Below are 57671 nucleotides of genomic sequence, written 5' to 3' on the forward strand. Positions count from 1 at the left end.
AGTCTGGGAATGTTAATTTCCGAACCATATGGGGTAATTGGTGCTATTACTCCATGGAATTTTCCACTATCAATGGCGTCATGGAAGTGCGGGGCTGCCCTCGCTTCCGGAAACGCAGTGGTACTTAAGCCTTCTGAACTGACTCCTTTTTCAACGGCCCGGTTTGCTGAGCTCGCAGTAGTAGCCGGGCTGCCTGCTGGCGTGCTGAATGTGGTGCAGGGCAGTGGGCAGACGACGGGTAACGCTTTAGTTTCCCATCCGCTCGTGAGAAAGATTTCGTTTACCGGCTCAACAGAAACGGGGGCAAAGATAATGTGTCAGGCTGCGTTATCCGGCACTAAGCCTGTCACCCTGGAGTTAGGTGGGAAAAGTCCTCAACTGGTGTTTGATGATGCCGGTGATGTAGATGAAATCGCAGAGCGCATTTTTCTTGGCTTTACAACAAATGCTGGGCAGGCCTGCGTATCAGGTTCCCGGTTGATCATACAAAAAGGGATAGCAAACGCAGTCATCGACAAACTGGTGGAGATGTGCCAGCAGCCTGTTCCCGGAATGACCTGGAATGCTGAGACCCGATACTGTCCTTTAATCGACCGTCGCCAGGGTGAAAAGGTTCATTCAATCGTGTCAGCATCAGTGCAGGCAGGTGCAGAACTCATCGTGGGTGGTAAAAGATTTGAGGACACGGCTGAGGGATGGTTCTGGCAGCCGACATTACTCGGGAACGTATCGCAAGACAACATAGCCGTACAACAGGAAATTTTCGGGCCTGTTCTGACCATCCAGATATTTGAAAACGAAGAGGAAGCCATTGCTCTGGCCAAACATGATATTTATGGCCTTTGTGCTGGTGTGCATACTCTAAACCTTCAGCGGGCCATGCGCCTGATGCGAACCCTTGACGCAGGCACAGTCTGGATTAACCGGTACAGAAGAACGAAAGATTTCATTATTCCAACCGGGGGATTCCAGGGATCAGGTATGGGTAAAGATTTGGGCAGACAATCATTTGAATCCTGTATGCGTCAGAAAAGCGTTCTTATCGATTTTTAAATGGCGCGGCCGAACAAGCTCGCATGTCCCTGTATATTGAAAAGAGAAGAATCAATGCCTACACCGCTTAAATTAATCCAGGATAGTCTGCATTTTCCGGACACTGCCGATGTTGTGATAATTGGTGGGGGAATTGTGGGCGCCGCTACTTGCTGGGAACTCACGCGTAAGGGGTACCGGGTTGTACTGCTTGAAAAAGGACTGGTAGGTGCAGAACAGTCCGGGCGAAATTGGGGCTGGTGTCGTCAGCAGAATCGAGATGAGCGAGAATTGCCTCTTATCATTCACGCTCTGCAACGTTGGCGGGAACTCAACGATGAGACTGGCGAGGAACTGGGATACCGTGCTACCGGGCTTGTATACGCTACCCAGAATGAAAAAGAGATAAGCACTTGGGATGCCTGGGGGAAAATGGCCAGCCAATATGGAATAAAGAGCAATATATTGAATGCAGAGCAGGCCAAGCAGCTGACCCCGGGCAGTATCACAAGCTGGAAGGGAGGGGTACATTCTCCCGATGATGGTCACGCGGATCCTTCTATGGCTGCTCCTGGACTGATGGCGGCTGCTGTAAGAAAGGGGGCTCTTCTTTTTCAGCGATGTGCGGTGCGCGGGTTGGATATTTCTGCTGGTAAAGTCAGCGGTGTGATCACTGAACGGGGACTAATCAAAACTGAAAGAGTCGTCTGTGCCGCGGGCGCATGGAGTTCGCTTTTTTGCAGGCGTCATGGCATTGACTTGCCGATGGGAAATGTTATTGGTACGGCTTTCCGTACTCTTCCGGCCCCTCCCCTGATTACAACGCCTTTTTACACAGAGTCATTTTCCTGCAAGCCCCGTCTGGATGGGGGATATACGGTTGCACTTTCAGGTGCCGGAAGGTTGGAACCCGGATTTCAGAGCTTAAGGTACGCAAAGCAGTTTTACCCACTCTATAAAGCACGTCGTATGAATCTGTCCTTCAAGGTTAGGCTTTCCTCATTTATTCAGGGACCTGAAGCTCTGGCTTACTGGGCTATGGATAAAATATCGCCCTTTGAAAAAATACGCATACTGGACCCAGACGTATCAGAAAATGTTGTACAAATGGGTCTTGCGGCAATGGTGAAGGAATTTCCTGCACTGGCGGGCCTCAGAGCTACTCAATCATGGGGAGGATTGATTGATTGCGCTCCAGATGACGTCCCTGTCATTTCGGCCGTGCCCTCGCTTCCTGGCCTTATATTGTCATGCGGATACAGTGGGCACGGATTTGGCATCGGTCCAGGAGCCGGACGACTGACGGCTGATCTTGTTGCTGATGATTCACCTGTTGTTGATCCGCATCCTTTCCGTTATTCACGCTTGTTTGAAGCCAGTACACGAAAAGTGTCCAGCACTATGTGAGCTGTTTTTTTTAGCTGGTGCAATAAGTAAATTCCAGAGGAGTTAAAATGAGCGAAGACATTCTTTGTACGGATAGAATCGACTGTCCTCCGGCAGGTCATTATTCCCACTGTTGCACGATGTCAGGAAGCATCTATGTTTCAGGGCAGCTTCCTGTCACTGGAACCGGAGTTATGCTCAGTGGAAAGCCGTTTGAATTACAGGCAAAACAGGTCCTGCAGAATCTTGAGGAGTGTCTGAAAGCTGCAGGCTCTTCAAAAAACAAACTGGGGATGGTAAGAATTTACCTGACAGATATTTCTGACTGGCCGCTTTTTAACAGTATTTATGCCCAGTGGCTGGGAGACCATAAACCGGCACGCGCTATTTTGGGTGTTTCCGAATTGCATTATGGAGTCAGTGTCGAGATCGAAGCAGTAGCAGCTGCGTAGGGCTGATGTAGATCTTACGCAGCAATAGTGGACACGCGACTAAGTGAGTAAACTCTCAACCAGTAAGAATCCGCGTAAGCAGCATTAAGCCCGAATTTCGTGACGAAGCCCAGAAGCTTGCTGAACGTATCGGTGTGGCCGCAGCAGCCCGCGGACTCAGTCTGTACGAATCCCAGCTCTACAACTGGCGAAGCAAACAGCAGAATCAGGCAACCACCTCTGAACGCGAGAGCGAACAGGCTGCGGAAATTTCCCGTCTCAACGCCAGTTGGCAGAAAAAGACGAGGGGAATAACTGCAGTAAAGTGTGAAAAGATAAAACTAAGTCGGAAAATACTTTTTAGAAAATGCCATAGAGTGGCATCAAATGGACACAGCCATGATGTCGGAGGATAGGCCTCCGGCATCATGAAAACATTCAGAATAAAATTTTATGCCATCGGTATACCGTTAACTTTATGACTGAACACCCTTTTATCAGATAGCTAAATCACTTTTCGGTATAGTGATAGGCTGACACTATTCCTTTATCTGAAAAATCTATTGTGAGAAACTGCTCTCTGTCTTTAATAATAGGTATAACCAAATAAATACTACGGTCTGTTATTTTGGAATAATAAACCCAGTGTGTTGAAGTATTGTAATTTTCTGTATTTACTGGAGTTCCTAATTTGATCAAAACGTCTTTTCGGCTCGTCACTTCAGGAGTGATTATATTTCTAATCTCTTTCTCAGAGTATTCAGATAACCGCGTCTCTTTTGTTCGGTCAACATTTGAGGCACAAGCGGTAATTATAATGCAGATAATGCCAATGGTAATTGATTTAATCCAGATCATTTTTAACATCCTTCTCAACGTAAATTTTATTAATGTTATCAAATGCGACTTCATTCAAATAAAGAACGCAGTACCCGCTTTTATCACTATAACTAATACGTGCCTCATAAATTTTTCTCTTTTCTGGCGTGAACTCAAGGCTTATACTGCAACCTTGATATGTATAGTGCCGAATCGCTGTTTTTTCATCAGGGATTAGAAATGTTTCAAAATAATCCTGGTCATATTTTTTGCCAGTCACTTTGGGTAGCCCAATATCCTTTGTTGAACCTAAAGAAAGATTTACGTAACGGCTATGTTTTAACACCCAACCACCATTTTTCTTACCCGAAGCATCGGTTTGATACAGGCCAAAGCTCATGGGCGGGCCAATAAGGCGAATTTTAGCTACATCAGCACTGTCTGGTGGCGGCATGTATTGTTTCTGCTCGGGGAAAAAAGTATTACAACCTGAAATAATTAATATTATAGGAATTAAAAAGTAGCTTAAAATTTTCATGATGAATCCTTATTAAAGCATGACGTATTATGAAAGAGTGTTATTTTTTCCTGGCCAGGTCGGAATGACTTATCGTCATCCAACTGCACAGGAATTCAGGTTTATTGGAGAAGAACAATACTCACCGGTTTTTGATTTACTTGTGGGGGTGAGTAGAGAAAAATAAGTAGCGACTTACTGGTTTTCTCCACGAATAACGCGTGCTCGTAGTATTGTGTGCTGAAGGAAAGAACATCACGACTTAACCATATATCCTTAAAAGTTATCATTTCCTGCGTTCTTCGTTGAGTTTTAATCTTGTCTTGATGTATCGGCAGGATTTTGTATTTCTTGATTATTTTTTGCTGATAATCAGTGTACTGAACTGCCCAGATATATGATGTGCTTCGCACCATTCCTGATTCTGCACAATCACAGGAGACAACGACCCAAAGCAATTCGGGGCGTTGTTTATAACCATTACTCTTGAACGAAGAGTTGGTCACTACACCAGATTCAATCAGAAAAATCCCGCCGCAAGTGTGTATGAACACTGGCTGAAAGAATAAATATCCAAATTTATTAATGGGTTACATATCACTTTATGATTCGTATCACAAAAAAACAGTGAATAGTTTGTCGTCTTTCTTTGCCAGGTATAAATTGCTAACTCGAGTTAGCAAAAAGGTGGTACACCATGAGTGCGTCTTTTTTTATTGGCGTTGATGTTGGATCTGCGAGTGTCAGGGCGGGTATCTATGATGCTCAAGGGAGACGGCTAACCTTTGCTGTTCGTCCTATTGCCCAGTTCCACATAGCACCAAACCAGGTAGAGCAGTCATCAGAAGATATTTGGTCTTCTGTTTGCCAGGTTGTCCAAACCTGCGTCCAGAATGCGGGGGTTTCCCCTGAATCAGTATGTAGTATTGGTTTCGATGCTACCTGCTCTCTGGTTGCTGTGGGCGAAAAAGGAAAAGGAATTAGCATTTCTGAAACGGGTGATGAGAGCCATGACATCATGATGTGGATGGATCACCGTGCAACTTATGAGGCACAGAAAATTAATGCTACTCGCGATCCTGCCCTGGAATTTGTTGGCGGTGAGGTGAGCGTTGAAATGGAATTACCAAAAGTCTGCTGGCTTAAGCGCCATTTCCCTGAGCGTTACCAGCAAGCATGGCGTTTATTTGATTTGGCTGATTATTTGGTATGGCGGGCAACGGGCAATGATGTCGCAAGTGTTTGTACCTTAAGTTGTAAGTGGAACTATTTATCCCACGAAAAACGTTTCAGTCAGTCATTGCTGGAGCGAGTGGGGCTACCCGATTTACCCAAAAAAATACCTACCACGATTTTGCAACCGGGGGAGCTGGCTGGTTATTTACGTACTGATGTTGCACAAGCCTTCGGACTCACCACAAAGGTAGTTGTCGCAAGTGGGATGATTGATGCCCATGCTGGCGGTTTAGCGTTAGTAGGAAGCCAGCCAGAACATAACCTGGCTTTAATAGGCGGCACGTCCAACTGCCATATGTTAGTCAGTCCCCAACCAGTCAATGTCCCTGGCGTCTGGGGACCCTATTGGGGAGCTATGTTACCAGGTTGGTGGCTTAGTGAAGGTGGGCAAAGTGCCGCGGGGGCATTAGTTGAATGGACGTTACGCCAGAGTGATGCCTGGCCAGAACTGCACCATGAAGCAGAAAAGTCTGGAGAGAGTATTTACGCAATTGTTAATCGATGGGTTGATTCACTCGAGAAACGAGATATCTGGCCAACCGCGCAATTGCATGTACTGGCAGATCATCACGGTAACCGCTCACCGCGAGCGAATCCTCTCGCACGAGGTGCAGTTAGTGGTCTGACCCTGGAACAAGGAACAGATGCCCTGGCTCGCTACTATCTGGCCACGTTGCAGGCCATTGCTTACGGTACACGTCACATTATTGAAACTATGGCCCAGGCCGGGCATGTGATTACACAGCTTACAGTATGCGGTGGCGTTACGAAAAACCCAACATGGTTACGGGAGTACGCCAATATTACCGGGTTGGCTCTTCATTTATGTGCTGACGATGATGTTGTCACCTTAGGAGCTGCAATCACTGGTGCAGTTGCCTGTGGTGCGTTCAAAACACTTACTGATGCAGCAAAGGTGATGGTTCATCAGGGTGACATCATCACCCCAAACCCGTCTACGTTTGATTTCCACCAGGCAAAATATCAGGCCTATATAAAAATGTATGAACATCAACAGCATATCATGCGAAACATGCAGGCATGGTGTGAACAATAACGAATAACTAAGGAACTAAAATGTTGACACTGTCTCTTCCTGAACCTGTTGAACCTTTAGCTGCACAGAAAGGTGAAGTTCTCATGGTCACCAATGCCGATTTGCGTGAATCAGCAAATCAGGCGTGTTGGCCGGTGCAACAGGTGTTTGAAGAAAAACTACAATCGGCGCTAGAAAGGCTTGGTTATCGAATGGTTAGAGCACATACCATTGATAAAAAACGTGGTCATGGCTTTATTAGCAGTCAACGCGAGGGGAGTGATCTCTTTGCAAAAATTTCACCTGAATCCCCTGTTATTGTTTTGCTTACTGCATGGCAATACTCGCATCATCTTGCACCTTCTTTGGTACACCATAAGGGGCCTATTCTTCTGCTGGCTAACTTCGATGGCACCTGGCCGGGTCTGGTTGGAATGCTGTGTATGGCAGGAACACTGACAAGCCTTGGAAGATCTTATTCCAGATTATGGTCTGAACAGTTTGATGACGAGCTCTTCTCTCAAGGATTAAGCACCTGGTTACGCGATGGCGCATTGCACCACCCAGTAAACTATCTGCACGATATTGAACCGACCAATAAAGTTATGGCTACCTATGCGGGTCAAATGGGACGCCAGGTTGGAGAATACATCCTTAAGAACAAAGCTATTCTGGGCCTGTTCGACAGCTTTTGTATGGGAATGATTAATGGCGTCTTTCCCCAAAAAGCCATGATCGATATTGGTATGCCTATTGAATCTCTCTCTCAGTCAGCCTTATTAGTGGAAATGAAACAGGTTACTCCTGAATTGCGAGAGTCTTGCCTTAATTGGTATCAAAGCAGAGGGATGAAATTTAACTATGGGCACGATAGCGCCACAGAATTAACCCGAGAACAAGTTCTGGAGCAGTGCGCCATGATGATAGCGATGGCGCGGTATGTAAAACGTTTCGGGTTGTCGGCTATTGGCGTTCAGTACCAACAAGGACTGAAAGACAGTTGTGCAGCTTCTGATTTCGCTGAGGGAGCTATTGGTAACGCTGAACGTTTCCCGATACCTGATGAACAGGGCAATATCATTAAACCAGAACAGGCCATACCTTGCATTAACGAAGTGGACATGGGAGCCGCTATCCCACAAGTCATGCTATGGCAATTATTCACGGCATTTGGTCTGCCAGCTGAAACAACGCTGCATGACATTCGTTGGGGGAGTGAATACCAAGGGACATTCTATTGGGACCTGGAAATCTCTGGTGCAGTGCCTTTTGCTCACCTCAAGGGCGGTATTGCTGGTGCAACCGGGTATCGCCAGCCAGCCATGTTCTTCCCATATGGTGGCTCGACCATTACTGGGCAAGGGAAGGCCGGGCGTCTTATCTGGGCACGAGCCCACTATGAAAATACCAGCGTTGTAATGCATATCGGTACAGGTCATGCGGTTGAGTTACCGGAAGATGAATTTGAACGCCGCCGTCGGGCAACCAACTATGAATGGCCGTTACTCAACGCCGTACTGGATGGTGTAAACCGTGATGACTTAATGGCAGGTCACGAGAGTAACCACTTAGTTGTTGCTTATGTTGATGAGCTTGTTTTGTCTGATGTATTACGCGCTTTTGTCGCTCAGGCACTAACCCAGGGGATCCGCGTTAAGGTCGCGGGAAGTGCAATTCACTTACTCGAGCAGGAATAACACAATGATAACTGAAGCAGAAAAATACTCCGGAATTTGGCCGGTGATGCTTACTCCTTTTAATCACGAGAGGGAGATCGACTGGGATTCTCTGGAAAAACTGGTGGAATGGTATCTCAAGGCTGGTGTTCATGGGTTATTTGCCGCTTGCCAGTCCAGCGAAATGTTTTATTTGAGTGACAGCGAAGCACGCCATGTAGTGAATTTTATTGTTGATAAAGTTGCCGGGCGTGTTCCTGTCGTGGCATCAGGGCACACTGCGACGGGTATCAGCCAACAAATCGAACAACTTTGCGCAATGGCTGAAACAGGTATTGATGGGCTGATTCTGATAAGTAACCGGTTGGCTCAGGCAGACGAAACAAGCGACAAAGTATTGAGCACACTACAGCAGATGACTCAATCTTTGCCAGACAACGTTGATTTGGGCATTTATGAATGTCCTTTCCCTTATAAACGCCTGCTTTCTGACGATGTGGTGTCGTGGTGTGCGCAGAGCCAGCGCTTTACCTTTATTAAAGACACTTGCTGTTCCCTGCCAATTATTACACGGCGTTTAAAACTAACACAGGATAGCCGGCTACATATTGCCAACGCTAACAGTCAAACATTATTGGGGGCGTTCCGGCAGGGTTGTCAGGCATACAGCGGTGTCATGGCAAATTTTCATCCGGAACTGTACGTCTGGCTTTATGAACACTGGCAAACGGAACCCGAAAAGGCAGAAATTTTAGCGGATTACTTGTCAACAGCGGCGTTAGTAGAAAACCTGGATTACCCAGTTTGTGCCAAATATTACCAACAGAAGATAGGTAATTTCCGCGATTTCACTTGTCGTTCAAGGGGAAGTCAGACATGGAACAACAGTTTTTATCCTGAAGCCATAAACAGTATGGTTAGGTTGGGTGAAAGCCTGAAATTACAGTTAGCGCTGTAAATCTGGAACGCAAACATGTTACTAAAAAAACTGATCCAACAACCTATTATCCCGGAATGCAGTCTCGAACCAGGTCAATGCCACGCATCGACACTTGTTGCTTTGCCGGGTGGGGATGTCTTAGTTGCATGGTTTGCCGGTCATAAGGAAGGTAGCGACGACACTGCAATTTGGCTGGCAAGAAAACAAAAGGATACATGGTATTGCGCACAAAAGGTTGCAGCAGAGCAGGGCGTTCCTCACTGGAATCCAGTCTTATTTTGCACAGAAGAATGTGTCTGGCTGTTCTATAAAACGGGTAAAAATGTACACACATGGCAAACCCGGTATATCACCTCATCTGATGCTGGGAACACCTGGAGTCAACCTGCACTTTTGGTTCCGCAGGATACTCGTCCACGCGGCCCGGTAAAAAATAAGGTGCTAAAAACTTCCAGTGGTGCCTGGCTGGCTCCTGGGTCCATAGAAAACTCACTCCATTGGGATGCCTTTATTGACCGCTCTGAAGATAATGGTATGCACTGGATGATGTCAGAGGTCCCGTTCACACACCAGCTTCCGGCCAGTGAAACAGGCACAACATTATGGCAAGGTCTGTCAAACAATGCGCTATGGGAAAATAGTCTGTCACGGGTAATGCGGTGGGATGGGATTATCCAGCCTTCCCTCTGGGAATCTTCTCCTGGGCATATTCATATGCTTTTGCGTAGTACCCGTGGGTATATTTATCGCAGTGACTCAACAGACGATGGTAAAAACTGGTGTGAGGCTTATGCCACCTCGTTACCCAATAACAATAGTGGTATTGACCTTGCCAGTACGCATCGTCATAGCATCGTTTTGGCATGGAATCCGGTATGTGGAAATTGGGGGCGACGTTATCCTTTGTCTCTTAGTGTATCAACTGATAATGGTCAACAATGGTCTGCTCCCTTTGATATAGAAACAGATGAAGGAGAGTATTCATACCCGGCGATTATTTGTGAGGGAAATACTATTCATATGAGCTATACATGGAATAGAAAAAATATTGTTTATTGCCAGCTGCAACTAATGCATTAAAAATTAAGTAGTAGAAATAAATATAACATACTCCTGATCCTATACAAACTCACCCATTATTAATAAAGGGTGCGCTGGAAATGTATAATTATTTTCAGCGATATGCGAAGAGGCTAATATTATGTCGGTATCTCTTGACATTCCCGTGGTGAAAAACACGGCTCTCGATAAAGCAAGTATTCGCCGTGTGGTTATTTCCAGCTGGATCGGAAATACCATTGAATATTATGATTTCTTACTGTATGGACTGGCCAGTGCTTTAGTTTTCAGTAAAATTTTCTTCCCTAATGTCAGCCCGGTTGCAGGTTTGCTGGCATCCTTTGCAACATTTGGTGTCGGGTTTGTTGCCCGTCCTCTGGGCGGTATATTTTTCGGACATATGGGCGATACCTTGGGGCGAAAAATTACGCTGATGATAACGTTGGGTGGTATGGGAACTGCCACTTTTTTGGTTGGTTGCCTGCCATCTTACGATGCTATCGGTATTTGGTCGCCGCTTTTATTAGTTATTATCCGGTTTATTCAAGGGTTTCTTGTGGGGGGCGAATGGGGGGGCGCAATGTTGATGGTTGTTGAAAGTGCGCCAAAAAATCGCCGTGGTGTATTGGGATCCATCCCGCAAACAGGGGGGTTTTCCGGCCAACTCCTTGCAACAGGGGTGTTTGCTATCATGATGATGCTCCCAGAAGATCAACTGCTTAGTTGGGGGTGGCGGGTACCTTTCATGCTCAGTGTAGCTCTGGTATTGGTAGGGATGTATATGCGCCGCAGACTTGATGAAACCCCGGTATTTCAGGAAGTGCAACGCCAGCAGAAACATACATCACAGAAAAAACAGAAAGCAGAAAGCCCGGTTGTTGAAGTCGTACGCAAACAGTGGCGCAGTATTTTACTGATAATGGTTTTACGCTTTGCTGAAAGTGTCCCATTTTTTATGTGTACGGTTTTTGCTGTATCTTATGCTACTGGCACTTTGGGTGTGGAAAAACAAACAATGCTGGGCGTCATTATGGCAACCTGTGTACTTGCCTTTCCAATGCATGCACTTTTTGGTGCTATATCGGATAAAGTTGGTCGACGTCCTGTTTATATTTTTGGCGCATTGTGTGCGGCAGTTATGGCATTCCCATTTTTCTGGTTGCTGGAAAGTGATTCATTTATATTAATGGTTATTGGGTATGTCTTATTAATCAATATTGCGCATAACTCAATTAATTCTGTTCAGCCATCATTCTTTACTGAATTATTTGGTCCCAAAGTCCGTTATAGTGGCGCATCTATAGGTGCACAACTGGGAGCCATTGTCGCTGGTGGGTTTACACCTTTTATCGCTAAAGGGTTAACTGCGCTGGATAATAATAACTGGACTCTGGTCGCCACCTATGTCGTTATTGCTGCGCTGGTAGCCGCTTATGCAGCTTGGAAAGCACCAGAAACATCTAACAGGGACTTAACCAAAGACCCACAGTGATTAAATGCAAACCGGGGCACCCCCCCGGTTTTCTTATACAGAATGATTTACAACGGAAAGCTCACTCGAATCAGCTAAACCTGATAAACTGGCCTTGTGTCTGTAAAAATTATAGTTGTCGCTCATGGCTAAAACCGTCGAACAGATTGCTACCGCGCTAAATATTTCTATTACAACCGTTCGTTTAGTACTGAACAAAAAAGCGCAGCAATACAGAATCAGTAGCAAAACTCAACAACGCATTAACGATTACGTGGCAGAGCACGGTTATACCGTGAATCATGTTGCTCGTAGCCTGAAGTTAAATAAAACCGAGACTCTCGGTCTTATTATCCCTCGGTTGTCGAATGTCTTTTTCTCAACCCTGGCTGAAAAACTGGAACTCCGCTGCCGTGATGCGGGCTACCAGTTGATGATAAGTTGCACCTATAGCGACCTGAAACACGAAAAAAAATTGGTGGATGCATTGGTCGAACGCAATGTGGATGGCCTATTTATTGTCCCATCATCACGCCAGTCGCTTCAGCATTATATAAAGCGATCTTCCAAGCCGCTGGTCTTCCTTGACCGTGATTTTGGCATTCCGGACACTGCATTGGTAGTGAGCGATAACCGACATGGTAGCCATGTGCTTACTGAAGCGATGATTGCCGCAGGGCAGTTCCCGATTTTTTTCATGGCCGGTGATGCAGGGCAGCCTACTATCAGAGAACGTTTGAAAGGTTACACTGATGCCATGAATGCCCATGGTGTCACCGATAGTGACACCTGGATTCAGGAAGTTGAACATAACCGCCGTGAAGATGGTGAATTATTAATGAGGAAGTTTTTTGCAGAGCATCACAAAGCCCCTCCCGCTTTTATTGCTTCTTCATTGCCGGTACTGGAAGGTGCGCTCAGTGTTTTGCGAAGCCATTTTGGGTATATTCCTGAAGACATTAATATCGGCACTTTCGATGAACACCCTATGCTGGGTTTTCTGCCCAATAATATTTGGTCCGTTCGGCAGGACGAAGAAACCTGGGCTGAGAAAGCATTTAGCTCGATGACTGCTGCTTTGCAAGGAGATACGCTTGCAGAGCAGGCTATTGTCCCCATGTCACTGATATTCAGGTGCCGTGCAAAGCATTCTTAATTTCCGCAGAGGTACCACCTGTGATGGTTTGTAAAGGCCATGTCGAAGAAGTGATAGTGCGGTTCCAGCCCAGTCCCGGCATCCTTACAATACTCACCTTGTAGCCTGTTTATTAACAAACAGGGCCGCTATTACGCAGCCCTGTTTTATCTATTATTTTACCCGCACGATCAACAGGTGTTATACGCTGCCAGGGGAGTCAATCCACTCCCTGCCAAGCGGTGTGTTGCGCCAGCGCGGGGCGCATAACAGGCTGGCGAACTGGCTGACCACATCGTTTAGTAACCCACGCAGTGGCGGTATACAACCTGGCGGCAGTGTATGGCATGCCAGCAGTTGCGATAACGCCAGTGCGTAATCACACAGTTGTTCGCTGTCTGGCGCGAAACCGGCAGTAGTTGGTGCCGGGTTTTCTGCTGCCATACTGTCTGTTGTCAGGCAGTCAACCAAATGTGCGGGAATGGGTTCCAGCAACGTGGGGCGTAACAGGCTGAGGCTGGTATTCAGCTTTTCGCACAGTGCCCGGTGTAACAGTGGGTCAGCACATTCCAGCAGGGTTTCCGCCAGGTGTTCACAGTGGCGCGCCAGTACGGTGAAATCTGTCTGGTCGCTAACGGGCAGGGTAAGTAAAGATTGAGTGAAAACAGCGTTAGTAGCCATTAGATAACTTCTCCGATAGATAGATTGATAATCCACCACAGAAAGGTCTCAATCTTTACTGGTGGTGGGCTGAACAGAGTTGAGACTACCGGCTATCAGAGAACCCGGCGAACCTTTCGGTTCCCCTGCTCAGCTCACCATAATTTGGGTGAGTGAGGTCGCAACACATAGTACACGCAGCAGCATGTAGTGTCTTCTGATAGATCGGGGTCTCAATCCCGGCACCTGATTATGCAGGTGCCGGAAAAAAATACAGTTTTTCCCGCTTCCGGGCAAGCAAACACCTGTGGCCAGGCTCGCAAATCCTGTTGAAAATACATGTAATTCAGGGCAGAAGAGGCGTTAACCAACAACCACCCAGTGTTTGCAGATAACCCAAATTTCACAGATACAACACCCACCCCGAACACACTGGCGTAAAAAAAGAGCCTGAACCACACAACTGGCATCAGGCTCCATCTTATCGGGTGGAATTACCCATCCGTAGAGCGGCTTAATGTTTCCCAGTGGTCAATATCGTGCTGCATCTGTTGGAGCTTCTCCCGCACCAGTTGTACGGCATCACTCCCCAGCAGCAGTGAAACCGGGGGTTCAGGGCTGTTAATTAACTGCAACATGGCGCGGGCGGCTTTTGCCGGGTCTCCCGGCTGGTGCCCACTGCGCTTTTCACGCGTTTCCCGTATTGGGTTAAAGCTTGCGTCGTAATCACTGATGGTACGCGCAGAACGCACCATCGAACGCCCCGCCCAGTCAGTACGAAACGAACCCGGCTGGACCGCGGTCACGAAAATATTAAACGGCTTAAGCTCTTTACTCAGGGTTTCAGAAATCCCCTGCAGGGCAAATTTACTGCCACAGTAATAGCTGATGCCCGGCATGGTAATAAAACCGCCCATCGAGGTAATGTTCAGAATACGCCCGGCCCGGCGCGCCCGGAAGTAGGGCAGAAACGCTTTAATCACCGCAATAGCACCAAAGACATTCACCTCAAACTGGTGGTGTGCTTCACTCAACGGTGATTCTTCCATCACGCCTTCATGCCCGTAACCGGCATTATTCACCAGCACATCAACCGCACCGATTTCCTGCTCGATAGTGGCGGCAAGTGAGTCAATGGCTGCCACATTGGTTACATCCAGAATATGCCCAAAACTCTGGCCGGGGGCCAGGGTGTCAAATGCCTGTTTCGCTTGCTCAGTGCGTACTGTGCCCACCACACGGTGCCCGGCTTTGAGTGCTTCTTTGGCAAGTGCCTGCCCAAAACCGCTACTCACGCCGGTAATAAAAAGTAATTTTGTTGAGTTCATGGTTCGCTCCTGGTCAAAAGGGATACACAGAATAGAATCCTGGGCGCTGTAGCGGTATCCCGGTTCCTCTGTAAGGTTTGCCTGTTCCTCTGAGCAGGCTGGACACAGCCTGGCATTGAATGCGATGCTGAATACCCGTATCCCACTTTGCCAGGGCTTCGCCATGACTATGTCTTCTGCACAAGTAAACCGCCAGATGGTGGCGCTGTTAGATCAGTTAACGCCACAGGAAGGCTATAACATCACGCCATTAGACGATGTGCGGTTTTTACGATCCAACCGCCCACTTTTGCGCACTCCCGTGTTATATGAGCCTGGTATCGTGATTGTTGTTCAGGGCCGCAAACGTGGTTTTCTGGGGCGGGATGTCTATTTATATGACGCCCGGCACTACTTGATGGTGTCCGTACCGGTGCCTTTTACGATGGAAACCGATGCCAGCGTTGAAGAGCCGATGCTGGCGATTTATATGCGGCTGGACTTCCGCCTGGCGGCAGATCTGATGCTGGCGCTTGATGGCCGGGGCAAAAGCCCGGCCGCTCCCCCGCGCAGTATGGTGTCCAGCCCCATGGACTCACAACTGAGCGCTTCGGTGTTACGTTTTCTGCAGGTGATGTCTTCCCCGCTGGATGCTGAAATTCTTGGCCCGGCGATGGTGAGAGAGATTTATTACCGGGTATTTACCGGCGCGCAGGGGGAAACGTTGCGCAGTGCGCTCGGGATGCAAGGGCAGTTTGGCAAAGTGGCGAAAGCGTTACGCAAACTCCATGCGGAATATGCGTCGCGCCTGGATGTGGCGGCACTGGCGAAAGAAGCGGGTATGAGCCAGCCAACCTTTCACAGCCATTTTAAGACCGTAACAGATACCTCACCAATGCAATACCTGAAATCAACTCGCTTGCACCAGGCCAGGTTGCTGATGCTGAGAAATAACCTGACAGCATCCGCTGCCTGTGCGCAGGTTGGCTATGAAAGCCTGTCGCAATTCAGCCGCGAATTTAAACGCCTGTTTGGCTTGTCGCCCACCCACGAAATTGAGCGGATGAAGCACAATTTTGCCCTGCCAGCACCGGCCACACCTTCTGCTTTTGTCTCTTCACATTAACCCTGCAGGTTACGTAAATTGATTACGCCCGAACCATTAACGCTGAGCCTTACCTGAATCATGCTGGTTTTCGTGGCTGAAAATAACTCTGGTGACTAAGGATATTGTTGTTATGCGAACCCGGCCTTCTGCCCGGTTGTTAATTATCAACCCGGCTAATCAAGTTTTACTGTTTCGTTTCGAACATAACGAGGATGCCCTGGCGGGGCAGAGCTACTGGGCCACGCCCGGTGGTGGTGTCGAAAACGGGGAGTCTTTTGCCCAGGCGGCAGTGAGAGAATTGCGCGAAGAAACCGGCATTATACGGAGCGTTGTTGGCGAGCCGGTTGCACAAAGCACTTTCGAAATGCGCTTACCCAGTGGGGAATGTGTTCTGGCAAATGAACGCTTTTTTGTTATCCGGGCAGATAACAGCGAAATCAGCCATGAAGGCTGGAGCCACCACGAACAGCAAGTCATGAAACAACACCGTTGGTGGAGCCAGCAGGCGCTGGCTGGCAGCCCGGAAATCATTTATCCCGTGGATATTATCCAAATCCTGTCTGGAGCCGGTGTGTTCCCGGCATTGGGTGCCCGGCAGGGGATTAACGAAAGTGCTGAACCAGCACGGCACCAATAAATACGCCAAAAGCTCCTAAAATACCCGGCAGGTTTTGTGGGGCAGGAATGGGCAGTTTTAAAAAGGCGAAACTGCCCCCCATGATTAGCCCTACCAACAGTGCCCAAAGGTTTTCCATCGTTATTCCCCCTGGCACTGCCCGCTTACTGTGGCGAGATCAGGCTTTTTGTTGTTTAAACAGCCATTCACGCGCCGCTTTGATATAAAAGAATTTTCGTGCTGAGGCCATATGATCAACACCTTCAAAGGTCAGGAATGTGATATTACCGCCTTCAGCAATATAGCCTTTCACCTGGTCATTGAGCTTTTGCTGCTTATTCAATGGGAAAATCAGGCTGGGATCCAACAGTTTCGTGGGCCGGGTAACTTTCGCTCCTGCTTCTCTCCACACCGGAACGCATTTCTCATTCCACGGCGTGGCTTTGTTGTCTTCTGAGCCCGTAATAATCAGTACGTTCTGGTTGGCAAGCGTGACGACATCTTTCGGGCGTTGCTGGCCTGCAATGATAAGCCCGGCAGCAAAAGTTTCCGGGTGTTTCGCCATCAACCACAATGAGGTCATTGCCCCCATAGACCAGCCAGTGCAATAAACGCGAGAGGCATCAATTTTCAGCACCTTGTCGCTCCGGTCTTCAAGGTTGGGGTTACCATAGTTCCAGGTATTACTCAGTAGCGACTGAACCAGACGCCAGGTGTTTTCCACATCACTGGTATGTTCCCAGTAATCGTTCATTGTGGTGCGTTCGTAACGGGGGGTAATGACAACACATTCACGTTCATCCTGCTCTTCCGGCAAACTCCAGATAGAGGCAATACACTGTTCTGTCAGTGTTTGTGCGCAGGTGCCATCATAGCTGGTGCCTGAATGAGTTACTGCCAGTACCAGCGGGTATGATTTGTTTTCCCCGCCGGGTTTCAGGAACGATTTGGGCAGGTAGATGCTGTACTCAAGCCAGGCTGAACGGCTGTCATCCCACCACCAGTGGCTTTGTTCCCACTCATCCACACCCCGAATAATAACGTTATTGCCCCTGTGCCCGGCATTGCTCCATGTGGTTGCGCTTGCCGGATAAACTTTGCCAGCAGAGGTCTTAATGCTTTTCGCCTGAATGACGGTGACTTTATCGCTGTCTTCGGTTGGTAAACTTAAATCCGGGTTGTGAGCAAATTCGGCAATAACATAACGCCCGGCGTTACTTTTCTGGGACGGGATCAGTGCAGGAGTGGTATTGGTGTAAATCGCCTGAATAGTTCTGGGTTGGGCTTCTGACTGGCTGTTATTTTTATCCGGGGTTGTTGGCATCCCTGGGAAAAAACCTTTAGCAGCAGGAATGACACCCACGCTATAGCTGGCTACAGCCAGGCTGGCTGGGTCGATATCGGTATCATATTCAATAGCGACTCCATACACTTTTTCGCCACCACCCGTGACTTCATTCAGTGCCCAAATGCGCTGGATACCGGGCTGTTTTACTTTGTCATCATCCGGATCATTACCATTTTTGGCGGATGCTGCCATAAAACTGTTGGGGTCGGCAGCGTGGGCATTACGCGCTATTCCTGTTGAAATCATGCCTGCCAGGGTAGTACCGGCAATCATAAATGTTCTTCTCGACATCTCAGTCATAAATACTCCTGTGCGTTATCCGTTACCTGGCCGTGTCAGGCTGAATGTGTTTTCAGTTGCTTCAATTGTTTAATGATATTCTCTGCCAACATTTCTGCTGCCCCGCGTGCAAATGGGGAGCTACGTGCTTCATAAGTGAATCGGTCATAGTTTTCAGCGTCAGGCAGATATTTTGCCGCGCCATCACTCATGGTAATGACGAAGGTATTCGCGAACACAGAGGTGTTACGGATATGTGCGCCAATACTGGCAGATAACTCGGGTTGTACGCATACCAGTGCTGTGTCACCCCATTGCACGAGTGTCACCGGGGCTTCAGTGGTACCAGAAGGCTGGTAGGTAAAGGTTTTGACAGGTCCTTTAGGCGCATTGCGTGGTGAAAATTTTTGCGCCGGTAAAGCCACCTGATAACGCTGTAGGGCAAATATCCCTGGTTTGTTTGGCGTGATACGGTTGGCAACCCGCATGGCTTCAGCACCAAGCCGCTGCCCCAGCAGGTCTACCAGAGTGAAACCCTCTTCATGGATATCCGTACGGCCCACACTGCCGTCACTGTTAACGACATGGCGGCTGGCCTGCAGGTAAGGTACCTGGTCACCTGCGCTGCCCACCAGGTAGAATGCCACTGTGCCATTGCCACAGGCATTTTCAATGTAGTTTGCGGCAGCCCCGGCCAGGTCGGCACTGACCAGTCGCCCTCCTTGTGTGCTCTGTGAGGCATCCATAACAGCAGGTTGCACAGCATAATTCAGCAAAATAGCCAGTGGTTTGCCATTGTGGCCATCAATACGGAGTACACCCACATGTGGGTCGGTATAACCGGCATCGTCGGCTCCTAACCACCAACCCCAGGGGGTTTCAACATTGCGGTTAACACCTGCACGGCAGGTACCACTGCCAGCCCCCAGTGTTGCGGGTTGTAACGTGGCGACCGCCTGTTGTGCGGCTTTACGTAGGGCAGTGTCAAATGCATCCAGCAGTTGCTGTGCCTGGGTGGCGTTGTTTTGCCCATGGTTATCGTGAAGAAATATATGAGGCGTAGAGAACGTGTGGCTGGCATTGATAATGGCATTATTTGCAGTCACGCCAGTGACTTGAGCCAATATCTCTTTCATGTGTGCAATCACTTCAGCAGTAATAGACGTCAAATCTATAACGGCAATAGCCTGGCGTTGGCTGCCATTATCCAGCAATAGCACGCGGGTATTTAACGGGTCATGTTCCCCGGTAAATTCACCCAATGGGTACATGCCGCTCAGGTCAACTTCAGCCCGCCCGGCACCAGCAATCAGCCCTTTATTGTTTGCAGCGAAACTCGCCCCTGGCATTAATAGTGCAGCCGCGCTGAGCCCCACTCCGGCCCACAGAAAATCACGTCTGGAATACACTGAATCTCCTTACTGCCATACCTGCGCTGGCAATGAATTGAATGCAATATTACTGTGTTATGCATTATGGTACTTATACAGTACCAGTGTGAAAAAAATGTGCAGAGCCTGGGGATTTGGTTATTAATAGGGATTTTCCTGGGGCCAGGTCAGGTGCAAGTTGTGAGGGAAGGTTAAGAAGGCTTGCCAGTAAAAGTGCCTGGGTTACTAAAAATCAGGGTTTATTCCAGTTCCGTTATCAATGGGCTGTTGCATACTGTTGAGTACAATCAGAAGCCTGCGTTTTATCTCTGCATGAGCTTTTGCACGGTTCGCACTGCCGTGGATTCGCCGCCGGGGTAACAGTGCGCCAAACACCACATCCATCATCATACCTGCGTAAAATTCCGGTTCATTTGCCACAATACGCCCGCGGGCGTGTTCTTCTTCCAACCACGCCATCAGAGCTTCCCGTGAGCGGATAATTTCATGTTCATACAGGTATTCAGATAAAGCAGGAAACAGCACAGCTTCCCGGACCAATAAGTTCAGGATGGCATCCCGGCCACGGGCTTCGGCTTCATTAATATCCAGCCGGAAAATGCCAAAAAGCGTTTGGGCAAGTGGGATGTTTTCGCCCGGTGGGCGAGGTAGATCCAAAATACGGTGGCTGTGTTCCTGAAGCACTGCGGCAAACAAGGCGTTTTTGTCGGCAAACGCTTCGTAAATAGTCCGCTTCGATATTTTCGCCCTGGCCGCAATAATCGCCGTGGTGGTTTTGGCAAAACCCAGTTCGATAAAGGCTTCGTAGGCACATTGCAAAATCAATAACCTGCGGTTAGTTGTTTCACTTACTGTCATATTTTTTGTGCGCCAGCAGAAAGCATGTTTGTCATAGTTACTCACATAATGCGGTGACTGAACGCTGAATAGTACCATCGTTTTTGTTATCCACCCGTGGTATAGATGGTTTTATATCGCTCTGGCCACCTGCGTGGTGGCAGATAATCAGGGGAGAACGAGGATGCCAGCCACACCCAGAATTGCACTTATTGGCCCTGGTGCCATTGGCACTACGGTTGCGGCCGCACTGCATGAAGTGGGGCGCACACCGGTTATTTGCGGGCGCACCGCCCACGCACAACTCACTTTGCGTGCTGATGACGGGCAAGTTGTCGTACCTGGCCCGGTATTAACCAACCCTTTAGAGGTGAAACAGCCTTTCTCGCTGGTGTTTGTTGCGGTGAAAACCACGCAAATGGCAGCAACGGCACCGTGGTTGTCAGCCCTGTGTGGTGAAAATACCGTGGTTTGTGCTCTGCAAAATGGTGTTGAGCAGAAAGCCCAGTTTGCTGAATATGTGCCAGGGGTGGCAGTGCTGCCATCGGTTGTGTGGTTCCCGGCGCAGCGCGAGCCTGATTACTCGGTCTGGTTGCGGGCAAAACCACGTCTGACACTGCCAGAAACACCGCATACTGCTGTTGTTTTGGCGGCATTGGAAGGGACGCGCTGTGAAGTGGATGTCGCGCCGGATTTCACCACAATTGCCTGGCGTAAGTTGCTGCAAAATGCTGTTGCCGGGTTGATGGTGTTGTCTGGCCGCCGGGCGGGCATGTTCACCCGTCCCGATATCACGGCGCTTGCGCTGGCCTATTTGCGTGAATGTTTGCTGGTGGCGCGTGCCGAAGGCGCAAATCTCAGTGATGAGGTTCCTGAGGAAATAGTTGCACGTTTTCATCAGGCTCCCGCCGATTTAGGGACGTCAATTCTTGCAGACCGGCAAGCGGGGCAAACGCTTGAATGGGATATTCGTAACGGTGTGGTGCAGCGTTACGGGCGAATTCATGGCATCCCCACGCCATTAAGTGATGTGATTGTGCCGCTTCTGGCTGCGGGCAGCGACGGGCCGGGCTAAAACCACTCCTGCTGCAGGGCAGTAGATAACCACTCAGGGAGCATGAAATGGACAGACACCCGTTACGCCGCATTATCGAAGCCTGTGACCAGGCAATTTCAGCAGGTAATTTTGATGCGTTGATGGATTACTATGCCGATGACGCAACGCTTGTTATTAAACCGGGCATGGTGGTTCAGGGTAAAGAAAAAATAAAGCAGGCGTTTCTTGCCATTGCCGAACATTTCCATCACCAGTTGAAAGTGGAGCAGGGCAATATGCAGATTTTTGAAGGCGGTGGTAACGCTCTGGTGATTATGGAAACGGTTCTGTATTACCCGGATTCAGAGGGCAACCCGGTAACTGAAAGCCGGCGTGCAACCTACGTTTTTCGCCAGAATGGGGCAGAAAACTGGCTATGTACCATTGATAATTCTTACGGTACGGCATTGCTGGGGTGATTATTGCCAGGAAGCTGTCCGGCTAAATTCGCGCCTGCCTGTGTAAATAACAGGCAGGCATCAGCCGCCAGTATATGGCAACAAATTTTACAGCATCAGATTATTTTTTCAGGGAGAAAACCGCGGGCCTTGAGTGAGTTTCAGGTGGCAGGAAAAGAGCGTTACAGAATGGGCAAATAAGCGTTTTCTTTTTGTTTACCCGGGCTGCGCTGTGCTCTGATTGTTTTGCGCATTTTGGACATTCGATGGCGACAAGAAAGGATTTTTGAGTGTTTTTTTTAATGTTTTGCATAGATTTTCTTCTGTGATTAACTGCCCATAGCTTAACGTGTTTGGCCTGTGTAATCCCAGAAGTTTGTGCAGATATTTGTTTTGCCTGTGAAACAGTCAATCAAGTGTAAATAAAAAAATAACCCTTGTTATCCTGGAAGATGTATGAGTTAATCAGCACCGATTTGATACACAGAATCATTATAAGTCGTTCGAAAAGTAGTCCTCATTTCTAAAGTGTATTCCTGCGAGTACCCCTTCTTCTTGAGTCTTCTCTGTAACACGCCGATTGATATCTGTAATTAAATCATTTAAGTCAAATGTTTAATTAATAAGGTAAAAAACATGTCTAACAAAATTATCGGCACCGTTAAATGGTTCAACGAAACTAAAGGTTTTGGTTTTATTTCTCCTGAAGATGGCAGCAAAGATGTATTCGTACACTTCTCCGCAATTCAGGGCAACAGCTTCCGTACTCTGGCTGAAGGCCAGAAAGTTGAGTTTTCAGTAGAAGATGGCCAGAAAGGCCCGTCTGCTGCAAACGTGGTAGCACTCTAAGGACACCATTCGTCCTGTATTGGGGCATCTCCGTTGCCCACGCTGCCAGGGTTCGCAATATCGTGTGTCATCTTTTGATGTTAAACACTGCAACCCACTTGGCGCGAAATGCATTTTTTGCAAAGCGGATATGGTGTCTGGCTCAACTGTAAATTCACTTATCAATAAAGTGAATACCACAGTACAGGTCAGTATTCACCAATAGCGAAAGCCCGGTTCTGATACCGGGTTTTTTTATACCTGCAATACCGCAGTTTTGCAGGTTCTTGCGTCTCTTTTCTCTCTCCTGCTACAGCCAGATTAATGAAACCTGCTCATTACTCTATTCGCGTTTAGCGTATTACTCTGCCTGCGCTTTTTCCCTAAGATCCACGTTATACTGCTTGTATCAGGCAGGGTGAATGTTTTTACGAGTGAAAAAGCTGTGCTGTTTCACTGTTGCAGAGAGGTCGTAGTGTCCCGGGAAAACTTGAATGATCTTGTCGCTTTTGTCACTGTTGCCAGAGAACAAAGCTTTACCCGCGCAGCGGCATTGCTCGGGGTATCTCAGTCGGCTTTAAGCCACAGTATGCGTAGCCTGGAAAGCCGCCTGGGGCTTAGGTTGCTAACCCGCACAACCCGCAGTGTTTCAACAACAGATGTGGGGCAGCGTTTGTTTGAATCGCTCGCACCTCGCTTTGACGCGATCCGTGAGGATCTGGTGGCAGTCAGTGATCTGCGCGATAAGCCGGTGGGTACAGTTCGCATCACCGCTACCGATTACGCTATCAAATATATCCTTTGGCCAAGGCTTAAAGCCCTGTTACATCGCTACCCGGATATTAACCTTGAACTGGTTAATGATTATGGGCTGTCGGATATTGCCGCTCAGCGCTTTGATGCTGGTGTGCGCCTGGGTGAACAGGTCGCGAATGGTATGGTTTCGGTGCGTATCAGCCCGGATGTGCGGTTTGCCGTAGTGGGGGCACCCGGTTATTTTGCCGGGCGCACGCTACCCACTACACCACAGGAACTGGTTCATCACCGCTGCATTAACCTGCGTTTAGCAACCCATGGTGGTTTGTATGCCTGGGAATTTGTGCATCAGGGCCAGGACATCAGTGTCCGCGTGGAAGGGCAGGTGGTGTTCAATGATGTCTTTCAGTTGGTAGAAGCGGCGCTGGATGGCTTTGGGCTGGCATATGTCCCGGAAGAGTTAGTTGAAGCACATATTATTTCGGGGCGTTTGCAGCGCGTATTACTGGATTATTGCCCATTGTGGAGCGGGCACCACTTGTATTATCCCAGCCGTCAGCAATCCTCACGGGCACTATCGTTAGTGGTTAACGCACTACGTATACATGGAAAATCGGCTGGTACGCGTGATGCGCCAGCCGGTTAACGGAGTGGGAGTTAGGCTGAGTGACGCGCTGCAAAAACGTCTTTGAACACGGGCAAAGCAGAGAAAATATTCGGCCAGCCAGCAACAAAGGCTAGTTGCGTCAGCACTTCAGAGGCCTGGGTTTCAGTCAGGCCGTTATCCATGGCTTTATTCAGGTGGTAAGGCACTTGTGCCACCTGCCCCGCGGTAACCAGCGCACTTACGGTAACCAGGCTACGGTCACGTGGAGCAAGGCCTGGGCGCAACCACAGGTTACGGAACAGGGCATCAGTGGTGTACTGCACTACACCTGGCGATACTTTGCCAAAATTGGCTTCAACCATCGTGGCGCGTTTATTCTCGGTTTCTTCATCCAGCGGCAAGAACGCAACGTCTGCACTTGGCAGGTTGGAGGTATCAATATGGCGTTGTTTAAAAATGTCACGGGTGATAACGGCGGCAGAAGACGCATTGGGCCAGCCAGCATAAAAGGCCAGGTGGGTGATGGTTTCTGAGATTTCGCCTGGCGTTACACCGCTGTCCAGTGCCACATTCAGGTAGTGGGGTAATTCCGCGGTATCTTTCCGGCTAATCAGCGCGGCCAGTGTCACCAGGCTGCGGTCCCGGTGCGACAGCGCCGGGCGGTGCCATAAATCCTGAATAAATTTATCTGAATAAGCCGCCATTGCGGGGGCAACTTCAGCAACGGCGCGTTGGGTGTTATCTGTCATAGGTAAAGAACTCCTGCTTGTGTCTTTTGGGGCACACCCCGCCAGGCCCAGCATGGCAATGCATAACATGGCTGTGGCATTTTTCATTGGGCGGCCACCGGGTTGTATTGTTCATCGCTGACTTTTCCCAGCCACTCAACACTCTTGCCCGAGTCATCCATTTCCTGAATGGCGATATGCGTCATGGCGGTTTTATCGGTGGCACCATGCCAGTGCTTCACGCCCGGCGGGCATGCCACAACATCGCCAGCATGAACCACTTTTCTCTCACCTCCCCACTCCTGAACCCAGCCAGTGCCTGCTGTGATGACCAGTGTTTGCCCAAGCGGATGGGTATGCCATGCCGAGCGAGCGCCAGGCTCAAAGGTGACCAGGCCTGCACTGGCACGTTGCGGTTTTTTTGGTGAAAGGAATAACGGGTCTATCCAGGCCTTGCCTGTGAAGGTGGCTTCAGGGCCGGCAACATATGCCCGGCTACCACTCGGTGAGATGGACATATGTTGCGATGTTTCTGCATGGGCAGATACGCCAGCGAACATAGCAAGTGCAGCGACTGCAGAGGTAAAGCGGATCATCATACTCTCCTGTTATGAAAAGAACGTCAGTTCTGTTTGATTCGCAAAACGGGGTAACATAATGTTTTCCCGTAATATTCTGGCCAGTATGGGTGCTGCGCCAGTGTTCTTGTGGTGGTGCTCATTCACCAACGTATAGGCAGAACAACCTTGTTCTTTCAGATACATTTGGTTTGTTATTCGCCAGCCAGTTCAAACCTGGCGGTATAAGAGGCCGGTTTAACCGGTAGTTCGTCGGGGTTATCGAGTTGCCCTAATTTCACCAGGCCTGCTGCGTAGCCATGATTCTTATAGAACAGCGCCAGGTTGCCCCAAGGGGCATACACCGTAATATCGCCTTTGTGGGCCGCAGTACCTGCAGGCGAACCGTCTGTGGGCAGGTGGGCAGGTAAGTCACTGATTTTCTCTTCACCCGCATAATCTTTCAGCGCCAGTGTGAGCGGCAGAAGTTTGGCAAAGGCCTGGCTTGCTGGTGTCGAATTAAGCGTGGCGGCAATCACCTGGTCATTGATAATAATGTGCAATTTCATGGTATCCCCTTGTAAGGCGGTGGACGCGCTGGCTGGCAGAGCTATGAACAGCCAGGACAGTATCAGGTGGGGAATAGCCATGGTGGCTAACAGACGCATTAGAATTCCTGCCCAGTGCCAGTTGACAATACGCTATTGTAAACAGGGCCGGTTTATTTAATGAATAGCGGATATATGAATAGAATAATGAGGAAATTTCATGAGTGAGATTGCCCGGCTACGCCCGGCTCTACGTAGCCTGTCAGGCCACGTAGAGCACCCTTTCACTGCCGGTGGATTACGCTTTCAGGTAGTGCTGAATATCAACTTCATCTAACTGGCCAGGTTCCAGGTATTGTTCAGCATAGCGCTGGTAAATACCGCTGGTTAACAACAATTCAAACAAGTCTTTATCCAGATGCTGGTCTTTTACCATCAGGTGCAAAATTTTAATTGCTTCACTTAATGTTTTGGCTTTTTTGTAAGGCCTGTCTCCGGCTGTCAGGGCTTCAAAAATATCGGCAATCGCCAGAATGCGGGCTTCCAGTGACAGGTTTTCCGCCGTCAGTTTTTTCGGGTACCCGGTGCCTTTCAATGTTTCATGGTGGCCGCCTGCAATTTCAGGTATCCGCGCCAGTTCTTTAGGGAAGGGTAAAGACTCCAACATGCGAATTGTGGCAATGATATGTTCGTTAATCCGGTAGCGGTCTGATTCCGTCAGCGTACCTTTCTGGATTGACAGGTTATGGATTTCACCCAAGTTTGCCTGCATGGAAGGGGCCGTCATCTTCATATCATTGCTCAGTAAAATGGCGGGGTCTTTTATCCAGGGGAAGAGATGCTCTGGTTTATCGTCCAGCAACTTTTCTTCGGCAGGAAGGGGTTTTTCAGCAATAGAAGACAGGCGTTTTGCTTCTTCCGGCGACAGCCCCTCCCGGTCACTAAAATGGCGGGTCCAGGTTTGTGCGCCAATTTCACGAATGCGGGTGATTTTATCTTCACTCATAAATTCTGAGCCAATATTACTTTGGGCGATAAATGCAAACTCATCGGTCAGTTGCTGTTGCCGGGCCTGCCGGGTGGCTTGTAGCGCCTCTTCAGGCTCACCTGCGGCCTTACCTTGCCAGTACAGAATATCTGCATCGCGCCATAACACTTCAAACCGGGTACGGATTTCATGAATACGGTTGAAGATAGTCTCCAGCTTGCTGCCTTTATCAATAATATGTTCTGGCGAGGTCACTTTCCCACAGTCATGTAACCACGCGGCGATGCGAAACTCCCGCCACTGGTCTTCATTTTCAAAGTGAAATTGCTGAAAGGCCGGGAGCTGGCTCTTATCGGCGGATTCTGCCAGCATCATGGCAATAACGGGTACGCGTGTGCAGTGCCCACCGGTATAAGGTGATTTCTGGTCAATAGCATTCGCTATCAACTGAATAAAGGAATCCATCAATGCTCGCTGGCTGGCCTGGTAGGCCTCCAGAGAAAGCGCCATGTTGTAGATAGAATCAGATAAATGGTGCAGTTCATTGATGCGGCTCGGTACCGGGTGAACATCACGAAATTGCCGCTGGCGGATTTTTTTATTCTCCAGCGAGAGCAGGCGTACCGGGGTGACAATCATACTGGCCAGGTACAGTATGGCTGGCGCTAACAAAGCAAGGCACAGCAAGGTTATCGCCAAAGAGAGGTACACTTTTTTCATATAAGGGCCGAGCAGCACTTTTGTTGGCACCATAATGCCCAGGTAATGATTATGGCTGGCGGTTGAAATCACCGGTTGTACAAATAGCGTATAGCGCATGCCATCAATCACCACTTCACCTGACACCGCCGTTTGAGTGTTTTTTGCCTGTTCAGCCAGCTGGACAAAAGCAGGCGATGGCACAATGCCAGCAACCAGGGTGCGTTGCATGGCTGATGATGGGCTGTCTGTTAGCCAGCGTTTTGCCAGTGCGCTTTTCTCATCCGGGGTGAGAGACTGGATTGCTTTATTCAGTACATCACGTAATAGCGGTTTATCTGCGGTTACCAGCATCGACAACGCGGCACTGTTATTGCCTGAAAATAGGGGAACCGGGTTGTGAACTTTTAGCCCCGGAATGTTGTATAGCCCAGTAAGGTAACGGGCAACATCCCGTGTTTCCAGGGCTGCATCGGCTTCGCCATTAGCAACAGCGTGCAAGGCCGCCAGCGAATCAGCTACCGCCATCAGGTTGATTTTGGGGAAATGTGCCGTGACATCTTCTGCCAGCGACCAGCCTTTTGGCACAGCCAGTGTGCGGCCTTGCAAGCGCGATAGCGTGTTGAGTTGGCGGGTGTTGACCCGGGTTATCAATGCGGGGGGCGCGGTGTGCCAGGCTTGGGTAAATAACCCCCATTCTGTTCGTTGGGGAGTTGGGAAAATAGCGGGAATAACATCCAACTTACCCTGCCTGAACATTCCAGTGAGCGTGTTCCAGTCAAAGCCATTAACGTATTCAAGCTTTAACCCAGTTTTGCCCGCCAGCATATTCATCAGGTCTATGGCATAGCCCTGCGGTATACCGCTCCATGAGAAATCATAAGGTGCCCAGTCGAGTTCATTGGCTACACGTAAGGTACCCATGTTTGCGACAGCCTGGGTTTCTTCTGGTGTCAGGGGAATCGGGCTGACGGGTTCAGTATTATGGTTTGTCCTTACGCGCAGCGATTGTGCGGAGACATTGCCATCGCTATCAAAAATAAAGGTTTCACTGTGTTTAAATAAGCGGTTGTTTTGCAAAAAAACCGATAACGTATCCAGTGAAATATCTACCGCCAGAACATTTTGGCTGTTACCAATGCGCCGGGCAAACGTCACGCCAGAGGATTGCGTAGTATGAAACACATAGGGTTCAGTTTTTATTGTGGTATCGCTCGCCATCGCATTGAGATACCAAGGGCGGCTATTTGCAGCATACTGGCTACTGCTTTGCTTCTGGTGAGTTAATGTAAAAGTATCATCAAAAAAGCTGGAATCCTGCTGCCTGCCTGCAGGTGTATTTCGAATGTTGACTATCAGCCAGCGGTCCTTTGCCGTGGCTCCCAGCACATTGCGTAAGTTCTTGCTGCTATCAAGATTAATTAATTCATAAAAATCGCCATTACCATAGCCAATATAAATAGCATAAACATGTGGATGCTGGCGTATTGCCTGCGCCATGGCGGGGGTGATGGGCCGTATCGGCTGGGACACATCCTGCTTATCTAAACCAGGAAACTGGGCGAACAATGTGGTCAGTCCGCTGGTTTCGCTGTCCAGTGAACGTATTTTATCACTGACATTAAGTGCAGTATGGGTAAATAAAGTCCGGGCTGCATCTTTGGCAAAAGACTGCGCAAAATAAAACTGCATTGCCAGAGCAACAGCAATAATTAACAGCGATAACGCAACAAAAATAGTAACAACTGTTAGCTTCATGCTGAATTTGGCATGACGAAGTTTTTCTAGCATAGTCCTTAGCCTTCTTGCGCACTGTTTTATCCATTTTCATTTGGTGCATTACGCCCGGCAGACAACATGGCTTATACACCAATGACGTTGGGTCGTTATTTTGCTGAGGAGGAACGCGTTGTGGTAACTGGCTGTTTATTACCCGTTCACTCTTTAACTGTAGATGAGTTCAGCGCGGATACCATCACGCAGATGGGTGATGTAGAAAAAAAGCCTTTTTACTCAGCGGGTAGTTAAGCGTAACGCGGGAAATGCAGAAGGGAATAACCCTGCCTCGCACAGCAAGACAGGGGGAGTGACCGATTTTATGAGGTGGCGTAACCGCCAGCGACAAACCAGGTAATAAAAACGACAGCCACGAAAAAAATAGCAATCGGGAAGAGTATCCCAATTTTCATACCGATATCTCCCCGTAAGTGAATTCAGTGTTGTTACGGCCATTTATTGTTAAATGGCCGTAACATTCTACCAGAATAAATTGAGCATACCAGGATGGCAATCATCTACATTGGGTAGAGTGCCAGTTGCACTCAATAACCAGGCCAAACAGCACCGTTGGATAAGGTGGTTTTTAATGCTTTCATTTAGTCTGAACACCCTCAACGACTCTTACCGGGACGGATAAGGTATGGCACTTCAAACACCACAGGCAGTAGCGGACGCTTTTTTTCATCGTATAGCCACAGCAGAAGATGTGAATGAGATAGCTGAACTGGTGAGCGAAAACGTCGACTGGTTGGTCGCTGGAAATACTCAGTCAGTTCCCTGGATTGGCCGCAAACACGGCCGAAAAGGTGTGGCGGAATTCTATGCGCAAATTAGGGCATATCTCTCTTCAGAACATTTTGAAATCAAAGATATACTCATCAAAGATAAGCGGCTGGTTGCTATTGGTGAGCTTGCATCACGTGTTAAAAAAACGCAGAAACTTATCGAAACTGAATTTGTACTCGATATCTACATAGAAAATGGTCTCATTACCCGTTTTCGTATGTTTGAGGATAGCCACGCTGTCTCCGAGGCATGTCTTTAATAAGGGACGTTTATTCTGGCGCTCCATTTCTGGCATGCCACACTCTGCCAATTTGCCTTAAAGTGCCAGTTTGGCAGTGTGTGGCACACCCGGTGAACCCACTCTCCGGGTGCGTCACACAATCAGGCCCAGCGCTTAATGATGATGGATGTGTTGATTCCGCCGAACGCAAAGTTATTGCTCTGCAGGTATTCACAATCAATATGGCGGGCTTCGCCAATAATGTAATCAAGCTCACCGCACTGTTCATCTGGCTGGTGCAGGTTAATGGTTGGCGCAAACCACCCTTCCCGCATCATCTCAAGGCTCATCCAGGCCTCCAGCGCACCACATGCGCCAAGCGTGTGCCCAAAATAACTTTTTAACGATGAAATCGGCGTTTTATTACCAAAAATCGCCGCGGTGGCCTGGCTTTCAGCAATATCCCCACGGTCTGTGGCTGTGCCGTGTGCAGAGATGTAGCCAATATCGCTGGCAGATAATCCGGCAATATTTAATGCCTTTTCCATACACACTTGCATGGTGGCTTTCTGCGGTTGAGTAATATGTGCTGCATCGCAGTTGGTGGCAAACCCAACAATTTCACCATAAATGGTGGCTCCGCGAGCTTTGGCGTGTTCCAGCTCTTCAAGAATCAATGACCCGGCACCTTCACCGATGACCAGCCCGTCGCGGTTTTGGTCAAATGGGGAAGGGGTGGTATGTGGTGCGTCATTACGTTGGCTGGTGGCGAATAACGTATCAAAGACCGCTGCTTCAGATGGGCACAACTCTTCAGCGCCACCAGCCACCATAACGGTCTGGTACCCGTGGCGAATGGCTTCCCAGGCATATCCAATGGCCTGGCTGCCCGATGTACAGGCACTGGAAGTGGGAATGACTCGCCCGCGCAGGCCAAAAAATAACCCCGTATTCACGGCAGTGGTGTGTGGCATCATCTGAACATAGGTGGTACCGGTAATATTATTGGTGTGCTTTTCTGTGAGCATGGTAGCGAACTCACTCACCGGCCCGGTGCTCCCGGTAGAGGATCCGTAAGCGATTCCGGTTTCCCCGCTGGTGAGTACCGGGTCATCAACCAGCCCGGCGTCAGTCAGTGCCCGTTCAGTAGCGCGGGTAGAGAGCAGTGAAACCCGGCCCATGGCACGAATGCGTTTACGTGTGTAATGGTCTGGCAGCGTGAAATCATCGATTGGCGCACCCAGTAATGTATGCAGCCCGTCGTAAACCTGCCATTCCGGCATTTTACGTACTGCATTTTTGCCTGCCAGTAAGCGGCTGGCAACGCTTGCCCAACTTTCCCCAAACGCGGTAACTCCACCCATGCCAGTAATGACAACACGTCTTGTCATAACATACCTCCATTTATAGAAATCACCTGGCGAGTGACATAACCGGCGATATCAGACATTAAATAACTGGCCAGCCCGGCAACCTCTTCGGCTTGACCCACTCGTTTCATGGGGATCATGGACATGGCTTCTTTCATTGCGGCTTCTTCAAGTGCGACCATTCCCGTGTCAATCAGGCCGGGAGCAATGCAGTTGACAGTGATTTTGCGTTTTGCCAGCTCAATGGCGAGGGCTTTGGTTGCACCAATAATGCCTGCCTTTGCAGCGCTGTAATTCACTTGCCCACGGTTGCCCATCAGGCCAGAAACTGAAGAAAGTGTAATTACCCTTCCGCCTTGACGGGCACTGATCATGGGCATAATGCAAGGGTGGATGACGTTGTAAAAGCTATCCAGATTGGTATGGATAACATTGTCCCAGTCGTCATCGCTCAGGGCAGGAAATGCGCCATCCCGGGTGATCCCTGCATTACTCACAACCCCGTACCAGGCACCGTGAGACTCAATATCCTGTTCAATGATTTCCTGGCATTGCTGGCGGTTGGCAACGTCGAAACATAAAAGCCGCCCCTGGCCGCCAGCCTGTTCAATGGCATCCAGTGTGGCACGCGCGCCAGAGACATCGCTGTGATAATGCACACCGACAATAAAACCATCTGCCGCCAGTTGCCGGGCAATGGCCTGGCCTATGCCTTTACTGGCACCAGTGACAAGCACGGAACGTTTCATGGCGTATTTCCCTGTTGAAAAAGTGAAGCTAATTCCTCGCTATCGGGCTGGAAGGTATTAATGCGCCCGGTTGCCAGGTTTTGATTAAGGTGGCGGATAGTGCATTCAAAGCTGCCGAAGCGGGCATCCTGCATCAGCAGGCTGACATGGATATCCAGTATCACATCAGCCGGGAATTCACCTGCCGGGCAGGTATATTCGCGGGCGCCCAGCACCATACCCAGCGCAATACTTTGCTGGCCACGTTGCTGGCGGTGCCAGCCAGACCAGACCCCAACGGTTTGTGCCATCAGTTCCAGCCCGTACCAACCCGGCAGAGTGTGTTCCGCAGTCAGAAAAGGCGCTAAAACCCCTGCCGAATGAATAGCGACCCGGCAATCGGCACTGTTATCGGTCACGCTGACCACTTCATCCAACAGCATCATGGGGGATTCATGTGGCAGATAGTTGCCGGGTGGCTGGTAGCAGCTCATGAAGTCCTCCCTAAAATGATACTGGCGTTGTTTCCCCCAAAGGCGAAAGAGTTCGACAGGATGATGGGGCGCAACAGAGGCTGTGATTGCTGGATAATGCCACAAGGCGGTAATTCCGGATCGAGTGGCGATAGCGTAAAGTCCTGAGCTGGTAAAGGCAGCCCCTGGCGCAAAATCAGGGCACTCAGTGCTGCTTCAGTAATGCCTGCTGCCCCCAGCGTATGGCCGGTCAGATGTTTGGTTGAGCTACAAGGTATTTTGTCGCCAAATAAATCATGCACTACCCGGGATTCTATCTGGTCGTTAAGACGGGTGGCGGTACCGTGCAGATTGATATAGCCAATCTCATTTGCAGACAGCCCGGCATTATCCAGCGCCTGTTGGATTGCCTGAATTGCACCTTTTCCTTCTGGATGCGGGGCGGAAATATGCCAGGCATCGCTGGATTCTCCCACCCCCAGTAATGCGAGGTCCTGTGGCGTTTTGGTCAGCACCATCAGTGCCGCACCTTCGCCAATGGTGATGCCGCTCCGGTCACGGCTGAATGGTTGGCACAGACCCGGTGAGAGTGATTCAAGGCTATTGAACCCGTTAACTGGCATACGGCTCAGCGTGTCAGCGCCACCAACAATAGCAATATCGGCAAGGCCCGCCGCAAGCAGGCGTTGCCCACTAATAATCGCCCGTGCGCTGGATGAACAGGCGGTGGACAGCGTAAATGCCGGGCCAGTGGTGCCAAGCCATTTACTGAGAAAACGCGAAGGGTCACCCAGTTCTTGTTGTGGGTAACGCCAGTGCTCGCTGGGTTGGCCTGTGCGGCTCAGGCGCACATGCTGGTCACCTTCATCCAGCCCGGATGTGCTGGTACCCATTACGATAGCGATTCGTTCCAGCCCGTATTGTGCAATGGCCTGGTCCACGGTGGGTTGGATTTGCGCCAGTGCCGCCAGCAGCAACTGGTTGTTGCGGGTGCTATGCGCATGGAAAGTCTTGGGAATGACTGGCAGCTCACCGTCCACTCCGCCCAGCACCGCCTGCGGGTGGCCGGACAACCACCCGTCACGTGGGCGCATGCCGGGGGATTTACCCAGCACCAGGTGTTGTGCCACCTCGGTTGCGGTATTTCCCAGTGCATTAATCACACCGATGGCAGAAATATAAATCATATCAGTCGCCCAGGTATTGAATGGTGATGTGGTATTTAAACGCGTGTTGCTCAATGCTTATTGGCTCACGGCGGCCTTTGCGTTGTATATAGGTAATATCGGTGATTAATGCCCCTTTAGCGTTACGCAGTTCGCGTTTATCGCCACTGTCCTGCAGTGTCCAGCCGCGGGGTAATTGTGGTTGCCATGCACTGAGCGGCCAGTGGCTGAGCATAACATCTGCCAGCACCTGGCTTGCCGGAGGCAATTGTGGAACCACTATCGACTGTTCGGTATGCAATCCTGTTTTGTCATAGGTCACTAAAAATAGACGAATACCAATAGATGACAGCCCCGCCAGCGCGACTTTTTTATCGTCAGCATTCAGCATTACCAACAGTGACTGAGTCTTCCCGTTAAAAGACCCAGTGAGCAATTGTTGGGAATTCACTGCTGGAGAAATACCTGGCGCAGGGAGTGTGACACGGGTACCCGGCTCCAGCCAGGCTTGAGGCCGCCCGGCAACACTTGCGTTTTTGTGGTAGCTGCACCCGCTGATCAACGTGGTGGCAAGGCATAAGAAGGTAGAAAACAACACACGTTTAATCATTTCACTTTTCTCTTTTTATTGGGCATGGCAAGTGGGGAGAGCAGCCATGCTGAGAAAATGCCACTGACCAGGACAATACCAAAGCTGCTGATTGCCTGTGTCGTGCTGAAAACCAGCATGCCGAGGGTTAATAATGTTGTCAGCATTGCCAGCGTGATTGCCAGCAATGAGGTCACCGGGGTGCCACGCGGGTTACTGAAAAACAAGGTGTAGTTAATCCCAATGCCCAGAACCAGGACCAGTGCCAGTAATGAAAACAGGTTTACGGCATGCTGGCTGAACGCCAGTGCGGCCAGGCCACAAGCTAACGACAAAACAGATGGAACCAGGGTGACCAGGCCTTTACGTAACCCCAGGCGGAGTATTGCACCGGCTGCAATGACTGCCAGCGCCACCAGTAATAAGCGGGTAAGTACCGTGCGGTAATGGGAAAATAGCGTGTCGAAAGCGGCTTTACGGTCAACCCAGCTCACACCCGGTAATTGCTGAGCAATGCCTGCCATAATCACACTCTTTTGGGCATCCACTCCATCTACCGGAACCAGAACACCACTGGTTCCGTCAGGAAGCGTCATCCACATCAGCCGCCAGCCTTCACTTGCCGGGCTTGCCAGCCATTGAGGCACGGTAACCGGCATGGGCGTTAAATCCGGTGTGAACGGCGTGATACCTGCCTGGCTCAGTGCCTTTTCTACCGCGGGTGCCGCCTGGTGCAGCAGCGCTAAATCTGCTGCCTGGCGCTTTAATGAATTCAGGCCGACAGTGCGGTACTGGTGAATAACCCCTTGTCGCTGGGCTTTATCCAGTTTGGGCTTCAGGGCTTCCAGGCGTTCCAGAGTTTGTTGGGCATTTTTGCCGTAAACCACAAACCACTTCTGTTCGAGATTTTGCCCGGTTAACCGGGTAATGGTTTTTTCCTGAGTGAGTAATGATTGTGGCAGTGCCTGGAGCTGCGTGATGTCATCATTGATGCGCACCTGGCTGAGGCCTGCCAGGCACAGGCAAAACAGCCCACAAGGCAGCCCAATGCGCAGTATGTTGTTGCGCCGCCATGCTGCCAGCCAGCGCAGCAACAACGCCATCGCAGGTACCGGGCGAACAGGCAGCCGCTGGCTTAACCACGGGTGCCAGAATAGAACTGTCAGGCAGGATGCACTTAAACCGGCAGCTGCAAACACCGCCATCTGGCGTATTCCTGGGAATGGCGTGAGCATCATCAGCAGGTATGCGGCAATGGTGGTTAATAATGCCAGCAGCAGGGCATTACGCACTTTGGCCAGGCTTTCCCATGGGGTTACGGCTTCACCATGCACCATACGCTCAGTTAAATAATAGAGCGAGTAATCAGCTGAAATCCCAATAATGCTCATGCTCATTACCAGCGTCATCAGGTGTAATTCACCAAAGATAAGCAGGGTCAGCAGTGTGCCAGCCAACGCGCCCATGGCAATGGAGAGCAGACATAACAGTAACGGGCGTAGTGAGCGGAAAGTGGCAAAGATCAGCAGTAACACACCAATAATGGTCACTGTGCCCAGAGAGGACATATCCCGTTTGGCTTGCTGACTGGCATAATCACTGTAAAAGACAGTACCCCGGGAGAGCAGGCGGGCATCGGGGTAAGCGGCTTTCAACTGTTGTTCCAGTGCTGCCAGCGTGGTAACAAGCTGGTGGTTCTGGTGCATATCAAAAGCGTGGCCTGCCAGTTCGCCATGTATTAAATACCAGTAACGCCCCTGGTCATCCTGGGTAACCAGCCAACCATCCATCAGGCGGAGTTTCTGGCCGCTTTGCGCTTGTGCCAACTGTGCGCCACGCATCAGCATCAGTGGGTCGTTATGCAACTCTTTGGCACTGACCCCGGAAAATGCTGAGTAAAGCTGGGCCAGCACCCATTGCGCCTGTGCGTTTCCACCCTTCTCAAGGCGTTGCCTTGTCGCACTGTCAATCAGCCCATTGCGGTGTTGCCAGTAAAAAGCGCCCCAGGCTTGCTGGCTGGCCGCGTCCATTGGCCCTTTTACATCACTGAATAACGGATTGTGTTGCAGCGCATTCAGCCAGAACCAGGCGGCCTGAGGCTGTGCTGCTTTGCCTGGGCTTACCAACCACACCAGTTGCCTGTCGAGGCGCGTGACAAATGCATCGTTCAGTGCCGGTGGCATATTGCCAGTGGCCTGTTCTGGCAACATCGCCAGTACACTGCTGTTTATTTTGGCTCCCGGCAGAATGCAGAGTAATGCCGCCAGCATGGCGAGGCAAAACGCCCCCCACAGGTAAGCCGGAGTGCGGGAATTAGTGTTCGTCAAAGCGTTTACGCTCTTCATCGGTTAATGTCGCGGGCGTTAAACGGTGGTCAGAAAGCACAATTCGGGTTTGGTCGCCTTGCTTGTCGTAGAGTTGGATACTGTCAAGCCAGGTCTGCCCGGCCAGGTCGATCGAAGTGAAAATCTTATCCAGCGGTGTGGTAATAGGCTGCAAACGTAATGACCAGTGCCCCTGGCCTTTATCCTGAAAATCAAGGCGGAAGTTTTGTTCCAGAACGCTTCTGTCGGCCTGAAACAGCGCACGCAACAAATGGTTGAACTGAAACATTTGCGGGTTATTTTCAGCCGTAACTACTTGTGGTGGCTGCCCGTTAATGATTTGCACCATGCGGGTATTGTTCAACATCAGTAACATAGAAAAGGGCGTTTTCTGGTCCCATAGCAACCCCTGGTCACGAGCAATCAGCATATCTCCCTGAGATAACAGCGGCTGAGGCATATCTTTAATAGTGCGGGTTTGCTCGAAATGTGCACGGATAACCGGCGTTTGCGTGAAACGCTGTTGCAGCTCATCCAGCGTAATGGCACAGGCAAAATGGCTGAACAGAGTGAAGACGAGTGCCCAGTATTTCATTGCGTAACTCCCATACGTTCAAACAGCACCGGCGGGCTGATAAAACACATTTCCCGGCTGGCTTCTTCTACGGCAACCTGAATGGTATAGCCCGTGGTAGTGCGCTTCCCTGAAGCATCATCAAAAATTTGGTAGTCGATGCGCAGGCGGTTTTCGTATTCGGTGACCTGGGCCCGCACGCGAATTTTTTGCTCGAAAGTCAGTGCATCGCGGTATTTCACCCGGGTATCAACCACAGGCCAGACATAACCGGACTCCTTCATTTGCCGGTAACCATAATTGAACTGGTTGAGTAACGCTTCCCGGGCAATTTCGAAATACCGAAAATAGTTTCCGTGCCACACCACACCCATCATATCGACATCATGAAAAGGAATGGTCAGCGTGACTTCCGTGGTGAAACGTGGGTTGTTTAACACCTGTTACTCCTTATCGTCGGCGTCGGGCAGGCGCCAGAAATCAAAAAAGTTGAACCAGTCCAGTGGCGAGAGGAGGGCATAATGCTCCAGCCGCTCAGCATAACGGTCAATAGCCTGCTGTAATGCCTGCTGGCGGTTGCTCCGGGGGAGCAATAGCGGGTTGGCAAAGGGTTCACAGTGGATACACAGTTGCCCGTGTTGCGAAAGAGCAAACAGCAGGAAAACCGGGCAACGCATAATGGCAGCCAGAATAAATGGCCCTTGCGGAAAGGGTGCCGGATGCCCCATGAAGTTGCTCCAGGTGACCCGCCAGTCGCCCCGTTGTGGGTTAACGGCCAGGCGGTCACCAACAATGGCAACCCACTCACCCTGGTCGAGCTTTTCTTTGAGCAACATGGCGGTTTCTGGCCCGATATCATTGACCGGAATCAGGTTCAGCCCCGCCTGCGGTGCCATCTCTTCCATGATTTGTTTAAACCGCTGTGCATTTTCATGAAAGACCAGGGCATTGATGGTTTTGCCGCCCTTAAGCTGAGCCAGTGCCCGGCAGACTTCAACATCGCCCAAATGGGAGGCCAGTAATAACTTACCTTGAGGAGAGGTTAAGTCCAGGTGCTCTTGTGCGCCGGGGGCGAACTGAATCTGCTTACCTGGCTGTAATTCACCCCGCCAACTGGCGATTTTATCCAGCATGGACTGGCTGAAGCGCAAAAAGTGAAAATAACTGTTAAGGCGTGGCGGCACCGGGCGTTGTTGTTCCGTCAGGCGCGTTCTTACCCGGCTCAGCCACTGCTGCGATGCAGTGCGCGCCCGGCGAGCCAGTAGCCAGTAAACCGCGACCACTGGCCACAGTAAAACCGAGAATGCGTTGCGCCCCAGGTACTGCCAAACCTTCAGCATGATACGCATTCCCCACAGCCCACTCACTTCCTGCTGTTTTGCCCAGTGCTGAGTTCGGCGCTGGCGCAGAAGAAGGGCCGGAAGGCGTGGCAACATGCCAAAGAACAGGCGCGTGTGCATGCACGAGATACGCACATTGTCTTTAAACGCGTCAAAATGGGATAACCCATCTTCCGGGTAGGTCACGCGGGTTGGGACAAAATGGCTGTTGTGGCCTTGCCAGTAGAGGCGCACCATCACTTCTGTATCAAAGTCCATCCGTTTGCCTAACGTCACCTGGTTTGCCAGGTGTAACGTTGGGGCAATTGGGTAAACGCGGAACCCACACATGCTGTCTTTCAGTTGCAGTGACAGGGTTTCTATCCAAACCCAGATGTGGGTTATCCAGCGGCCATACAACCGCGAACGGGGAATGGAGTCGTCATAAATGGGCGTTCCGGAAATCAGGTCGTCCGGATATTGCTGAGCCAGCGCCAGCAGTGCAGGAATATCTTCAATGGCGTGCTGGCCATCGGCATCGACTTGTACCGCATGGGTAAAGCCTTGTTGGGCCGCCACCGTTAAGCCGTGGATCACGGCCGCGCCTTTGCCTGCGTTTTGCGCCAGGCGAATCAGTTGCACATGGTTGTTGCCATTAGCCAGTGCTTCCAGTTGGCGCTGTGTGGCTGAATCACTTCCGTCGTCCACAATAAAACAAGGCAGAGCGAAAGGAGCCAGACGCGACAATACTTCGGCCATCATTGCGCCATGGTTATAGCAAGGAATGACAACGCAGGGTGAGAAGTCTAACGGCATAGTTTTATCTTCCCGCTACTGGCTGAATGGCGCTCATCACCATCATGGCGGTGATAACTGAACGTAAGCATTTGCTTTTCAGGAAGCCAGCGAATAGCCAGGGTGACAATGTTGCCTGGCAGCAGTGGCGACTGGAACTTCACATTCTGAATACTGAGAAAACGAAAGCCCGGAGCCAGTTCTGTTATGGCGTAATGCATCACCCAGTCAAGTTGGGCTACGCCTGGCAATAAAGGTTGTATGGCAAAATGCCCGCGAAACCAAAACAGTTCCGGGTCAAGGGCCAGCACAAACTCTTTCTCATTGGGCTGCACAGCCGTGCGTGCAATTTCACGAGGTTTCATGGAATAGCTCCTGCAACTGCCCATAGACACGTTTATTCATGCTGTTTACCGGGATTTCTTCAATCACTCGCCAGTAGCGCGGTATGGCAACCGGCTCAAGCCAGGGCAATAAAGCCTGCCGCCAGGCAAATTCCAGCGTTTTTTTATTGGATGAACTCCATAACGAACCATGTTTTTCATCCAGTACCAGCAAGGCTCCAATCCCCTGGCGGCCACCCCTGGATACCGGGAGTACAGCGGCATCTTTCACACCATCCAGCTCCAACAGGCGCTGCTCAACTTCAGTTAATGAAATCCGTTTCTCTTCGATTTTTACTACGCGGCCCCGTCGCCCGGATAACTGGAAACTGCCGTCATCATTGAGTTCCAGCATATCGTCCAGTATCAGTCCTGACGGGTTATCAATCAGTGGCGAGTGGGCAATGTATTTTTCAGCCTGATGCGCAAAATAAACCCCCGGGAAGGGAACCCACGGCTGTTGGTCCTGCTCTCTGTGCCGCCACGCTAAAATCCCGGTTTCGGTACTGCCATAGATTTCATCGACAGTGTGACCCAGCCAGTCGTGGGTATATTGCACATCATGCCAGGGCAGAATGCCGCCAGCGGAAAACGTCATGGCCACTTGTGGTGCGGGCAACTGGTTATCCAGGCGTTTAAGAAATGCCGGGCTACTGATAAATACATAACGATATTGTGGGCTTAACGCCGTCAGTTGCTCTGCGTAATACAGCATGGCTGCATGGAATGGCAGGCCTAATGCCATAGGCAGAACAATACGAAAGGTGAGGCCGTATAAATGCTGAGGAACCACCGATGCAACAACCCGGCAGTCTGCCATCTGTGGCGCGAACCGGGCTGCCAAAATGCGGGCTTCCTGGTCCAGTGTGGCAATGCGCTTTACCACCCGCTTCGGTTGCCCGGTCGACCCTGAGGTAAATAATTCGAGAAACTGGTTATCGTCTATAACAGGAAGCGGTGGTTGATTTGTAATCGGTGCGTCACCAGGCGAAGAGACAACCAGTAAGTTTTCAGGCCATGACAGGAGCTTATCGCTCAATATCCCGTCAAAAAACACACTCTGCTCTTTCAGCAATGCGACACGGGAATGGCCGGGAATAACCGGAATCTTTCGCGCACAGAGCGTTGCCAGTAACGTAACAATAAACAGGTAACTGTTTTCAAAGCACAGTGCCCAGCGCTCACCAGGGTGGTTATTGAGTTGGGCCAGTAGCCGTGCGACATCGTAGCGCAGCCTGGCTTGTGTCCAGGTATTATCGCCGAGCCAGGCAATGAGGGTTGTATCAGCACGCGTATTGCCCAGCCACTGAGACAAGGGAAGTGTGTGTGTCATGGTCTTTCTCGTTTCATTACCCTGCGGCGCACCAGCCACTCACCAGCCATTAAACCGCCCATAAGAAAATAAGCGATTAGCCCGTTCCAGGTGGTCCAGAGCGCCAGGTTCCCTGACAGCGCTGTACCGAGCGCGATGCTACCGTTAGCGACAAAAAATACGCACCAGATTTGTGTGACCCGGCGAGTGTACCGTACCCCTTCCGGTGGTAATTGTGGCTCTTTCAGGCGTGCGATGCGCTCAACCAGTGGCATGGATGTAAAAAGTGATCCACCAAACAGCACCAGCATGACCAGGTTTACAACTACGGGGTAGAAAAGCAGTAACTGATGAGTGCGTAACACTAAACTGGCAACGCACAGCACTAACCCGGCGGCGGCTACGCTCAGTGCCACAAGGCGCAGGGGGCCTGTTCTTCGCCGGACTTGCCTGAGGCGAAAAACCAACAGTAATGCCATTACGGGTAGCAACCAGTGCAGGCCGTTATGCGCCAGACCAAACCAGACGAGAAAAGGCCATGCCAGCAGCATTAATGCCGTTATCAGCACCAGCAACCGTTGATAAACATGCCGCACGGCAAATCAATCTTCTTTCATTAACCGTTCAACGGCATCAACAACATCCTGCACCGTGCGAACAGCCTTAAATTCTTCCGGCTTGATTTTTTTGCCCGTTTTTTTCTGCACATGCACAATCATGTCAACCGCATCAATGCTGTCGAGTTCAAGGTCTTCGTACAGGCGGGCTTCAGGGGTGATACTGTCTGCATCTATCTCAAACAATTTGCACAGTAGTGCCGAAACTTCCTGATAGATTGCGTTCTGGTCAGTTTGTTCAGTCATGATGAATGCATTCTCAGGAACGTTGGGAATTGATAAACGCGGCCAGGGTCGCGACGGAATAGAAGTGCTGGCGCATTTCTTCGCTTTCGGCAGACAACACGACACCATACTGGTTTTTTACCGCCAGACCGAGCTCCAGTGCATCAATAGAATCAAGGCCAAGACCGTCACCAAACAAAGCGGCCTCTGTATCAATATCGTCGGCTGTGAGTTCATCTAAATTCAGTGTATTAATAATGAGATTTTTAATCTCAAGGTAAAGCGCTTGCATCATTCATCCCCAAAATGGATCATTAACTAATTGTAATTTCTGTAAAAGGTGCTTATTAAGTTGCCTTACAGCCCGGGTTGGCACCTGAGCATCAGCTTGAGTAAAGGGTTTTACCGCAATACGTTCTTTAACCCATACCGTAAATTCGGGCTTTGTGGGCGGAACGTTATACCAGTGGCTCTGCTTATCGAGCAGGTGTTCGCTACAATGGATTGTCACGACACGTAAATCGCACTGGCAACGTACAGCAATATTTGCGGCACCACGTTGTAATACCATGTCCTGCCCTTGCCGCGTGCGGGTTCCTTCAGGAAAAATCAACAACGTTTCTCCCCGCGCCAGCCGCTTCTGGCTTTCAGACAATAGCGTGTCGGCTTCGCTATTAATCAGGTAATCAGCTGCCCGAATTACTCCACTGACAAAGGGGTTCTTCAGTAACTGGCTTTTAACCAGGCAGTCTGTTTCCGGCATTACCGATGCCAGCAAAACATAATCTATCAGCGTTGGGTGATTTGCTACCACCAGACAACCGCGTTCCTGTTTTAATATATCGGCACCTTCAATGCGATAATTTAGCGTTCCGGTATATTTTGTTATGAATAAAAAACTACGAAAACAAGCAGAAATACTGCGCCTGGCCAGACTGCGTCGCTTATCTTTGTTACGCACAACAATCAACAACAAATTAAACCAGACTAAAGACAATACCAGACCACCCAGGCCAAACAGTGCAAAACACAACCCGGTCGTCACCAGCCGCCAGGCCTGGTTTAGCCATTTCATGAACGGCTCCAGTGCCAGGTTAAGCGCTCACCAGGTATGCTGAATTCCGGTTCGCCACGCAGGTAATGCTGCAGAAATTGTAAACTTTGCGGTAATGCGGCTTCGGTGCCATCAGCATCGCAGGTTGTTTCACAGGACAGTTTTTGCCCCGGTGCAATCACCAGCGCGGTAGCGAATGCCCAGCATGGCATCGTGGCAGGCATACCCGGGTGGTAAAACTCCGGCAAAGCACCATCGAAATCGACAATTAATACGCGTTGGTAACCGGCCTGCAGCAGGCAGATAACTTCGCATAAGCCTTGCTGGAAGGTATCCATACCGGCAGATAATGAAGATGTCACAGCGGGTTGGCGGGCGGCAATAGTCAGATTACCAACCGCAGAATTATGGACAGACATAGCAAAATCAGTTGGCGAGACTGGTTGGCCATCTGCCAGCGCATTCAGAATACGGTAGTTGCGCTCCAGTTCGCCGTGGCGGCTGGTATAAAGCACCGCGTCAATGCTGTGCTTACTCAACATGTTAAGCCCGCATTCAACCGCCAGTTTGCTCCCGGAATTCAGGCGCCTGGCGGTCATCATGGGTAATGCGGTGAGTTTTGCCTGGGGGGCGCTCGGGTCTATGCCACAGAGGTGCTGTGCCCAGTGCAACCACTCTGCTGCCTCGCCAAGCCCTGGAGCCCGTGCCTGCCAGTCAATAATATCAAGTGCAAATTTCATCAACGCGCTTCTGCGATAAAACTGTTATTTGGTAGGTCAGACCATTCTCAAAGCCTGCCGCGTATTAATGTATTAAAAAGGTTCGCATATCAATAAGGTATGCCCGATACCCAGATTGTCATGGCGTTGTTTTACCTGGAATCCAGCTAACTCAAGGTAGTGATTAAATTTTTCGAAACTGTAAAAACGACTGTTACCATTCGCCATACAAGTGAAGTATAACGAAGTGGCATTCAGGCTGAAGGCTGCGGCTTCAAATTTTTGTACGTCCCAAAACAGTTCCATTATATACAATTGCGCACCCGGCTTCATTATTTGGGCTATTTTGCTTAAAATAGCAACAATTTGTTCGGGTGAAAAACAATCCAGAAATTGGCTCATCCACCAAATATCTGCGCCATCAGGTAGGGGTTGGCTACTGAGCATATCAATTTCGTGGCAATGAATCCGATGGAAAAATCCCACTTTTTCGATATTTTCGCGCGCCAGCGCAATTTGTTGTGGAAGATCCAAAATAGTGACGGCGATATTTTCATCGTATTCACAACAACGTATCGCCAGTTTCCCGGTATTTCCGCCAATATCAAATAAGGTGCGTGGTTTAGCGGCAAAAATGAGCGGCAGAATGGTATTGAATGCGATATCTGAGTAGTAATGGTCAAAGGCGAACCAACTCTCCCTGGCAGGTGAGGGGAGTTGAGATAATACCGGGTAAATCGTCGGCTCATCACTGAACACTTTCAGGCCTGCAGGTTGTGTCTCTTCCAGTGCCTGAGACAGATAGAACATGCCCTGGTAACAGACATCCTGAGTGAAATCCATGTTCACGCGGGTCATCGAATCGTGCAGTAAAAAATGCCCAACTTTAGACAAACAATAGCAGGATTCTTTGCGGGTAATAATCCGGCCACTTAAACCGCAATCCAGCAAAACGCTGACCGCATATTCGCTGAGTGTACTTTCCCCGACAATATTTTCCAGCGTTGCGCCTGCTGACCCTTGTTTATCCAGAAAGGCAAGAATCCCCGAATTACGCAAACATAATGCGGTTTGAAATAACATGGGTGCAAAAGCAATCCGTTGTGCTTCGGTAATGGCATCCAGCGCGCTGAGTGTATCCTGCTCGTACATCAAGAATAACCTTGTAAACAGTGTCAAAGTAGACAACCGGGCAGTGTGCCCGGTTAATGTCTGTCAGTGCTTACATTGCACCACTGGCCAGGTTTAACTGAATATCCCGGTCCAGATTCCCGATCCAACGGTTATAGGTTTTATGAATTTTTCCACCGGATGCGCGCAGGTTAATGCTGCTTACGTAATTAATCGCATAACTGTTTGCGGAATAGGTGATGCGTACTTCTGCAACATGCCCATGAGATTGCTGGCGGGCAGAGATAACACCCGGTGAAGTCTCATTCATTACCCATTGGCGCTGAATTCCTGCTTTTAAGATGGCGCTTTTGACTTGTTCAGCCGAATGACCGGCACTGACTGTGGCATTGACATTATCAATTGGCGCCGTACGGGCACACCCTGCCAGAACACCGATAACTGCAAAAGCAGTTAACCATTTAACGATCTTTTTCATGCGAACCCCATTAATATATTCATAACATAATATGGTGATGATATGGCCTGATTAGTAAAATAATCGGCACGGTTAATCCTGGATAATCATATCGGCAGAAAAGTTTATTCTGTGAGTGCTATATTTAGTAGGTGACTGGCGAGTATATCTGTGCTGAAAGGTAAAATGAATATTTCTTGTTATGGTATTCATTCGCAAGGGTTATTGATAAAAATAATAATCTGAGAAACAGGCCTCTTTATATTATATTTTTTCAGGATAAAACATTGGAAATCAGGGCGGTGCTAAAAATAGCTGGTTGAGCTGAGTGAATAAATACATTTCTCTTGCTCCTGCTCCTGAATCATGTGGCTTACTCCGGCATCAGCATAATCATTTTTACTGAACGGTTGCTGGTTAATTGCCAGGACACCTGGCGGAATTGCTGCAAGCCCCCTTGTGCATTACGGAATGTGCGCTCCCCACCTTCGCGTACCACAACCTGCTGGCGCGACCAGTATTCACGGAAGGTTTCGCTGTCATTATTCATGCGGGTGACAAAGGCATTCAGCCCCTGGTCATGCTGGTAATGCATGGTATCTGCTCTTAATTCTGCCACTATTCTGCTGGCCCGGTTTTCCCAGTCGCATACCAGCGTTTTAGACAGTGGGTGCTGGAACATAAACGTCATCATGTTGGGGCGTGGCTCTGAGCCCAGCCAGCCAGTAAACAGAGCTTGCGCCGCACTGTTCCACGCCAGCATATTCCAGGTGATATCCAGTAAATAACAGGGCGAAGCCACCTGATGCACGGATGCCAGCACTTCCTCTTCTACCACCTGAATCTGTTCTTCCTGTGGGTCGCTTTTTAGTGCCAGGTGAAATAAATACTGGCGCTCAGAGGGCTTCATCTTCAGCACTTCTGCAATATTAGCCAGGGTTTGTGCGGACACAACGATATCGCGGCCCTGTTCAATCCAGGTATACCAGGTGGTACTGATACCACTTAATTGCGCCACTTCTTCCCGGCGCAACCCTTTGGTGCGCCGCCGCCCCATGGCCGGTAAACCAATATCGGCTGGCGCAGTATTTTCTCTTACTGAGCGCAGAAATGCCCCCAGCGCTTTTGGCCCTGAAAATAACGAGTTTTGCATTAAGTAGTACCTGTTGATACCAGTATAAATGGCAATATTGTACCAATATAAACACTTCACTATAGTGAGCTCAACCCCTGAGATAAATCGTTCTGCACATGCGGTTTTGTGGGTAACTGGAGTAATGACCTGTACGCATACAATCAAAAAAGGTAATAGCGATGGCGATAAAACATCATGTATTAACCGGGCAGCAATTTGGCTCGCAGGCTCAGGCATATTTAACCAGCCAGGTACATTCTGCCGGTGCAGACTTGGTGCGCCTGGGTGAGTGGCTGGCAGAAAAAAACCAGGCCAGTGTGCTGGATTTAGGTTGCGGCGCAGGCCACGCCAGTTTTGTGGCAGCAGAAAAGGTGGCGCAGGTTACCGCTTATGATTTATCAGAACAAATGCTGGCAGTGGTAAGTGAGGCAGCCCGTGAGCGTGGGTTCGGGAATATTCAGGTAAGCCAGGGGATGGCGGAAGTGCTGCCATTCAGTGACAGTTGCTTTGATGTTGTTATCAGCCGCTATTCCGCCCATCACTGGCACGATGTTGGCAAAGCGATGCGGGAAGTGAAACGGGTACTGAAACCGGGCGGTACGTTTATTATGATGGATATCGTCTCGCCGGGCTCGCCGTTGCTGGATACCTGGTTACAGACTATCGAAATTCTGCGTGACCCGTCCCATGTGCGTAATTACAGCCAGAGTGAATGGATGCAGTTTGCCAGTGAAAGCGGGCTGATGACCAAACAGTTAGTGTGTGAACGCCTGCCGCTGGAGTATGGTAGCTGGATTGCGCGCATGAAAACGCCACCGGTGTTATCTGACGCCATTCGCGCTATGCAGGGCAAGGCACCGGAAGAAGTCCGCCAGCATTTTGCATTTCAGGATGACGGCTCTTTTACCTCAGACACCATTATGTTTATGGCGCAGACCAGTGCCTGATGATTTGCGTTTGTAACGTTGTGTTATTTTTTGAATTATTTTGAAATATTCAGGAGCTAATTAACTTCAAAGTTTCCTGTAACAGTAGCCCCCTGATTTACACTGGCCCACATCTGGTGCAATCTGGCCTGAGTGGTGTGTAATTTAAGGGGGATACTGCTTTGCACTTAATGCACTTCAGACTTTCCTTTATGAAATTCCCTCTGAAACCAGGACAAATCTGGTCGATATAGATTGTGCAGTGATGAACGTTCGAGTGATAAACTTTTTCGCTGTTTTTCCAACACATATTCCTTTTTCATTCACCTGAAGAGTCCAATGACAACGAATACTTCCCGGTCCGCGAGCGCACGCTGGCTGAAATGGCTGATTATTTTGATTGTGGTGTTAATCGTTGCTGGCGTTGTCTGGCGTTTACTTCCTGGTGGCAAAGGCACGAGCGCAGGCGGGCCTGGCGGTCCGGGCGGTCCCGGCGGTCCCGGCGGCCCAGGGATGAAAATGATGGGTGGTGGCACTACGCTGGTTCATGGTGGGGTGGCAACCACCGCCGATGTGCCGGTGTACCTGAATGCACTGGGTACAGTGATTCCTAATGCTTCTGTTACTGTCACCAGCCGGGTGGACGGGCAACTGGAAAAAGTCTTTTTCACCGAAGGGCAAAAAGTGACTGCCGGGCAGTTGTTGGCCCAGATAGACCCACGCCCTTACCAGGCGACGCTGAACCAGTACCAGGGCGAACTCAGTGAAAATAAAGCGTTATTAAACAGCGCAGAACTCACCCTGGCCCGCTACCGCAAGCTTTATGCGCAGGATTCACTGGCCCGCCAGGACCTGGACAGCCAGATAGCGACTGTTGGGCAATACCGCGGGGCGGTTGCCTCAGATGAAGCACAAATAGCGAGTGCCAAACTGGATCTGGAATATGCCCGTATTACCGCACCGGTCAGTGGCCGGGTGGGCTTGCGCCTGGTGGACCCAGGGAACATGGTGGAAAGCAGCAGTAGCACAGGCCTGGTCACCATTACCCAAATGCAACCCGCAGCGGTGACATTCAGTGTGCCACAAAGCAACATCCCGGTTCTGGTAAAAGCACTGCATAACGGTAAGAGCCTGCCTGCAACCGCCTTCGACCAGGACAACAGCACGGTACTGGGAAGCGGTGAGGTTAAGTTTATCAGTAACCAGATTGATACCAGTACAGGAACGGTGGAGCTGAAAGCGATTTTCCCTAATCAGGATGAAAGTTTATACGCCAACCAGTTTGTGAACCTGCGCCTGCAAACCAGTATGCTCAAAGGCGCAACGGTTATTCCACGCCAGGCATTGCAGTTAAGTAATGAAGGCTATTTTGTTTTTATTATCAATAAAGACAATACCGTTACACGCCAGGCGGTTACCGCAGGCCCGGAAGTTAACGATGAGCAGCAGGCAATACTTAAAGGGGTTTCACCGGGTGACCGGGTTGTAACCGAAGGGATTGATCGTCTGACTAACGGCAGCAAAGTCTCCGTGGTGGATGAAACACAAACCAAAACCGCGCCTGAGGCCAAATGAATCCGTCACGCCTGTTTATAATGCGGCCGGTCGCTACCGTGTTAATCATGGTAGGGGTATTGATCGCCGGGATATTTGCCTACCGCTTTTTATCCACCTCTGCGCTACCGCAAGTGGATTACCCCACGATTCAGGTTACCACGCTCTACCCAGGTGCCAGCCCGGATGTGATGGCCTCGTCGGTCACTTCACCACTGGAACGCCAGTTGGGGCAAATGTCGGGGTTGAGCCAAATGACCTCCACCAGTTCCGGTGGTTCGTCAATAATCACGCTTAAATTTAGCCTGGAGTTGTCGCTGGATGTTGCGGAGCAGGAAGTGCAGGCTGCTATCAATGCGGCGAACAACCTGTTACCCAGCGATTTACCTAACCCGCCAACGTATAAAAAGGTCAACCCGGCAGACAGCGCGGTGATTACCCTGGCGGCCAGTTCAGATACGCTTCCGCTGACCTCTGTGCAAGACCTGGTGAATACCCGTGTGGCGCTCAAATTGTCACAGATCTCTGGTGTGGGAATGGTAACACTGGCTGGCGGGCACCAGCCTGCCATTCGGGTGCAGATGGACCCAAAAGCACTCGCCGCCCACGGGCTGACACTGGAAGATGTCAACACACTGATTAGTAACAGCAATGTGAACGGTTCGAAAGGTGGGTTTGACGGCAAATACCACTCAGTGACCATTGATGCCAACGATCAGCTGCGCACGGCGGCGGAATACGGCAACCTAATCCTCACTTACCAAAACGGTGCGGCGTTGCGCCTGAAAGATATCGCGCATATTGAAGAAGGGCCGGAGAATACGTTCCAGTCCGCCTGGGCGAACAACAACCCGGCCATTGTTATCAGTGTGCAACGCCAGCCAGGCGCTAACGTTATCCAGGTTGTGGATAACATCAAAGCTCAGTTACCCAAATTGCAGGCGGCCTTGCCCGATGGCGTAAAAATGACGGTGCTGTCAGACCGTACCCAGACAATCCGTGCATCCATTCATGATGTGCAGTTTGAACTGATGCTGTCGATAGCGCTGGTGGTCATGGTGACCTTCCTGTTCCTGCGTAATGTTGCGGCCACGCTTATCCCCAGTGTGGCTGTGCCGTTATCGCTGGTGGGCACATTTGGGGTGATGTACCTTGCGGATTTCAGCCTGAATAACCTGTCGCTGATGGCGCTGACCATCGCTACCGGGTTTGTTATTGATGACGCCATTGTGGTGGTGGAAAATATTTCCCGGCGTCTGGAAGAGGGTGAAACCCCGATGCAGGCGGCGCTTAAAGGGTCGCAGCAAATTGGCTTTACCATCATCTCGCTAACTTTCTCCCTGATTGCCGTGCTGATCCCGCTGTTGTTTATGGGCGATGTGGTTGGCCGGTTATTCCGCGAGTTTGCCATTACGCTGGCCGTCTCTATTCTGGTTTCCATGCTGGTGTCACTGACACTGACACCAATGCTGTGTGCCTATCTGCTGCGCCATATTCCCCCGGAACAACAGTCGCGTTTTTCCCGCAAAGGCGGTGAAGTTTTTGACAGCCTGATTCGGGGCTATGACCGGTTGCTTACCGTTGTTCTGAACCACCAAAAACTGACTTTACTGGTAGCTCTGGGAACATTTGTACTGACTGCTGTGCTGTATATCGCCATTCCTAAAGGGTTCTTTCCCACCCAGGATACTGGCCTGATTCAGGGCGTGACAGTGGCTTCCCAGGATGTGTCATTCAATGAGATGGCAAAACGCCAGCAGGCCCTGGCAAAAGTCATTCTGCAAAACCCTTCTGTGGAAAGTTTATCGTCCACCATTGGGATTGATGGCAGCAATACCAGCCTGAACAGCGGGCGTATTCAAATTAACCTGAAATCCTTTGATGAGCGTGATGACAAAGCGAACGTGGTAATTAGCCAACTGCAACAGGCGGCGAAACAAGTAGCCGGGATTCAGCTCTACCTGCAACCGGCTCAGGACCTGACAGTCAATGACCAGGTAACGCCCAGCCAGTATCAGTTCACGCTGGATGATGCCAACAGTGAAGACCTGGCAACCTGGACACCCAAACTGGTAGCGGCATTACAAAAACGCCCGGAATTTAATGGCGTAGTCAGTAACCTGCAGGACCAGGGTCGTGTTGCCTGGGTTGAACTGAACCGCGACAAAGCAGCCCGTTACGGGATTACCGCCTCCGATGTCGATACCGCGCTTTACAACGCGTTCGGCCAGCGCCTGGTCTCTACCATTTTTACCCAAGCGAACCAGTACCGCGTGGTGCTGGAAGTGGCACCGAAATACCAGCAATCACCGGCCTCTTTTGATGATATCTGGTTGCAGCCATCGACTACCTCAACCACGGATAGCACTTCTGGAAGCAGCAGCTCAAGTAGCAGTTCGTCATCCAGTAGTGATTCAACCAGTGATTCCAGCACCAGTACAAACACCACGGGAATGGTGAAACTGACGTCCATTGCTACCATTCATGAACGCACTGGTTCACTGATGCATATGCGCCTTAATCAGTTCCCGGCGGTGATGGTGTCGTTTAACCTGAACAAAGGCTACTCGCTGGATGATGCGCAACAGGCTATCAGCGATGCCAGCCAGCAACTCAAGATGCCCAGCGGAATCACATTGCGTTACCAGGGGGAAACGGCGGCATTCCAGAGCGCAACCAGCAATACACTGTGGTTGATCCTCGCCGCGTTACTGACCATGTATGTGGTGCTGGGTATTCTCTATGAAAGCTTTATTCACCCGGTCACGATTCTTTCCACACTGCCATCGGCGGCGGTTGGCGCATTACTCACCCTGATCCTGGCCGGATCAGAATTTAGCCTGATAGCACTGATCGGGGTTATTCTGCTGATAGGCATTGTGAAAAAGAATGCGATCATGATGATCGACTTCGCGCTGGAAGCCGAACACCATCAGCACCTCAGCCCCAGGGAAGCGATTCATCAGGCGTGTTTGTTACGTTTTCGCCCCATTATGATGACCACCATGGCGGCATTACTGGGCGCACTGCCACTGATGCTGGCATCCGGTTCAGGGGCTGAACTGCGCCAACCGCTGGGGTTGGTTATTGTTGGCGGGCTGATTGTCAGCCAGGTGCTGACGCTGTTTTCCACGCCGGTAATTTACCTGTGGTTTGATGGCCTTGCCCAGCGCGGCTCAGCCTGGGTGAAACGCCGCCAGCAACAGGCTCGGGGCGAATAATGAACCTGACACGGCTCTTTATCTTCCGCCCGGTGGCAACCTTGTTGCTTACCCTGGCTATTCTCCTGCTGGGTGGGCTTGGCTACCGTTTGTTGCCGGTGGCACCTTTGCCTCAGGTGGATTTCCCCACAATCATGGTCAGCGCCAGCCTGGCTGGTGCCAGCCCTGAAACCATGGCGGCAACGGTTGCCACACCGCTGGAGCGTGCTCTGGGGCAAATTGCCGGTATCACGGAAATGACTTCCAGCAGTTCCCAAGGGTCAACCAATATCATTCTGCAGTTTGAACTGAACCGCGATATTAACGGCGCGGCGCGTGATGTTCAGGCAGCTATTAACGCCTCGCGTAGTTTATTGCCCAGCAGCATGGAATCGTTGCCAACTTACCGTAAGGCCAACCCTTCCGACGCGCCCATTGTGATGATGGCGCTGACATCCAGTGACCGCAGCCCCGGTGAACTCTACGACCTGGCCGAAAGTAAAATTGAACAATCGCTGGGGCAGGTGCAGGGCGTGGGCCAGGTTTCCCTGATGGGCAGCGCGCTGCCTGCTGTGCGTATTGACTTACAGCCCCAGCAGCTGACTCACTACGGCATTTCGCTTGATACCGTGCGCCAGGCCGTGGCGAACAGCACGACCAACCAGCCAAAAGGGATGCTCCAGGGTAAGACCCAATCCTGGGTCGTGGACAGCAATGGGCAGTTAGATAAAGCGGCACAGTATCGCAACCTGGTGGTGAGTTACCAGAATGGCAATGCGATACGGCTGAGTGATGTCGCCCATGTTTATGATTCCGTGGAAGACAAATATCAGGCGGGTTTTCTGAACGCCACGCCTTCGGTGATGGTGGGGGTAACCCGCCAGGCCGGGGCAAACATGCTGGAAACGATTGACGCCATTAAAGCGAAGCTGCCCGCCTTGCGTAAAGAGCTGCCAGCCGATACCCAGTTACAACTGGTGGTGGACCGCTCGCCAACGGTAAGGGCATCCCTTTACGACACGGAAGAAACCCTGCTGATAGCTGTGTTACTGGTTATCGCCGTAGTATTTGTGTTCTTACGTAATATTCAGGCCGTGATTATTCCGGCGCTGGCTCTGCCTGTCTCCCTGATAGGCACCTGTGCCGTGATGTATCTGCTCGGCTACAGCCTGGATAACCTCTCACTGATGGCATTAATCATATCCACCGGGTTTGTTGTGGATGATGCCATCGTGGTTTTGGAGAACATTTCCCGGCATATTGAATCCGGCCTGAGCCCGGTGCGTGCGGCGTTACGCGGAGCAAAAGAAGTCAGCTTTACTGTCTTGTCTATGACGGTTTCGCTGGTGGCAGTATTTATTCCCATTTTGTTGATGGGCAGTATTGTCGGCCGCCTGTTTCGGGAATTTGCTGTTACTTTGACGGTCTCACTGCTGATTTCGATGTTTGTCTCCCTGAGCCTGACCCCCATGTTGTGCTCACGCTTGTTGAAAGCCAAACCCGCTGTCACAAAGCGCCCACACCCGGTTTACCAGTTTATTGAAAACCAGCTTAACAGCCTGCTTGCTGCCTATGCGCGCGGGCTGGACTGGGTGATGAAACACCAGAAACTTACCATGCTGAGTTTATTACTCACTGTACTTTTGAACCTGTTTCTCTATTCGGTCGTGCAAAAAGGGTTTTTCCCCAACCAGGATACCGGCCTGCTGATGGGCGCACTGCGGGCTGACCAAAACATCTCATTCCAGGCAATGAAGCCAAAAATGCTGATGTTCACCAATATCATCAAATCAGACCCGGCAGTAGAAAGCGTGATGTCATCTATGGGAGGCGGAAGATTTGGTTCACGTAACTCCGCTAACTTCTTTGTACGCCTGAAAGATTTTGATAAACGCTCTGCCACGGCGACAGAAGTGGCAAACCGGCTGAGTGCCAAAACCCGGAATATCCCCGGTGCACAGCTGTTTTTAATGGCTGCGCAGGATTTGCATATTGGTGGACGGAGTGCCAATGCCTCATACCAGTACAGCTTACAGGCTGATGACCTGGATCTGCTTCGCACCTGGACGCCGAAAGTGCAGGCAGCACTGGCTGCGATTCCACAACTGAATAGTGTCGATTCAGACTCACAAACCGGTGGGCAGGAAGTGGTGATTCAGATAGACCGCGACCAGGCAACGCGCCTGGGTGTTAATGTCAGCATGCTGGATACCATGCTCAATAATGCCTTCAGCCAGCGCGAAATAGCCACGCTTTATCACACCCTGAACCAGTACCATGTGGTAATGACACTGGCTGATGACTACACACGCAACCCGGATATCCTCAAAGAATTGTACGTGGTGAACGATGATGGCGACCGGGTGCCGTTATCTGCTTTTGCACATTTTGTTGGCGGAAATGCGCCGCTTTCAGTTACCCACCAGGGCCAGTCTGCGACCAGCACCATTGCCTTTAACCTAAATGATGGTGTGTCGCTGGAACAGGCGCAGGTACTGATTAAACAGGCACTGGCGAAAATTGGCTTACCGTCTTCCATTCAGGCCGGGTTCCAGGGCACGGCAAAAGCCTTTGGTGAACTGACTGCTACCATGCCGTGGTTAATTGTTGCGGCTCTGGCGGCGGTCTACATCGTGTTGGGCGTATTGTATGAAAGCTATATTCACCCGTTGACGATATTGTCCACACTGCCTTCTGCCGGGGTAGGGGCTTTGCTGTTACTCCTGCTGACCAATACACAACTCACCGTGATTGCGCTGATTGGGATCATTTTGCTGATAGGCATTGTGAAGAAAAACGCCATTATGATGATTGATTTTGCGCTGGATGCTGAACGCCGCCAGGGTATCACTCCTCAACAAGCAATAACCCAGGCGTGCCTGATGCGTTTTCGCCCCATTATGATGACCACGCTGGCTGCATTTTTTGGCGCGTTACCTCTTGCGCTCGGCAGTGGCGGCGATGCCGATTTACGCAGCCCGCTAGGGTTGGCGATTGCTGGTGGGCTTGCACTCAGCCAGCTCTTAACTCTGTTTACCACCCCGGTGGTTTATCTTTGGCTGGACAGCCTTAGCCGTGCCACAAAACGCAGATGGCACCGTTTACGCCATGTGGAACCTTAATTGATGAAAAGAACGTTGCGAATCACTGCTCTGGCGTTATCGCTGGTGTTAAGTGGCTGTGCTGTGGGCCCTGATTACCACCGCCCGGCAATGAACATGCCGCTGCAGTATAAAGAAGCACAGGGGTGGCAACAGGCCGCGCCCCAGGATGATAAAAACAAAGGTGCATGGTGGTCGGTGTACCACGACCCGGTGCTGGATGGGTTGCTGACTCAGGTGGTTATCTCCAACCAGAATATCGCCAGTTATGCCGCGCAGTACCGGGAAGCGCTGGCGCTGGCGGCACAGTCACGCGCTGAGCTACTGCCTTCATTAAGCTATGATGCCAGTTCAACCCGTAGTGGTAGCCGTTCCAGTACCACCGGGCAACGCACAACCAGCAACAGCCATCAGGCAGAACTGAGTGCCAGTTGGGAGTTGGATATATGGGGCAAACTGCGCCGCACACTGGAAGAGAACAAAGCCAGTGCCCAGGCCAGTGCTGCCGAACTGGCAAACATGACACTCAGTGCCCAGTCTGAGCTGGCGCAGGATTATTTTCAGTTGCGGGTAATGGATGAAAAAATCGCCCTTTACCAGCAAAGTGTTGATGCCTACCAGCGCTATCTTACTGTGATTGAAAACAAATACGGTGCTGGCACGGAATCACGTGCAACACTGGCGCAGGCACAAATGCAGTTAGAAAGCGCCCGTGCTTCCGCGCTGGATTACCAGTGGCAACGTGCTCAGCTTGAGCACGCTATCGCATTATTAATGGGCAAAGCGCCAGCCGAGTTCAGCCTGCCAGTGGCAAAACTGGATGCCACTTTGCCAGCGATGCCTCAGGCGGTACCGTCCCAATTACTGCAACGCCGCCCGGATATTGCTTATGCAGAGCGGGAAGTGGCGGCAGCCAATGCCGCAGTGGGCGTGGCGATTGCGGGCTATTTCCCCGATCTCACTCTGAGTGCCAGTGGCGGCACGTCATCGTCGGTGTTCCACAACCTGTTTGCTTTACCTTACCGGGTCTGGTCTCTGGGGCCGGAGTTAAGTGGCACGTTGCTGGACTTTGGCGCAACATCAGCGCAAGTTGACCAGGCGAGAGCCGCCTATGACGCCAGCGTGGCAAACTACCGCCAGGCTGTGCTGGAAGGCATGCAGGAAGTTGAAGATTACCTGGTTGAGCTGAATACATTGCAGCATGAAGTGGTGGCACAACAGCGTGCCACCGCAGCGGCGAAAGAATCAGCAAGGGTAACGCGCAACCAGTATGAAGCTGGCATGATTGACTACCTGGATGTCGCCACCACAGAAAACAGCAGCCTGTCTGAACAGCAAAGCCTGCTGTCTTTGCAAAGCACCCAGTGGGTTGCCAGCGTGGCGCTGATAGCCGCATTGGGCGGTGGTTGGCAGGCTACGAATTAATACCCTAACCGAAGGGTGATTTGGGTTTTGTTGCATGACAAAAATGGATGGCTTCTGCCATCCTTCAGATTGAAGTAAAAGAAGGGGAAACGTGGTTTCTCCTTCTTTTTAGTTAGCGGGTGAAAATCAATAAATTGATTTTACTGGTTTTTTATCGGGTTACATCCTCTGGTGCTGTGCAGGCATGAGGTTTGTCATCAGCCTCAAGAATAGCTCAGCCCTTTTGCCCGGGTTATTGCATTCAGAGAATGAACCACAGTAACCAGGTAATAAGAAAACCTGTTATCCCCATGATAGTTGTCAGCACGGTCCAGGTCTTCAGACCATCCGGTACTGAAAGCCCCATATAACGGGTAACCACCCAGAAGCCCGCGTCATTCACATGAGACAACCCCAGTGCGCCAAAGCAGGTTGACAGTGTCACCAGCACGAGCTGCAAAGGTGGCAGCTCTGCTACCGCCTGAGACAACAAGCCGGATGTCGTCAGAATGGCAACCGTGGCAGAGCCTTGCGAAGCCCGTAAAACCAGAGACAGTAAAAATGCGGCAGGCATCAGGGGCAAATGAATAGTTTCCAGTGCCTGTGCCAGCGCGTTACCAATACCAGAGGCGACTAATACGCCACCAAACGCCCCTCCTGCTCCGGCAACTAAAATGACATCAGCCGAAGAGGGAATGGCACTCCCGGTGACTTCACCCAATTTTTTTAGCGACATTCTGCGGCGAATGCCCAATAACCAGCTGGCAAGGCCGAGTGAAATCAGCAGTGCGACTGGTGGCGTGCCAACAACGGTCATTAACTGGCGCACAGCATTATGCGG

Annotated in this window: 56 protein-coding genes and 2 pseudogenes (2 of these 58 running past the window's edge); 24 read left to right on the forward strand and 34 right to left on the reverse strand. The window is 50.4% G+C overall.

From position 1 onward, the window contains the following. The 4 genes and pseudogenes from LC084_RS00325 to LC084_RS00340 form a co-directional block, all read left to right on the forward strand. Positions 1-1053: the 3' portion of an aldehyde dehydrogenase family protein gene (locus LC084_RS00325; RefSeq protein WP_226568404.1), read on the forward strand. Its footprint begins 420 nt before the window's first position; 1053 of the gene's 1473 nt are visible here — the last part of the coding sequence; its start codon lies off the left edge, out of view; its stop codon occupies positions 1051-1053. 54 nt (positions 1054-1107) lie between these two features. After that, complete coding sequence (locus LC084_RS00330; RefSeq protein ID WP_226568405.1) at positions 1108-2439, forward strand: NAD(P)/FAD-dependent oxidoreductase; 1332 nt, start codon at positions 1108-1110, stop codon at positions 2437-2439. A gap of 47 nt (positions 2440-2486) precedes the next feature. Next, on the forward strand, positions 2487-2870 hold the full coding sequence (locus LC084_RS00335; RefSeq protein ID WP_226568407.1) for a RidA family protein: 384 nt from the start codon (positions 2487-2489) through the stop codon (positions 2868-2870). 43 nt (positions 2871-2913) lie between these two features. After that, positions 2914-3156 (forward strand): annotated as a pseudogene (locus LC084_RS00340) (transposase); the annotation flags it as partial. A gap of 203 nt (positions 3157-3359) precedes the next feature. Here LC084_RS00340 and LC084_RS00345 read toward each other — a convergent pair. Continuing rightward, complete coding sequence (locus tag LC084_RS00345) at positions 3360-3707, reverse strand: hypothetical protein (protein ID WP_226568409.1); 348 nt, start codon at positions 3705-3707, stop codon at positions 3360-3362. Further along, positions 3694-4206: a hypothetical protein gene (locus LC084_RS00350; protein WP_226568410.1), complete on the reverse strand. Its 513-nt coding sequence runs from the start codon at positions 4204-4206 to the stop codon at positions 3694-3696. The genes LC084_RS00345 and LC084_RS00350 overlap by 14 nt, the downstream gene beginning before the upstream one ends. 676 nt (positions 4207-4882) lie before the next feature. On the opposite strand from LC084_RS00350, the gene LC084_RS00355 reads away from it, so the two are divergent. From LC084_RS00355 to LC084_RS00380, 6 genes are all read left to right on the forward strand, one after another. Continuing rightward, a complete protein-coding gene (locus tag LC084_RS00355; protein ID WP_226568411.1) occupies positions 4883-6478 on the forward strand; it encodes an FGGY-family carbohydrate kinase in 1596 nt (531 codons plus the stop codon). Between the two features lie 20 nt (positions 6479-6498). Continuing rightward, on the forward strand, positions 6499-8154 hold the full coding sequence (locus LC084_RS00360) for a signal transduction protein (RefSeq protein ID WP_226568412.1): 1656 nt from the start codon (positions 6499-6501) through the stop codon (positions 8152-8154). Positions 8155-8158: 4 nt separating this feature from the next. Then, positions 8159-9091, forward strand: a complete 933-nt coding sequence (locus tag LC084_RS00365) for a dihydrodipicolinate synthase family protein (RefSeq protein WP_226568413.1) — start codon at positions 8159-8161, stop codon at positions 9089-9091. Between the two features lie 15 nt (positions 9092-9106). Beyond that, the gene (locus LC084_RS00370; protein ID WP_226568414.1) at positions 9107-10153 is read left to right on the forward strand and encodes a sialidase family protein; all 1047 of its coding nucleotides are present in this window, start codon (positions 9107-9109) and stop codon (positions 10151-10153) included. A gap of 121 nt (positions 10154-10274) precedes the next feature. Further along, positions 10275-11624: an MFS transporter gene (locus LC084_RS00375; protein ID WP_226568415.1), complete on the forward strand. Its 1350-nt coding sequence runs from the start codon at positions 10275-10277 to the stop codon at positions 11622-11624. A 124-nt stretch (positions 11625-11748) separates the two neighbouring features. Then, a complete protein-coding gene (locus tag LC084_RS00380) occupies positions 11749-12759 on the forward strand; it encodes a LacI family DNA-binding transcriptional regulator (RefSeq protein ID WP_226568416.1) in 1011 nt (336 codons plus the stop codon). A 180-nt stretch (positions 12760-12939) separates the two neighbouring features. On the opposite strand, the gene LC084_RS00385 is transcribed toward LC084_RS00380, so the two are convergent. Further along, positions 12940-13419, reverse strand: coding sequence for a hypothetical protein (locus LC084_RS00385; protein ID WP_226568418.1), 480 nt, complete (start codon positions 13417-13419; stop codon positions 12940-12942). A gap of 473 nt (positions 13420-13892) precedes the next feature. Then, on the reverse strand, positions 13893-14726 hold the full coding sequence (locus LC084_RS00390) for an oxidoreductase (protein ID WP_226571091.1): 834 nt from the start codon (positions 14724-14726) through the stop codon (positions 13893-13895). Positions 14727-14889: 163 nt separating this feature from the next. Between LC084_RS00390 and LC084_RS00395 the strand changes: the two genes are divergently transcribed. Beyond that, positions 14890-15831 (forward strand): AraC family transcriptional regulator, encoded by a 942-nt coding sequence (locus LC084_RS00395; protein WP_226568419.1) that lies wholly within the window; start codon positions 14890-14892, stop codon positions 15829-15831. A 112-nt stretch (positions 15832-15943) separates the two neighbouring features. Continuing rightward, positions 15944-16450, forward strand: coding sequence for an NUDIX hydrolase (locus tag LC084_RS00400; RefSeq protein ID WP_226568420.1), 507 nt, complete (start codon positions 15944-15946; stop codon positions 16448-16450). Here the strand turns inward: LC084_RS00400 and LC084_RS00405 are convergent. From LC084_RS00405 to LC084_RS00420, 4 genes are all read right to left on the reverse strand, one after another. Next, entirely contained in the window at positions 16416-16568 is a 153-nt protein-coding gene (locus LC084_RS00405) for a DUF1427 family protein (protein ID WP_226568421.1), read from the reverse strand. The two genes, LC084_RS00400 and LC084_RS00405, sit on opposite strands and share 35 nt — an antisense overlap. A 39-nt stretch (positions 16569-16607) precedes the next feature. After that, a complete protein-coding gene (locus LC084_RS00410) occupies positions 16608-18077 on the reverse strand; it encodes a prolyl oligopeptidase family serine peptidase (protein WP_226568422.1) in 1470 nt (489 codons plus the stop codon). A gap of 35 nt (positions 18078-18112) precedes the next feature. Continuing rightward, complete coding sequence (locus LC084_RS00415) at positions 18113-19465, reverse strand: hypothetical protein (protein WP_226568423.1); 1353 nt, start codon at positions 19463-19465, stop codon at positions 18113-18115. A 207-nt stretch (positions 19466-19672) separates the two neighbouring features. Further along, positions 19673-20305, reverse strand: a complete 633-nt coding sequence (locus LC084_RS00420) for a TetR/AcrR family transcriptional regulator (protein WP_226568424.1) — start codon at positions 20303-20305, stop codon at positions 19673-19675. A gap of 163 nt (positions 20306-20468) precedes the next feature. On the opposite strand from LC084_RS00420, the gene LC084_RS00425 reads away from it, so the two are divergent. Next, the gene (locus LC084_RS00425; RefSeq protein ID WP_226568426.1) at positions 20469-21359 is read left to right on the forward strand and encodes an oxidoreductase; all 891 of its coding nucleotides are present in this window, start codon (positions 20469-20471) and stop codon (positions 21357-21359) included. A gap of 47 nt (positions 21360-21406) precedes the next feature. Further along, on the forward strand, positions 21407-21799 hold the full coding sequence (locus LC084_RS00430) for a YybH family protein (RefSeq protein ID WP_226568427.1): 393 nt from the start codon (positions 21407-21409) through the stop codon (positions 21797-21799). A 100-nt stretch (positions 21800-21899) separates the two neighbouring features. Here LC084_RS00430 and LC084_RS00435 read toward each other — a convergent pair whose 3' ends face one another. Next, positions 21900-22091: a YnfU family zinc-binding protein gene (locus LC084_RS00435; RefSeq protein WP_226568428.1), complete on the reverse strand. Its 192-nt coding sequence runs from the start codon at positions 22089-22091 to the stop codon at positions 21900-21902. A 323-nt stretch (positions 22092-22414) separates the two neighbouring features. Here LC084_RS00435 and cspE point away from each other — a divergent pair, with 323 nt between their 5' ends. The 3 genes from cspE to LC084_RS00450 all read left to right on the forward strand — a co-directional run bounded on the left by cspE (position 22415) and on the right by LC084_RS00450 (position 24008). Beyond that, a complete protein-coding gene (gene cspE, locus LC084_RS00440) occupies positions 22415-22627 on the forward strand; it encodes a transcription antiterminator/RNA stability regulator CspE (protein WP_226568429.1) in 213 nt (70 codons plus the stop codon). Between the two features lie 19 nt (positions 22628-22646). Further along, complete coding sequence (gene ymcF, locus LC084_RS23405; RefSeq protein WP_264193391.1) at positions 22647-22832, forward strand: cold shock small protein YmcF; 186 nt, start codon at positions 22647-22649, stop codon at positions 22830-22832. Between the two features lie 249 nt (positions 22833-23081). Next, positions 23082-24008, forward strand: a complete 927-nt coding sequence (locus LC084_RS00450; RefSeq protein WP_226568430.1) for a LysR substrate-binding domain-containing protein — start codon at positions 23082-23084, stop codon at positions 24006-24008. A gap of 11 nt (positions 24009-24019) precedes the next feature. On the opposite strand, the gene LC084_RS00455 is transcribed toward LC084_RS00450, so the two are convergent. The 4 genes from LC084_RS00455 to LC084_RS00470 all read right to left on the reverse strand — a co-directional run bounded on the left by LC084_RS00455 (position 24020) and on the right by LC084_RS00470 (position 29280). Next, on the reverse strand, positions 24020-24805 hold the full coding sequence (locus tag LC084_RS00455; protein ID WP_404808194.1) for a carboxymuconolactone decarboxylase family protein: 786 nt from the start codon (positions 24803-24805) through the stop codon (positions 24020-24022). Next, positions 24802-25293 carry a (R)-mandelonitrile lyase gene (locus LC084_RS00460; RefSeq protein WP_226571093.1) on the reverse strand — a complete coding sequence of 164 codons (492 nt, stop codon included), beginning with the start codon at positions 25291-25293 and terminating at the stop codon, positions 24802-24804. Before LC084_RS00460 ends, LC084_RS00455 begins: the two co-directional genes overlap by 4 nt. 176 nt (positions 25294-25469) lie before the next feature. After that, a complete protein-coding gene (locus LC084_RS00465) occupies positions 25470-25922 on the reverse strand; it encodes a cyclophilin-like fold protein (protein ID WP_226568432.1) in 453 nt (150 codons plus the stop codon). Positions 25923-26100: 178 nt separating this feature from the next. Then, a complete protein-coding gene (locus LC084_RS00470; RefSeq protein ID WP_226568433.1) occupies positions 26101-29280 on the reverse strand; it encodes an HD domain-containing phosphohydrolase in 3180 nt (1059 codons plus the stop codon). 66 nt (positions 29281-29346) lie between these two features. Between LC084_RS00470 and LC084_RS00475 the strand changes: the two genes are divergently transcribed. Further along, complete coding sequence (locus LC084_RS00475) at positions 29347-29517, forward strand: hypothetical protein (protein WP_226568435.1); 171 nt, start codon at positions 29347-29349, stop codon at positions 29515-29517. A 68-nt stretch (positions 29518-29585) separates the two neighbouring features. Here the strand turns inward: LC084_RS00475 and LC084_RS00480 are convergent, their stop codons facing one another. Next, positions 29586-29678 (reverse strand): YoaK family small membrane protein, encoded by a 93-nt coding sequence (locus LC084_RS00480; RefSeq protein WP_036104321.1) that lies wholly within the window; start codon positions 29676-29678, stop codon positions 29586-29588. A gap of 230 nt (positions 29679-29908) precedes the next feature. On the opposite strand from LC084_RS00480, the gene LC084_RS00485 reads away from it, so the two are divergent. Continuing rightward, entirely contained in the window at positions 29909-30313 is a 405-nt protein-coding gene (locus LC084_RS00485) for a nuclear transport factor 2 family protein (protein ID WP_226568436.1), read from the forward strand. A gap of 122 nt (positions 30314-30435) precedes the next feature. Here LC084_RS00485 and LC084_RS00490 read toward each other — a convergent pair whose 3' ends face one another. From LC084_RS00490 to LC084_RS00580, 19 genes and pseudogenes are all read right to left on the reverse strand, one after another. Beyond that, positions 30436-31665 carry a beta-ketoacyl-ACP synthase gene (locus LC084_RS00490; protein WP_226568438.1) on the reverse strand — a complete coding sequence of 410 codons (1230 nt, stop codon included), beginning with the start codon at positions 31663-31665 and terminating at the stop codon, positions 30436-30438. After that, positions 31662-32393, reverse strand: a complete 732-nt coding sequence (locus tag LC084_RS00495; RefSeq protein WP_226568440.1) for a 3-ketoacyl-ACP reductase FabG2 — start codon at positions 32391-32393, stop codon at positions 31662-31664. The genes LC084_RS00490 and LC084_RS00495 overlap by 4 nt, the downstream gene beginning before the upstream one ends. Then, positions 32390-32866, reverse strand: a complete 477-nt coding sequence (locus LC084_RS00500; protein WP_226568442.1) for an ApeP family dehydratase — start codon at positions 32864-32866, stop codon at positions 32390-32392. Before LC084_RS00500 ends, LC084_RS00495 begins: the two co-directional genes overlap by 4 nt. Beyond that, complete coding sequence (locus LC084_RS00505; protein WP_226568444.1) at positions 32863-34032, reverse strand: beta-ketoacyl-[acyl-carrier-protein] synthase family protein; 1170 nt, start codon at positions 34030-34032, stop codon at positions 32863-32865. The genes LC084_RS00500 and LC084_RS00505 overlap by 4 nt, the downstream gene beginning before the upstream one ends. Before the next feature lies 1 nt (position 34033). Further along, a complete protein-coding gene (locus tag LC084_RS00510; RefSeq protein ID WP_226568446.1) occupies positions 34034-34621 on the reverse strand; it encodes a DUF3261 domain-containing protein in 588 nt (195 codons plus the stop codon). Then, positions 34618-36927, reverse strand: coding sequence for an MMPL family transporter (locus LC084_RS00515; protein WP_404808200.1), 2310 nt, complete (start codon positions 36925-36927; stop codon positions 34618-34620). The genes LC084_RS00510 and LC084_RS00515 overlap by 4 nt, the downstream gene beginning before the upstream one ends. Next, positions 36914-37519 carry an outer membrane lipoprotein carrier protein LolA gene (locus tag LC084_RS00520; RefSeq protein WP_226568448.1) on the reverse strand — a complete coding sequence of 202 codons (606 nt, stop codon included), beginning with the start codon at positions 37517-37519 and terminating at the stop codon, positions 36914-36916. The genes LC084_RS00515 and LC084_RS00520 overlap by 14 nt, the downstream gene beginning before the upstream one ends. Next, entirely contained in the window at positions 37516-37938 is a 423-nt protein-coding gene (locus tag LC084_RS00525) for an acyl-CoA thioesterase (protein WP_036104298.1), read from the reverse strand. The genes LC084_RS00520 and LC084_RS00525 overlap by 4 nt, the downstream gene beginning before the upstream one ends. A gap of 3 nt (positions 37939-37941) precedes the next feature. Further along, positions 37942-39633 carry a glycosyltransferase family 2 protein gene (locus LC084_RS00530; protein WP_226568449.1) on the reverse strand — a complete coding sequence of 564 codons (1692 nt, stop codon included), beginning with the start codon at positions 39631-39633 and terminating at the stop codon, positions 37942-37944. Further along, complete coding sequence (locus LC084_RS00535) at positions 39624-39977, reverse strand: ApeI family dehydratase (RefSeq protein ID WP_226568450.1); 354 nt, start codon at positions 39975-39977, stop codon at positions 39624-39626. The genes LC084_RS00530 and LC084_RS00535 overlap by 10 nt, the downstream gene beginning before the upstream one ends. Beyond that, a complete protein-coding gene (locus tag LC084_RS00540; protein ID WP_226568451.1) occupies positions 39964-41328 on the reverse strand; it encodes an AMP-binding protein in 1365 nt (454 codons plus the stop codon). The genes LC084_RS00535 and LC084_RS00540 overlap by 14 nt, the downstream gene beginning before the upstream one ends. Then, the gene (locus LC084_RS00545) at positions 41325-41858 is read right to left on the reverse strand and encodes a COG4648 family protein (RefSeq protein WP_226571094.1); all 534 of its coding nucleotides are present in this window, start codon (positions 41856-41858) and stop codon (positions 41325-41327) included. The genes LC084_RS00540 and LC084_RS00545 overlap by 4 nt, the downstream gene beginning before the upstream one ends. A gap of 51 nt (positions 41859-41909) precedes the next feature. Then, positions 41910-42170, reverse strand: coding sequence for an acyl carrier protein (locus tag LC084_RS00550; protein WP_036104276.1), 261 nt, complete (start codon positions 42168-42170; stop codon positions 41910-41912). A gap of 13 nt (positions 42171-42183) precedes the next feature. Then, a complete protein-coding gene (locus tag LC084_RS00555) occupies positions 42184-42441 on the reverse strand; it encodes a phosphopantetheine-binding protein (protein WP_036104525.1) in 258 nt (85 codons plus the stop codon). Then, positions 42422-43242, reverse strand: a pseudogene (locus tag LC084_RS00560) (lysophospholipid acyltransferase family protein). Before LC084_RS00560 ends, LC084_RS00555 begins: the two are co-directional and overlap by 20 nt. Beyond that, the gene (locus LC084_RS00565) at positions 43221-43943 is read right to left on the reverse strand and encodes a beta-ketoacyl synthase chain length factor (protein ID WP_226568452.1); all 723 of its coding nucleotides are present in this window, start codon (positions 43941-43943) and stop codon (positions 43221-43223) included. The pseudogene LC084_RS00560 and the gene LC084_RS00565 overlap by 22 nt, the downstream one beginning before the upstream one ends. 72 nt (positions 43944-44015) lie before the next feature. Continuing rightward, positions 44016-45074 carry a class I SAM-dependent methyltransferase gene (locus LC084_RS00570; RefSeq protein WP_226568453.1) on the reverse strand — a complete coding sequence of 353 codons (1059 nt, stop codon included), beginning with the start codon at positions 45072-45074 and terminating at the stop codon, positions 44016-44018. 70 nt (positions 45075-45144) lie between these two features. Beyond that, a complete protein-coding gene (locus LC084_RS00575) occupies positions 45145-45531 on the reverse strand; it encodes a lipoprotein (protein WP_226568454.1) in 387 nt (128 codons plus the stop codon). Positions 45532-45883: 352 nt separating this feature from the next. After that, positions 45884-46663 (reverse strand): helix-turn-helix transcriptional regulator, encoded by a 780-nt coding sequence (locus LC084_RS00580; RefSeq protein ID WP_226568456.1) that lies wholly within the window; start codon positions 46661-46663, stop codon positions 45884-45886. Positions 46664-46824: 161 nt separating this feature from the next. Here LC084_RS00580 and LC084_RS00585 point away from each other — a divergent pair, with 161 nt between their 5' ends. The 5 genes from LC084_RS00585 to LC084_RS00605 all read left to right on the forward strand — a co-directional run bounded on the left by LC084_RS00585 (position 46825) and on the right by LC084_RS00605 (position 56851). Then, positions 46825-47592 carry a class I SAM-dependent methyltransferase gene (locus LC084_RS00585; RefSeq protein ID WP_226568458.1) on the forward strand — a complete coding sequence of 256 codons (768 nt, stop codon included), beginning with the start codon at positions 46825-46827 and terminating at the stop codon, positions 47590-47592. Positions 47593-47910: 318 nt separating this feature from the next. Beyond that, positions 47911-49146 carry an MdtA/MuxA family multidrug efflux RND transporter periplasmic adaptor subunit gene (locus LC084_RS00590; protein WP_226568460.1) on the forward strand — a complete coding sequence of 412 codons (1236 nt, stop codon included), beginning with the start codon at positions 47911-47913 and terminating at the stop codon, positions 49144-49146. Beyond that, the gene (locus LC084_RS00595) at positions 49143-52346 is read left to right on the forward strand and encodes an efflux RND transporter permease subunit (RefSeq protein ID WP_226568462.1); all 3204 of its coding nucleotides are present in this window, start codon (positions 49143-49145) and stop codon (positions 52344-52346) included. Before LC084_RS00590 ends, LC084_RS00595 begins: the two co-directional genes overlap by 4 nt. Beyond that, complete coding sequence (locus LC084_RS00600) at positions 52346-55447, forward strand: multidrug efflux RND transporter permease subunit (protein WP_226568464.1); 3102 nt, start codon at positions 52346-52348, stop codon at positions 55445-55447. The genes LC084_RS00595 and LC084_RS00600 overlap by 1 nt, the downstream gene beginning before the upstream one ends. A 3-nt stretch (positions 55448-55450) precedes the next feature. Further along, positions 55451-56851 (forward strand): efflux transporter outer membrane subunit, encoded by a 1401-nt coding sequence (locus LC084_RS00605; protein WP_226568466.1) that lies wholly within the window; start codon positions 55451-55453, stop codon positions 56849-56851. Between the two features lie 241 nt (positions 56852-57092). Here the strand turns inward: LC084_RS00605 and LC084_RS00610 are convergent, their stop codons facing one another. Continuing rightward, on the reverse strand, positions 57093-57671 hold the end of the coding sequence (locus tag LC084_RS00610) for a GntP family transporter (RefSeq protein WP_226568467.1). 786 nt of this gene lie beyond the right edge of the window; 579 of the gene's 1365 nt are visible here — the last part of the coding sequence; the start codon falls outside the window, past its right edge; the stop codon is at positions 57093-57095.

The sequence above is a fragment of the Mangrovibacter yixingensis genome (assembly GCF_020523985.1).
Lineage (GTDB): Bacteria > Pseudomonadota > Gammaproteobacteria > Enterobacterales > Enterobacteriaceae > Mangrovibacter > Mangrovibacter yixingensis.

Bases quoted from the DNA above. Each gene is read 5' to 3' on its own strand.
- LC084_RS00330 (WP_226568405.1), top strand. From the start codon at position 1,108: ATGCCTACACCGCTTAAATTAATCCAGGATAGTCTGCATTTTCCGGAC.
- LC084_RS00335 (WP_226568407.1), top strand. From the start codon at position 2,487: ATGAGCGAAGACATTCTTTGTACGGATAGAATCGACTGTCCTCCGGCA.
- LC084_RS00345 (WP_226568409.1), bottom strand. From the start codon at position 3,707: ATGATCTGGATTAAATCAATTACCATTGGCATTATCTGCATTATAATT.
- LC084_RS00350 (WP_226568410.1), bottom strand. From the start codon at position 4,206: ATGAAAATTTTAAGCTACTTTTTAATTCCTATAATATTAATTATTTCA.
- LC084_RS00355 (WP_226568411.1), top strand. From the start codon at position 4,883: ATGAGTGCGTCTTTTTTTATTGGCGTTGATGTTGGATCTGCGAGTGTC.
- LC084_RS00360 (WP_226568412.1), top strand. From the start codon at position 6,499: ATGTTGACACTGTCTCTTCCTGAACCTGTTGAACCTTTAGCTGCACAG.
- LC084_RS00365 (WP_226568413.1), top strand. From the start codon at position 8,159: ATGATAACTGAAGCAGAAAAATACTCCGGAATTTGGCCGGTGATGCTT.
- LC084_RS00370 (WP_226568414.1), top strand. From the start codon at position 9,107: ATGTTACTAAAAAAACTGATCCAACAACCTATTATCCCGGAATGCAGT.
- LC084_RS00375 (WP_226568415.1), top strand. From the start codon at position 10,275: ATGTCGGTATCTCTTGACATTCCCGTGGTGAAAAACACGGCTCTCGAT.
- LC084_RS00380 (WP_226568416.1), top strand. From the start codon at position 11,749: ATGGCTAAAACCGTCGAACAGATTGCTACCGCGCTAAATATTTCTATT.
- LC084_RS00385 (WP_226568418.1), bottom strand. From the start codon at position 13,419: ATGGCTACTAACGCTGTTTTCACTCAATCTTTACTTACCCTGCCCGTT.
- LC084_RS00390 (WP_226571091.1), bottom strand. From the start codon at position 14,726: ATGAACTCAACAAAATTACTTTTTATTACCGGCGTGAGTAGCGGTTTT.
- LC084_RS00395 (WP_226568419.1), top strand. From the start codon at position 14,890: ATGACTATGTCTTCTGCACAAGTAAACCGCCAGATGGTGGCGCTGTTA.
- LC084_RS00400 (WP_226568420.1), top strand. From the start codon at position 15,944: ATGCGAACCCGGCCTTCTGCCCGGTTGTTAATTATCAACCCGGCTAAT.
- LC084_RS00405 (WP_226568421.1), bottom strand. From the start codon at position 16,568: ATGGAAAACCTTTGGGCACTGTTGGTAGGGCTAATCATGGGGGGCAGT.
- LC084_RS00410 (WP_226568422.1), bottom strand. From the start codon at position 18,077: ATGACTGAGATGTCGAGAAGAACATTTATGATTGCCGGTACTACCCTG.
- LC084_RS00420 (WP_226568424.1), bottom strand. From the start codon at position 20,305: ATGACAGTAAGTGAAACAACTAACCGCAGGTTATTGATTTTGCAATGT.
- LC084_RS00425 (WP_226568426.1), top strand. From the start codon at position 20,469: ATGCCAGCCACACCCAGAATTGCACTTATTGGCCCTGGTGCCATTGGC.
- LC084_RS00430 (WP_226568427.1), top strand. From the start codon at position 21,407: ATGGACAGACACCCGTTACGCCGCATTATCGAAGCCTGTGACCAGGCA.
- LC084_RS00435 (WP_226568428.1), bottom strand. From the start codon at position 22,091: ATGCAAAACATTAAAAAAAACACTCAAAAATCCTTTCTTGTCGCCATC.
- cspE (WP_226568429.1), top strand. From the start codon at position 22,415: ATGTCTAACAAAATTATCGGCACCGTTAAATGGTTCAACGAAACTAAA.
- LC084_RS00455 (WP_404808194.1), bottom strand. From the start codon at position 24,805: ATGAAAAATGCCACAGCCATGTTATGCATTGCCATGCTGGGCCTGGCG.
- LC084_RS00460 (WP_226571093.1), bottom strand. From the start codon at position 25,293: ATGATCCGCTTTACCTCTGCAGTCGCTGCACTTGCTATGTTCGCTGGC.
- LC084_RS00465 (WP_226568432.1), bottom strand. From the start codon at position 25,922: ATGCGTCTGTTAGCCACCATGGCTATTCCCCACCTGATACTGTCCTGG.
- LC084_RS00470 (WP_226568433.1), bottom strand. From the start codon at position 29,280: ATGCTAGAAAAACTTCGTCATGCCAAATTCAGCATGAAGCTAACAGTT.
- LC084_RS00475 (WP_226568435.1), top strand. From the start codon at position 29,347: ATGGCTTATACACCAATGACGTTGGGTCGTTATTTTGCTGAGGAGGAA.
- LC084_RS00480 (WP_036104321.1), bottom strand. From the start codon at position 29,678: ATGAAAATTGGGATACTCTTCCCGATTGCTATTTTTTTCGTGGCTGTC.
- LC084_RS00485 (WP_226568436.1), top strand. From the start codon at position 29,909: ATGGCACTTCAAACACCACAGGCAGTAGCGGACGCTTTTTTTCATCGT.
- LC084_RS00490 (WP_226568438.1), bottom strand. From the start codon at position 31,665: ATGACAAGACGTGTTGTCATTACTGGCATGGGTGGAGTTACCGCGTTT.
- LC084_RS00495 (WP_226568440.1), bottom strand. From the start codon at position 32,393: ATGAAACGTTCCGTGCTTGTCACTGGTGCCAGTAAAGGCATAGGCCAG.
- LC084_RS00500 (WP_226568442.1), bottom strand. From the start codon at position 32,866: ATGAGCTGCTACCAGCCACCCGGCAACTATCTGCCACATGAATCCCCC.
- LC084_RS00505 (WP_226568444.1), bottom strand. From the start codon at position 34,032: ATGATTTATATTTCTGCCATCGGTGTGATTAATGCACTGGGAAATACC.
- LC084_RS00510 (WP_226568446.1), bottom strand. From the start codon at position 34,621: ATGATTAAACGTGTGTTGTTTTCTACCTTCTTATGCCTTGCCACCACG.
- LC084_RS00520 (WP_226568448.1), bottom strand. From the start codon at position 37,519: ATGAAATACTGGGCACTCGTCTTCACTCTGTTCAGCCATTTTGCCTGT.
- LC084_RS00530 (WP_226568449.1), bottom strand. From the start codon at position 39,633: ATGCCGTTAGACTTCTCACCCTGCGTTGTCATTCCTTGCTATAACCAT.
- LC084_RS00535 (WP_226568450.1), bottom strand. From the start codon at position 39,977: ATGAAACCTCGTGAAATTGCACGCACGGCTGTGCAGCCCAATGAGAAA.
- LC084_RS00540 (WP_226568451.1), bottom strand. From the start codon at position 41,328: ATGACACACACACTTCCCTTGTCTCAGTGGCTGGGCAATACGCGTGCT.
- LC084_RS00545 (WP_226571094.1), bottom strand. From the start codon at position 41,858: ATGCTGCTGGCATGGCCTTTTCTCGTCTGGTTTGGTCTGGCGCATAAC.
- LC084_RS00550 (WP_036104276.1), bottom strand. From the start codon at position 42,170: ATGACTGAACAAACTGACCAGAACGCAATCTATCAGGAAGTTTCGGCA.
- LC084_RS00555 (WP_036104525.1), bottom strand. From the start codon at position 42,441: ATGCAAGCGCTTTACCTTGAGATTAAAAATCTCATTATTAATACACTG.
- LC084_RS00565 (WP_226568452.1), bottom strand. From the start codon at position 43,943: ATGAAATTTGCACTTGATATTATTGACTGGCAGGCACGGGCTCCAGGG.
- LC084_RS00570 (WP_226568453.1), bottom strand. From the start codon at position 45,074: ATGTACGAGCAGGATACACTCAGCGCGCTGGATGCCATTACCGAAGCA.
- LC084_RS00575 (WP_226568454.1), bottom strand. From the start codon at position 45,531: ATGAAAAAGATCGTTAAATGGTTAACTGCTTTTGCAGTTATCGGTGTT.
- LC084_RS00580 (WP_226568456.1), bottom strand. From the start codon at position 46,663: ATGCAAAACTCGTTATTTTCAGGGCCAAAAGCGCTGGGGGCATTTCTG.
- LC084_RS00585 (WP_226568458.1), top strand. From the start codon at position 46,825: ATGGCGATAAAACATCATGTATTAACCGGGCAGCAATTTGGCTCGCAG.
- LC084_RS00590 (WP_226568460.1), top strand. From the start codon at position 47,911: ATGACAACGAATACTTCCCGGTCCGCGAGCGCACGCTGGCTGAAATGG.
- LC084_RS00595 (WP_226568462.1), top strand. From the start codon at position 49,143: ATGAATCCGTCACGCCTGTTTATAATGCGGCCGGTCGCTACCGTGTTA.
- LC084_RS00600 (WP_226568464.1), top strand. From the start codon at position 52,346: ATGAACCTGACACGGCTCTTTATCTTCCGCCCGGTGGCAACCTTGTTG.
- LC084_RS00605 (WP_226568466.1), top strand. From the start codon at position 55,451: ATGAAAAGAACGTTGCGAATCACTGCTCTGGCGTTATCGCTGGTGTTA.